General features: G+C 46.0%; 55 protein-coding genes, 1 riboswitch and 2 other annotated features (2 of these 58 running past the window's edge). Of the genes, 4 read left to right on the top strand and 51 right to left on the bottom strand.

The features are described 5' to 3' along the window. Positions 1–349: the 5' portion of a succinate dehydrogenase flavoprotein subunit gene (sdhA, locus tag JJQ88_RS06930; RefSeq protein ID WP_210365000.1), read on the bottom strand. It extends 1,412 nt beyond the left edge of the window; the window shows 349 of its 1,761 coding nt (coding positions 1–349); it begins with the start codon at positions 347–349; its stop codon lies beyond the left edge, outside the window. 59 nt (positions 350–408) lie between these two features. Then, positions 409–1,017: a succinate dehydrogenase cytochrome b558 subunit gene (locus JJQ88_RS06925; RefSeq protein ID WP_210364999.1), complete on the bottom strand. Its 609-nt coding sequence runs from the start codon at positions 1,015–1,017 to the stop codon at positions 409–411. Positions 1,018–1,614: 597 nt separating this feature from the next. Between JJQ88_RS06925 and JJQ88_RS06920 the strand changes: the two genes are divergently transcribed. Beyond that, positions 1,615–2,070 carry a YslB family protein gene (locus tag JJQ88_RS06920; protein ID WP_210364998.1) on the top strand — a complete coding sequence of 152 codons (456 nt, stop codon included), beginning with the start codon at positions 1,615–1,617 and terminating at the stop codon, positions 2,068–2,070. Between the two features lie 53 nt (positions 2,071–2,123). Here JJQ88_RS06920 and JJQ88_RS06915 read toward each other — a convergent pair whose 3' ends face one another. From JJQ88_RS06915 to zapA, 22 genes are all read right to left on the bottom strand, one after another. Continuing rightward, positions 2,124–3,356: an aspartate kinase gene (locus JJQ88_RS06915; protein WP_210364997.1), complete on the bottom strand. Its 1,233-nt coding sequence runs from the start codon at positions 3,354–3,356 to the stop codon at positions 2,124–2,126. A 131-nt stretch (positions 3,357–3,487) separates the two neighbouring features. Then, positions 3,488–3,666, bottom strand: a riboswitch (Lysine riboswitch). Between the two features lie 70 nt (positions 3,667–3,736). After that, positions 3,737–5,509, bottom strand: coding sequence for an excinuclease ABC subunit UvrC (gene uvrC, locus JJQ88_RS06910; RefSeq protein ID WP_210364996.1), 1,773 nt, complete (start codon positions 5,507–5,509; stop codon positions 3,737–3,739). An 18-nt stretch (positions 5,510–5,527) separates the two neighbouring features. Further along, positions 5,528–6,991 (bottom strand): glycosyltransferase family protein, encoded by a 1,464-nt coding sequence (locus JJQ88_RS06905; protein WP_210364995.1) that lies wholly within the window; start codon positions 6,989–6,991, stop codon positions 5,528–5,530. 83 nt (positions 6,992–7,074) lie between these two features. Beyond that, positions 7,075–7,995, bottom strand: a complete 921-nt coding sequence (locus JJQ88_RS06900) for an FTR1 family iron permease (protein WP_210364994.1) — start codon at positions 7,993–7,995, stop codon at positions 7,075–7,077. 36 nt (positions 7,996–8,031) lie between these two features. After that, complete coding sequence (locus JJQ88_RS06895; protein WP_210364993.1) at positions 8,032–8,784, bottom strand: hypothetical protein; 753 nt, start codon at positions 8,782–8,784, stop codon at positions 8,032–8,034. Between the two features lie 51 nt (positions 8,785–8,835). Next, positions 8,836–9,612, bottom strand: a complete 777-nt coding sequence (locus JJQ88_RS06890; RefSeq protein ID WP_210364992.1) for a glycosyltransferase family 2 protein — start codon at positions 9,610–9,612, stop codon at positions 8,836–8,838. 3 nt (positions 9,613–9,615) lie between these two features. Continuing rightward, positions 9,616–11,073: an alkaline phosphatase family protein gene (locus JJQ88_RS06885; RefSeq protein ID WP_210364991.1), complete on the bottom strand. Its 1,458-nt coding sequence runs from the start codon at positions 11,071–11,073 to the stop codon at positions 9,616–9,618. Continuing rightward, complete coding sequence (locus tag JJQ88_RS06880) at positions 11,070–12,002, bottom strand: lysylphosphatidylglycerol synthase transmembrane domain-containing protein (protein ID WP_210364990.1); 933 nt, start codon at positions 12,000–12,002, stop codon at positions 11,070–11,072. The genes JJQ88_RS06885 and JJQ88_RS06880 overlap by 4 nt, the downstream gene beginning before the upstream one ends. Then, positions 11,986–12,936 carry an NAD-dependent epimerase/dehydratase family protein gene (locus JJQ88_RS06875; RefSeq protein ID WP_210364989.1) on the bottom strand — a complete coding sequence of 317 codons (951 nt, stop codon included), beginning with the start codon at positions 12,934–12,936 and terminating at the stop codon, positions 11,986–11,988. The genes JJQ88_RS06880 and JJQ88_RS06875 overlap by 17 nt, the downstream gene beginning before the upstream one ends. A 126-nt stretch (positions 12,937–13,062) precedes the next feature. Next, positions 13,063–14,268 (bottom strand): hypothetical protein, encoded by a 1,206-nt coding sequence (locus JJQ88_RS06870; RefSeq protein WP_210364988.1) that lies wholly within the window; start codon positions 14,266–14,268, stop codon positions 13,063–13,065. Between the two features lie 270 nt (positions 14,269–14,538). After that, positions 14,539–14,853, bottom strand: a complete 315-nt coding sequence (gene trxA / locus JJQ88_RS06865) for a thioredoxin (protein ID WP_210364987.1) — start codon at positions 14,851–14,853, stop codon at positions 14,539–14,541. A gap of 161 nt (positions 14,854–15,014) precedes the next feature. After that, positions 15,015–15,992, bottom strand: a complete 978-nt coding sequence (locus tag JJQ88_RS06860) for an electron transfer flavoprotein subunit alpha/FixB family protein (protein ID WP_210364986.1) — start codon at positions 15,990–15,992, stop codon at positions 15,015–15,017. Between the two features lie 39 nt (positions 15,993–16,031). After that, the gene (locus tag JJQ88_RS06855; RefSeq protein WP_210364985.1) at positions 16,032–16,805 is read right to left on the bottom strand and encodes an electron transfer flavoprotein subunit beta/FixA family protein; all 774 of its coding nucleotides are present in this window, start codon (positions 16,803–16,805) and stop codon (positions 16,032–16,034) included. Between the two features lie 73 nt (positions 16,806–16,878). Further along, entirely contained in the window at positions 16,879–17,652 is a 774-nt protein-coding gene (locus tag JJQ88_RS06850) for an enoyl-CoA hydratase (protein ID WP_210364984.1), read from the bottom strand. Between the two features lie 19 nt (positions 17,653–17,671). Next, positions 17,672–18,274, bottom strand: a complete 603-nt coding sequence (locus tag JJQ88_RS06845; protein WP_210364983.1) for a TetR/AcrR family transcriptional regulator — start codon at positions 18,272–18,274, stop codon at positions 17,672–17,674. Positions 18,275–18,482: 208 nt separating this feature from the next. Next, the gene (locus JJQ88_RS06840; RefSeq protein WP_210364982.1) at positions 18,483–20,186 is read right to left on the bottom strand and encodes a long-chain-fatty-acid--CoA ligase; all 1,704 of its coding nucleotides are present in this window, start codon (positions 20,184–20,186) and stop codon (positions 18,483–18,485) included. A 39-nt stretch (positions 20,187–20,225) separates the two neighbouring features. After that, complete coding sequence (locus JJQ88_RS06835) at positions 20,226–20,528, bottom strand: hypothetical protein (RefSeq protein WP_210364981.1); 303 nt, start codon at positions 20,526–20,528, stop codon at positions 20,226–20,228. 7 nt (positions 20,529–20,535) lie between these two features. Further along, positions 20,536–20,940 (bottom strand): DUF350 domain-containing protein, encoded by a 405-nt coding sequence (locus tag JJQ88_RS06830; RefSeq protein WP_210364980.1) that lies wholly within the window; start codon positions 20,938–20,940, stop codon positions 20,536–20,538. Between the two features lie 65 nt (positions 20,941–21,005). Beyond that, on the bottom strand, positions 21,006–23,363 hold the full coding sequence (locus JJQ88_RS06825; protein ID WP_210364979.1) for an endonuclease MutS2: 2,358 nt from the start codon (positions 23,361–23,363) through the stop codon (positions 21,006–21,008). 35 nt (positions 23,364–23,398) lie between these two features. Next, a complete protein-coding gene (gene polX / locus JJQ88_RS06820) occupies positions 23,399–25,120 on the bottom strand; it encodes a DNA polymerase/3'-5' exonuclease PolX (protein WP_210364978.1) in 1,722 nt (573 codons plus the stop codon). 197 nt (positions 25,121–25,317) lie between these two features. Continuing rightward, entirely contained in the window at positions 25,318–25,863 is a 546-nt protein-coding gene (locus tag JJQ88_RS06815; protein ID WP_210364977.1) for a CvpA family protein, read from the bottom strand. 8 nt (positions 25,864–25,871) lie between these two features. Next, positions 25,872–26,132 (bottom strand): cell division protein ZapA, encoded by a 261-nt coding sequence (gene zapA, locus JJQ88_RS06810; RefSeq protein ID WP_210364976.1) that lies wholly within the window; start codon positions 26,130–26,132, stop codon positions 25,872–25,874. Between the two features lie 147 nt (positions 26,133–26,279). Between zapA and rnhC the strand changes: the two genes are divergently transcribed. After that, a complete protein-coding gene (gene rnhC / locus JJQ88_RS06805) occupies positions 26,280–27,209 on the top strand; it encodes a ribonuclease HIII (RefSeq protein ID WP_210364975.1) in 930 nt (309 codons plus the stop codon). Positions 27,210–27,465: 256 nt separating this feature from the next. On the opposite strand, the gene pheT is transcribed toward rnhC, so the two are convergent. The 3 genes from pheT to JJQ88_RS06790 all read right to left on the bottom strand — a co-directional run bounded on the left by pheT (position 27,466) and on the right by JJQ88_RS06790 (position 32,061). Further along, positions 27,466–29,880 carry a phenylalanine--tRNA ligase subunit beta gene (gene pheT / locus JJQ88_RS06800; protein WP_210364974.1) on the bottom strand — a complete coding sequence of 805 codons (2,415 nt, stop codon included), beginning with the start codon at positions 29,878–29,880 and terminating at the stop codon, positions 27,466–27,468. Positions 29,881–29,901: 21 nt separating this feature from the next. Continuing rightward, on the bottom strand, positions 29,902–30,939 hold the full coding sequence (pheS, locus tag JJQ88_RS06795; protein WP_210364973.1) for a phenylalanine--tRNA ligase subunit alpha: 1,038 nt from the start codon (positions 30,937–30,939) through the stop codon (positions 29,902–29,904). Between the two features lie 57 nt (positions 30,940–30,996). Continuing rightward, positions 30,997–31,240, bottom strand: a binding site (T-box leader). Between the two features lie 65 nt (positions 31,241–31,305). Beyond that, on the bottom strand, positions 31,306–32,061 hold the full coding sequence (locus JJQ88_RS06790; protein WP_210364972.1) for a TrmH family RNA methyltransferase: 756 nt from the start codon (positions 32,059–32,061) through the stop codon (positions 31,306–31,308). Positions 32,062–32,186: 125 nt separating this feature from the next. Here JJQ88_RS06790 and sspI point away from each other — a divergent pair, with 125 nt between their 5' ends. After that, positions 32,187–32,399: a small acid-soluble spore protein SspI gene (gene sspI / locus JJQ88_RS06785; protein ID WP_210364971.1), complete on the top strand. Its 213-nt coding sequence runs from the start codon at positions 32,187–32,189 to the stop codon at positions 32,397–32,399. Between the two features lie 255 nt (positions 32,400–32,654). On the opposite strand, the gene JJQ88_RS06780 is transcribed toward sspI, so the two are convergent. Then, positions 32,655–33,740 (bottom strand): M42 family metallopeptidase, encoded by a 1,086-nt coding sequence (locus JJQ88_RS06780; protein WP_210364970.1) that lies wholly within the window; start codon positions 33,738–33,740, stop codon positions 32,655–32,657. A gap of 72 nt (positions 33,741–33,812) precedes the next feature. Further along, positions 33,813–34,304 carry a dUTP diphosphatase gene (locus JJQ88_RS06775; protein WP_210364969.1) on the bottom strand — a complete coding sequence of 164 codons (492 nt, stop codon included), beginning with the start codon at positions 34,302–34,304 and terminating at the stop codon, positions 33,813–33,815. Positions 34,305–34,419: 115 nt separating this feature from the next. On the opposite strand from JJQ88_RS06775, the gene JJQ88_RS06770 reads away from it, so the two are divergent. After that, positions 34,420–34,815, top strand: coding sequence for a sigma-w pathway protein ysdB (locus tag JJQ88_RS06770; protein WP_210364968.1), 396 nt, complete (start codon positions 34,420–34,422; stop codon positions 34,813–34,815). A 178-nt stretch (positions 34,816–34,993) separates the two neighbouring features. On the opposite strand, the gene JJQ88_RS06765 is transcribed toward JJQ88_RS06770, so the two are convergent. The 22 genes from JJQ88_RS06765 to icd form a co-directional block, all read right to left on the bottom strand. After that, positions 34,994–35,272, bottom strand: coding sequence for a DUF1294 domain-containing protein (locus tag JJQ88_RS06765; protein ID WP_481748282.1), 279 nt, complete (start codon positions 35,270–35,272; stop codon positions 34,994–34,996). 60 nt (positions 35,273–35,332) lie between these two features. Further along, entirely contained in the window at positions 35,333–35,692 is a 360-nt protein-coding gene (rplT, locus tag JJQ88_RS06760; RefSeq protein WP_210364967.1) for a 50S ribosomal protein L20, read from the bottom strand. A gap of 35 nt (positions 35,693–35,727) precedes the next feature. Next, positions 35,728–35,928: a 50S ribosomal protein L35 gene (gene rpmI / locus JJQ88_RS06755; protein WP_071460336.1), complete on the bottom strand. Its 201-nt coding sequence runs from the start codon at positions 35,926–35,928 to the stop codon at positions 35,728–35,730. A 15-nt stretch (positions 35,929–35,943) separates the two neighbouring features. Next, complete coding sequence (infC, locus tag JJQ88_RS06750; protein WP_210365016.1) at positions 35,944–36,465, bottom strand: translation initiation factor IF-3; 522 nt, start codon at positions 36,463–36,465, stop codon at positions 35,944–35,946. 68 nt (positions 36,466–36,533) lie between these two features. Further along, positions 36,534–36,664: a sequence feature (ribosomal protein L20 leader region), on the bottom strand. A 276-nt stretch (positions 36,665–36,940) separates the two neighbouring features. After that, positions 36,941–38,872, bottom strand: a complete 1,932-nt coding sequence (gene thrS, locus JJQ88_RS06745) for a threonine--tRNA ligase (protein ID WP_210364966.1) — start codon at positions 38,870–38,872, stop codon at positions 36,941–36,943. Between the two features lie 359 nt (positions 38,873–39,231). Beyond that, positions 39,232–40,107: a sporulation protein YtxC gene (ytxC, locus tag JJQ88_RS06740; protein WP_210364965.1), complete on the bottom strand. Its 876-nt coding sequence runs from the start codon at positions 40,105–40,107 to the stop codon at positions 39,232–39,234. Positions 40,108–40,352: 245 nt separating this feature from the next. Next, the gene (locus JJQ88_RS06735; RefSeq protein WP_210364964.1) at positions 40,353–41,747 is read right to left on the bottom strand and encodes a replication initiation and membrane attachment family protein; all 1,395 of its coding nucleotides are present in this window, start codon (positions 41,745–41,747) and stop codon (positions 40,353–40,355) included. A 59-nt stretch (positions 41,748–41,806) separates the two neighbouring features. Continuing rightward, the gene (gene nrdR, locus JJQ88_RS06730) at positions 41,807–42,268 is read right to left on the bottom strand and encodes a transcriptional regulator NrdR (RefSeq protein ID WP_210364963.1); all 462 of its coding nucleotides are present in this window, start codon (positions 42,266–42,268) and stop codon (positions 41,807–41,809) included. Between the two features lie 136 nt (positions 42,269–42,404). Next, a complete protein-coding gene (locus JJQ88_RS06725; RefSeq protein ID WP_210364962.1) occupies positions 42,405–42,806 on the bottom strand; it encodes a hypothetical protein in 402 nt (133 codons plus the stop codon). Positions 42,807–43,029: 223 nt separating this feature from the next. Then, on the bottom strand, positions 43,030–43,410 hold the full coding sequence (gene speD, locus JJQ88_RS06720) for an adenosylmethionine decarboxylase (protein ID WP_210364961.1): 381 nt from the start codon (positions 43,408–43,410) through the stop codon (positions 43,030–43,032). Positions 43,411–43,720: 310 nt separating this feature from the next. Then, on the bottom strand, positions 43,721–44,752 hold the full coding sequence (locus JJQ88_RS06715; protein ID WP_210364960.1) for a glyceraldehyde-3-phosphate dehydrogenase: 1,032 nt from the start codon (positions 44,750–44,752) through the stop codon (positions 43,721–43,723). A gap of 547 nt (positions 44,753–45,299) precedes the next feature. Next, positions 45,300–45,896, bottom strand: coding sequence for a dephospho-CoA kinase (coaE, locus tag JJQ88_RS06710; protein WP_210364959.1), 597 nt, complete (start codon positions 45,894–45,896; stop codon positions 45,300–45,302). A gap of 28 nt (positions 45,897–45,924) precedes the next feature. Then, complete coding sequence (gene ytaF / locus JJQ88_RS06705; RefSeq protein WP_210364958.1) at positions 45,925–46,554, bottom strand: sporulation membrane protein YtaF; 630 nt, start codon at positions 46,552–46,554, stop codon at positions 45,925–45,927. Between the two features lie 87 nt (positions 46,555–46,641). Next, positions 46,642–47,469 (bottom strand): DNA-formamidopyrimidine glycosylase, encoded by an 828-nt coding sequence (gene mutM / locus JJQ88_RS06700; RefSeq protein WP_210364957.1) that lies wholly within the window; start codon positions 47,467–47,469, stop codon positions 46,642–46,644. Positions 47,470–47,488: 19 nt separating this feature from the next. Further along, positions 47,489–50,122, bottom strand: coding sequence for a DNA polymerase I (gene polA, locus JJQ88_RS06695; protein WP_210364956.1), 2,634 nt, complete (start codon positions 50,120–50,122; stop codon positions 47,489–47,491). Between the two features lie 102 nt (positions 50,123–50,224). Beyond that, positions 50,225–51,160: a protease modulator HflC gene (gene hflC, locus JJQ88_RS06690; protein WP_210364955.1), complete on the bottom strand. Its 936-nt coding sequence runs from the start codon at positions 51,158–51,160 to the stop codon at positions 50,225–50,227. Further along, positions 51,153–52,121 carry an FtsH protease activity modulator HflK gene (gene hflK / locus JJQ88_RS06685; protein ID WP_210364954.1) on the bottom strand — a complete coding sequence of 323 codons (969 nt, stop codon included), beginning with the start codon at positions 52,119–52,121 and terminating at the stop codon, positions 51,153–51,155. Before hflK ends, hflC begins: the two co-directional genes overlap by 8 nt. 468 nt (positions 52,122–52,589) lie before the next feature. Next, on the bottom strand, positions 52,590–54,356 hold the full coding sequence (pnpS, locus tag JJQ88_RS06680; RefSeq protein WP_210364953.1) for a two-component system histidine kinase PnpS: 1,767 nt from the start codon (positions 54,354–54,356) through the stop codon (positions 52,590–52,592). After that, a complete protein-coding gene (locus tag JJQ88_RS06675; protein WP_210364952.1) occupies positions 54,353–55,069 on the bottom strand; it encodes a response regulator transcription factor in 717 nt (238 codons plus the stop codon). The genes pnpS and JJQ88_RS06675 overlap by 4 nt, the downstream gene beginning before the upstream one ends. 138 nt (positions 55,070–55,207) lie before the next feature. Further along, entirely contained in the window at positions 55,208–55,684 is a 477-nt protein-coding gene (locus JJQ88_RS06670) for a MaoC/PaaZ C-terminal domain-containing protein (RefSeq protein ID WP_210364951.1), read from the bottom strand. A gap of 324 nt (positions 55,685–56,008) precedes the next feature. Further along, entirely contained in the window at positions 56,009–56,947 is a 939-nt protein-coding gene (mdh, locus tag JJQ88_RS06665) for a malate dehydrogenase (RefSeq protein WP_210364950.1), read from the bottom strand. Between the two features lie 95 nt (positions 56,948–57,042). Then, positions 57,043–57,671, bottom strand: the end of a protein-coding gene (gene icd, locus JJQ88_RS06660; protein WP_210364949.1) for an NADP-dependent isocitrate dehydrogenase. Its footprint extends 640 nt past the window's final position; the window shows 629 of its 1,269 coding nt (coding positions 641–1,269); the start codon falls outside the window, past its right edge; the stop codon is at positions 57,043–57,045.

The raw sequence follows: 57,671 nt of genomic DNA, 5'->3' as shown, positions 1-57,671 counted from the left end.
CGAAGCGGCGGAAATCGAGCAGTCCTTCAGGAGTACGGTTGAACATGACGCCCATCCTGTCAAGAAGATGGATGATTCCTGGCGCTGCTTCAGCCATAGCTTTTACCGGCGGCTGATTCGCTAGGAAATCCCCTCCGTAAACTGTATCATCGAAGTGCTCCCAAGGAGAGTCACCTTCACCTTTTGTATTTACTGCACCGTTGATGCCTCCCTGGGCACAAACAGAGTGTGAACGTTTAACAGGCACGAGCGAAAACAACTCGACTGGAGTCCCTGTTTCCGCAGCCTTTATTGTAGCCATTAAGCCAGCCAAACCGCCGCCGACTACGATAACCTTTCCTTTACTCATCGTGACTCACTCCCTTAAATCCGTATCTTTCTTTCAAAAAAACCGGACATAGATAATGTTTATACAAACGCGAGGATTGCACGGACACCCACTATTGTCAAAGCGAAGAATACGCCAATCGTGATATAGGTTGAAACAACCTGTGAACGTGGTGTAACCGTGATGCCCCAACTAACGAAAAATGACCATAATCCGTTCGCAAAGTGGAAGGTCGTTGAGATAACCCCGACTAAATAGAACACTAGCATGAATGGAGAGGCGAGAATTGTCTCCATCATCTGGAAGTTCACTGCCGCTCCAAATGCAGCCGCGATCCGGGTTTCCCAAACATGCCAGGCCACGAAAATCAAAGTAATGACGCCTGAAACTCGCTGTAGCATGAACATCCAGTTCCGGAAATGCCCGTACTGCGCCACATTGTTCTTAGCAGTGAATGCGATATAAAGACCGTATATTGCATGGAATAATAATGGTAGGAAAATAATAAAAATCTCCAGGAAATACCGGAACGGAAGTCCCTCCATGAAATGTGCCGCATCGTTGAATGCCTGTTCTCCCTTTGTTGCGAAATGGTTGATCACTAAGTGCTGCGTGAGGAATAGCCCGACTGGGATGACACCCAGCAAGGAGTGCAGCCTCCGCCAATAAAACTCTTGTTTACCTGCCATATGTATACCCCCCCTGAAATTTGGCCGTGATGTCAAGTCTTTTCTTCCCTATTCTTTACAAAATAGTTCAATCTAACCCAACATCAAATAAAACACTATAAATTTTACAATAATGTGACATGTTCATTTTACTCCCAACATAATAGAGCGTCAAGAAAACGGATACACAAAATGCTTATATAAGTAAAATTTCAAGAATATCCTGATATTGAAAAAATGCCACTTTCTATTTATTTTTTAGACTCCTCGAGTATATTAAAATAACAGTGTTGCTTTTGGGAACCAGGATGGAAACCTTCGAATCGATAATAATATGATCAGCGCAGTTGCGGGGATGGCATAAACAAAGGAAAATGCCATAGACTGTCTATCGGCTGTTTAAATTCGTTTCGTTCAATCATTTGCTGATATGGGAGACCTTTTTGATACTGCCGGTTGTTGTTCCCTGTTTACCTAAGGGACAAAAGACATCCGTCATCCGAACGAGTTGGAACTTCTCCCTTTTCCCAAACATTTTTTGTATTGCCTATCCCTTGAATCCACTGGCAGTTTTTCCGGCAATTTGTATATAATAGAGTAATAGAAAGAGGGGAGAACATGAGTGAAATAACATCTTCAGAGCAGCATACCGAAAAACCCCAGCATTCCGTTACCTCCTTTGGATACGAGCTGGTAAGGGAAGAACTGCTCCATGAGATTTTAGGAAAAGACACTGCCGAGATCCTGTACTGGGCCGGGAAGCGTCTGGCCCGTAACTATCCATTATCCAGCCTTGAGGAAATAATCAGCTTTTTTGAGCAAGCAAGCTGGGGAACGCTGTCCGTCAAAGAAGAGTCCAGGAATCAACTGATCCTTGAGCTTTGCAGCGACCTGATTTCCTCGCGTTTAAGGAATAATGCCAACTCCACATTCCAGCTCGAAGCGGGTTTCCTAGCCCAGCAATTCGAATCCCAGAAAAAAGTTTCAGCAGAAGCTTTCGAACATCCCGCTAAACGTTCATCCAGGATCCAATTCACTGTGAAATGGGATACACGCGACTACGTTGGCGAATGAGAGTAAGGAAAAAGCTTTCATGGATGATACATGAAGGCTTTTTCCTTTTCTATTCATTTTACATTGACAGGCGCTGAATAGAGACCGAATGCTTCATGCAGCGACTCTACTGCATTGATCATTTGCTTTTCGCAGATCACAGTCGAGACCTTGATTTCGGAAGTGCTGACCATCTTCACCTGCACACCGTTTCCCTCGAGGATCTCGAACATCTTTGCTGCTACGCCTGGATTGGAAATCATCCCTGATCCAACGATTGAAACTTTCGCCAGCCCAGTTTCCGATTCAACCGCTCGATAGCCTAACGATTCCTTGTTTTTTTCAAGAACCTCGAGTGCCTGATTCAAATCAGCGCTCTTGATGGAAAATGAAAGGTCTGCTGTTTCAGTTTCCGTCCTGCTCTGGATGATGATATCGACATTGATCTGGTTCTTGGCCAATGTCGTAAAAATAGTCGACAGTCCTTTAAAGGATTGGTTCAATCCCAGTACTGTGACCCTTGTGATTTGATCTTCAAACGCTACCCCGCGAACAACCAGGTTCTGTTCCATCCCATTCTCCTCCTCGATGATTGTGCCGTTTTCTTTTTCAATGCTGGATCTTACCTCAATCGGCAGCCCATAGTTCTTGGCGAATTCCACTGCTCTTGGATGAAGCACCCCCGCTCCGAGGTTTGCCAGCTCAAGCATTTCATCGTAAGAAATACTCAAAAGCTTCCTTGCGCTTTTCACATACCTTGGGTCTGTTGTAAAAACTCCAGTTACATCTGTAAATATATCGCACTTATCTGCACTCAAAGCAGCGGCAAGCGCTACCGCAGTCGTATCGGATCCACCGCGACCAAGTGTTGTGATTTCCCCGGCTTCGGTCATTCCCTGGAACCCAGCGACAATGACGACCTTTCCGCTTTCGAGATCCCTGATGATTTTCTCTGTCTCTATATTGACAATCCGGGCATTTCCATGGATGTCCTCAGTCTTGATCCCTGCCTGCCAGCCAGTGTACGAAACGGCTTCGATTCCCCTTTGGGCCAAAGCCATTGATAACAAGGCGATCGTTACCTGCTCGCCTGTTGATAGCAGCATATCCATTTCCCTTTTCGATGGCGAGCTGGAGATTTCATTTGCCATATTCACAAGATGGTCCGTCGTCTTCCCCATCGCCGAAACAACCACGACAACTGAATTACCTTTTTGCAGTTCTTCCGCAGTCCTGCTGGCAGCATTCCTGATCCTTTCCACATTGCTGACCGAAGTTCCGCCAAATTTCTGTACAATTAGTCCCATTTCCGGTTCCCCTGCCTTTCTTGTATTTTGACTCTGAACTATTCTCCCAAGCAGCTTATGTATTTCCGCCAAAACACAAAAAGCAATGAGAGTGGCTCCCATTGCTTTTATAAACGTGTAGTTACGCTGCAGCATATGATAGCACTCCAAGATGGCGAATCTTGACAATCCAGCGTTTTTTCAACGAAGGACCAGCGGGAAAATGGATAGGCAGTTCCCCACTTCGGCGAACATCCCCTTTCTAATCCCTTCACAGAATCCTATTATTCTCCAGGCTTATACTCTTGAAGCTCGCACCTCTATCTTCACTTTAGTACTCTAAAGTGATACCGATATGAAATTTTTATTATTATAGCATATGGAAATATAGATTGCTACTATTAATTCTGCAGTTTTTCATGGAGCTCCCGGGCCACGTTGGCCGGCAGCCCAGCAGCGGAGAGCTCTTCTACCGATGCCTCGCGCATTTTTTTCACTGAACCAAACTGCTTCAATAAAGACTTTTTGCGTTTTTCGCCAATCCCAGGTACATCATCGAGCAGGGATTGGAAAGCACTTTTTCCTCGCAACTGCCGATGGAAGGTAATCGCAAAGCGATGGACCTCGTCCTGGATCCTTTGCAGCAGATAAAATTCCTGGCTGTTCCTTGGCAGGCTAATGACCTGCAGCGGATTTCCATATAACAGCTGGGAGGTTCTGTGTTTATCATCCTTCGCCAGGCCGGCAATCGGAATATCGAGTCCAAGTTCATTTTCAAGGACATCCCTTGCCGCTTCGATATGCCCTTTCCCGCCATCGATGATGATCAAATCCGGAAGGGGCAGGCCTTCCTTCAGCACTCTTGTGTACCGTCTCCTCACGACTTCCCGCATTGATTCATAGTCGTCTGGCCCTTGTACCGATTTGATCTTATACTTACGGTATTCCCTTTTTTCCGGCTTGCCATCGATGAAGACGACCATTGCTGAGACAGGGTTCGTCCCCTGGATGTTCGAGTTGTCAAATGACTCGATCCGATGCGGGGTATAAATGCCCATTTGCCTGCCGAGATTCTCGACCGCCTTGATCGTCCTCACTTCATCGCGCTCGATCAATGAGAATTTTTCGGTAAGGGCAATTCGGGCATTCTTAGATGCAAGTTTGACAAGATCTTTTTTCTGGCCCCGCTGAGGCTTGAGAACCTTGGCCTGCAGCAGCGCTTCAGCTAGCTCTGTATCAACTCCCGCTGGCACAAGGATTTCCTTCGGCTTGAAGTGCTCATTCTTTGAATAAAATTGTCCAAGGAAAGTGAGGATATCTTCTTCAGGTTCATTATGGATTGGGAACATGGAAACTTCCCGTTCGATCAATTTTCCCTGGCGGATAAAAAAGACCTGGACGCACATCCAGCCCTTATCGACCGCATAGCCAAAAACGTCCCGATCGGTAAAATCGGTTGTCGTCATTTTCTGTTTTTCCATTGTCGCTTCAATATGGGCTATCTTATCGCGAAACTCCTTAGCCCGTTCAAAATCAAGTTCCTCAGCCGCAGAGGCCATCCTGGCCGTTAACTCCGCTTTGATGTCCTTGAATCCACCGTTCAGAAAACGAGTAATATCATCGACAATCTTCTTATACTCCTCCTGGCTCACATCCTTTACACAAGGAGCCAGGCACTGTCCCATGTGATAATAAAGGCAGACGCGGTCTGGCAGCGTCATGCATTTCCTCAGGGGATAGATCCTGTCAAGCAGTTTCTTCGTCTCATTTGCCGCCTGGACATTTGGATAAGGACCAAAATATTTGCCGCTATCCTTTTTGACCTTCCTTGTAATAATCAATTTAGGGTGACGTTCTGCTGTAAGCTTGATGAATGGGTAGCTTTTATCATCTTTTAACATGATATTGTATTTTGGATCATGCTTTTTGATCAGATTCATTTCAAGGATGAGGGCTTCCATATCAGATGAAGTGACAATGTATTCGAAGTCTTCTATCTCATTGACGAGCCGGAGTGTCTTGCCATCGTGCGATCCGGTGAAATAAGAGCGTACCCTGTTTTTCAGGATCTTCGCCTTGCCTACATAGATGATCGTCCCTTGCCGGTCTTTCATCAAATAGCAGCCTGGCTGCGCCGGCAGAAGGGCTAGCTTATTCTTGATTCGGTCATTCATCCAGTTTTCACCCCCTTGTTACGGAATCCATTTATACAAAATGATTTCATGATAGACTGGATCGAATATTTCCCTTGAATGGAAAGTTTTTACTTTTTTGATATTGGCAGTGACATTGTACCCCTGAGCTTCAAAGCCCTTCACAACACTGCCAGTCAGGAAGATTTCCCTATCCTTATACAGGCTTTTATCCTGCAGGAAAACATCATAGGTATATACTCTTTTATGGGAAAAGGGCGACTCCAGGTACTCCAGAACGCGTGTTTCTTCCCATGTATACAGGACGGATGGAACGTCCTGACGCCCTAGAAAATGAGCCAGCTGATAGACCGCTGGTTCCTCCCCAGCCTGAGCCTTGATATATCCGGCCGAGACGACAGACTGGGCACAAATCAACACAGCAACCAGCAGGATGCCAAGCCTGTTTCTATTCCACTGCAATAATGCTGTTACAGCCATGAAAACAATCAGGAGTACAATTGGCAAAACATGTCTGGCTTTTTCGACATTTTGGGCGAACAGCGCCCAAATGGCGTAAGACACCATCAAAGTAGCAGCCAGGCGAAAAACAGTCTTTTTCCCTTCTATCCTGTTTTTCCTGGAAACTAATAAAAGCATGCCAACAAATATATATATTACCATTAAAAAGCCACTTCTTGAAAAGATACCCCACCAAAAAATATTGATAAACAATAAGGCATTTATCCTTTCAAAAAAAGGCATGCCGTTCGACGACGCTGTACCGCCCCATTCCTGGAAATGCCCCCCGGTGAAACCAAGCGCAAGTTCAATAAAGTTCATGAAGCCGCCCTCCGTAAGGATCAGCGCGCCAACCCAGATGGACTGGAACGCTGCAGCGATCAGCACATACTTCACCAGTCCGGCAATATCGATTTCTTCTTCCTTCCATTTTCGATAAAAAAGGAAGACTAACCCGATCCCCATCGGGATATAGCTGAGCCTGATGCCAAGCAGGATGCTGAACAAAAAGAGCGGAAGCCATGTCCATATGCCCACTCCTCTTTCATCAGCAGACACAATGCTCCAGATAAACCACCAAACAATCGCCAGGGCTGCCCCCTCAGACATTGGCTGATTAACGATGATCAGTGTATAGCTGCTTGTATAAACGGCAGCGGCCGCTAAAATGGCCGTCACAGAAGGCAGCAGCCTTCTCGCAAGAAGGAACAGCGGGATTATCGAACTCGCATAGATCAATACATTGAAAAGCAACAGGGCCTGATGTGGTTCCCCGACAAATGCCCTTGAAAGCATCCCGCCTAGGATGAAATAGGGGTATCCCGGAAAATGGGGCTGCATTGCCCTGAGATCATACCTGTCCATGGCAAGCGAAAAATCGACCTGGTCCCAGGATGATACGTATGGGTTGAGTCCTGCAAGCTGTGTAATGATGACGGATATGATCGCTGCAGCACTGACCGATAATATGATGATTTTTTCCGTTATTTTTAAGTTCGCCAATACGAATCACCAACTAATTTCTTTTTGCGTATGAAAAAAGCACAAGGAAAAATCCCTGTACTTTTCTGGAGAGAGGATGGCTGTTATTTCATTTCCGGGTTTAAAACGTTTTTCACTTTCTTCTGTTCGGCAGCTTTTTGTTTTTTAGGGCTGCGTGATGATGTCAGCAGGAAAATGCCGGCAAAGTATCCGATGTATGCGATGACTTCCTCGATGGATGGCATCGAAGAATACCCGAACAAAGCCTTCAGGAAGATGCCGATATCACCTGACAGCAGCGGCGCAGCACCATGGTCACGGATATAGTGCGCGTGGTCGATCGGATGTTCAGGCAAGAACCATGTAATATCATATACATGGGGCATGACGCTTCCGATCAAGTTGATATCCTGCATCATCGAAATGGCCTGGACGAGCAAACCTGCGGAAATCAGGATGATGAATGCTCCTGTTACCTTGAAGAAGGTTTTAAGCGGAACCCGCATCGTACCCTTGAAGAACATGTAAGATACGGCAACCGCGATAAGCGTACCAGTGATCGCTCCCCAGCCCTGCATGGCGGCACCAATATTGCCGCCAGTGATCGCTGCGAAGAAGAAGACTGTTTCAATCCCTTCACGCAAAACGACCAGGAAAGAGTGGATGACCATCCCGACTATGTTGCCGGTGGAGATGAATTTATTCATCTTCCCTTCCATATTCCCTTTCAAATCCTTGCTGTGGCTTGCCATCCAGAACACCATCTGCGTCAATAGCAAGGTGGATACAATCATGATCCCGATTTTAAGGTAAATCTCGCTTCCCATGGCCGCAAAGCCGGTAAACACAACCTGGAACAGGATCGCGACACCGATGCTTGCCAGAACTGCAAGACCGGCGCCCAGCCAGACATACTTCGTATATTTCGAATGGTCCATCCTCTTTAGGTAAGTGGTGATGATCCCAATGATCAATAACGCTTCGAGCACTTCACGGAATGTTATCAATAACGCTTGAATTTCCATAGCCGTTTCTCCCCTCTCCAGGTGAAAGTAATCTTCTTATGCCTTTCTTCTCTTAATGCCAATCCAGACAACCGCTGCGATGATCGTAACAATCAGAATAAGCGGAATCCAGTTTTTAATGTTGGATAAATCCGTCCAATCCTTCTTTCCTGTGCTTTCTTCCTCTGCTGACTCAGTAAAGTGGCCAACCTCCAGGCTGGCTAAGCCGAATTCTTTTTGCAAAGATGCCAGGATTTCTTCCTTGCTTGTCTTGAAAGATTCCAGATCCGATGGTTTTTTGCCGACGCCGAACAATCCTGGGTTACCCAGAGCCGCCAGGGCAGCATCGAATTCTGACTTCACCTTTTTATCCACCTCAGGATGCTTTGACTCTACTTTCGGTGAGAGTGCCTGATATGTAGCAAAGCCTTTTGCAAGCAGCTTCTTGGATGTATCATATTCCTCGAAATTTTTTTCAATGCTTTCAAGTCTTCTCGCGATATTTAAAATAAGGAGTCTTTCCATATTAACAAGTGTTGCTTCCTTGTCTTCTTTCTCCAGGTTCTTCATGATGACTTCACCAGGCTCGGTTCCCATGTGCATATCGACTTCTTCTTTGACCGTCTCAAAAAGCGAGGTCGCCGCCTGGAAATTCGGAGGGTTTTCGTCAAGCTTTATTTTCATTTCTTTATAAACCTCTGCAACCTTTTCTTCATTCGGATCCCCGTATGAATAGGCATGTGCAGATGGTGGATTTCCGTTAATGAGAATCAATATCAGTGATAAGCAAAAAAATAAGCCTTTTTTCATCTGTCCTGTTCCCTCCTACAATGATAATGATAATGATTATCAACTTGGATGTCAATTGCTTTTCACAATCGTCACTTTTTTGTCACCATTTTTATCATTTTCACAACGACTAGATTGTTTGGCGACTTTTTCGACAGGTCTTCTCATCTCTTTCATGATTGCCGGGACAACATTTGACATATACCTTTTAAAAGAAATGAAGGATGTACCCGTTGTCCTCACTCGATATTGAATCGGAACCTCCAATACCCTGAAGCCTTTGCGGACAAGATTAAGCGTCAACACCTGCGCATAGTTATAATCGTGGATGATTTCTGCATGCTCCATCGTCACCCGGGAGAAGGCGCGCATTCCAGACTGGCCATCATACAGCCATTTTCTAAGCAGCACAGATTGTACGAAGGTAAAGAAGTAGTTCCCCATCCTCCGATGGAACTTCATTCCCCTGATTGTCCCCATGAAGCGAGACCCCATAGTGTAATCTGCCTTGCCTTCAAAAATCGGCATGACAATATCAGGAATCTGCCTCGCAGGGTATTCCCCGTCAGCATCAATCATCACGCCTACATCCGCTCCAAGCCTGCAGCACTCCTCAAGGCCCTTCCTGACTGCCGCACCCAGCCCTCTGTTATTTCCAAATCGGATGATGTGGTCAGCCCCTGCTTTTTTCGCGATTTGCACAGTATGATCGGTTGACCCATCGTCTATCACGAGGACTTCCACAGAAGCTGCCCCCGCAAAATGGCGGGGAACACTCCGGATCACTTCTGCGATTGACTCTTCTTCGTTATAAGCTGGTAAAAATACAATGACTTTTTTCATTTCCATTCTCTACTTTCTCTCTTTGATTGCATCTATTAGCACTTTTCCGCGGCTGCTTGACGGATAAGGAGCCCCAAGCAGATAGGAGAGGGTCGGCGCCAGCGAAACAAGGCTGTGCTTTTCCTGGACTTTCTTCCCCTTTTCTATATCAGGGCCATGCATAAAGAAGGGTACGAACCTTTCTCCTTCATCCAGGTGGCCGTGGCCGCCAATGCCATCAGCCTGTCCATGGTCCGCACAGATGATAAGTGTAGTATTCTCCATCTTCCCTTCCTGTTCAAGCCACTGGACGAATTCGTTGATATGGGCATCGGCCTCCTCGATTTTCTCAAGATAGTCATCATAAAGGACACCGCGGCTATGCCCAACCTGATCCGTTCCAATCATTTGCACAATAAATAAATCTGGATCCTGCTCTTTCATGATTTTCCGTGCTTTCGCAAGCATATTCTGGTCGGCCTTGTCTTTATGGATAACAGCCGTTAGTGTTTCAACATCGCTCCCCATCGAGTCAACGAGATGGGCGATTCCAAGGAGCCTGCCCTTCTTCCCGACTTTGCGCAGCGAATCGAAAATGCTTTCAGTCTTGATTCCTAACTTCCAGACCATATTCGATTTGATGCCATGCTCGGACGGATAGGTTCCTGTGAACATCGAGCTGAAGCAAACAACCGTCCTTGCTGGATAAACGGTTTCCATATTCAGATACTCGGTTCCTCTTTCTTTCAACTGATCGAGGAACGGTGTATTTGCCTCATAAAACCGTTCTTTTCTCATCCCGTCGACTACAATGACAATCACTTTATCTGATAGGCCATTTGCAGGGATGGCAGGCCCTTCTTCTTTCGTGTAAGTTTTGTACGCCACAGGTTTCCAATCGAATAAATACTGATGTAAAACAAATGCGTATATAAGGATAAATGCATAAAGCAATCCGATATTCAGATACGGAACAGCCAAGCCTTCTGCTAGCGAAGTGTATGATAGCTCCCAAACGGAGAGCAGCAGGAATACTTTTGGGAGCTGTTCCTGGGCATTCCCGCTTGTTGAATCACTATTTTTCAGGACGAGTTTCCAAAACCTTGTGAAATTCAGCCAGGATGTCCCGATCCGCAAATGGTAATAGAGCGTACCCCAGAAAAAAACAGTAAAGAAAAAATATAACCCTGCAGCAAACAACAGCAGGCCGATATTCAACTCGGGCCAAATGATGATGAAAACCATGAATGGAATCCATAAATAGTTTCTCAAAAAAAGCGGGAAATCATAAATGAAATACATGACAAACAATGGTAGTGCAAAAAGCATCGATAAGATTAAGTTTTGCAGGCCGCCGGCGCTGCCAAGGTCCCCGATGTGGAACAAAATCATCGTGCCAGCAGTGAAAATTGGTGTGAATGGTTTGCCTTCATTCAGCAGGTTCCAGCATCGGGCTGCGAATTTCTCAAATTTTGAGGCACTTTTCATTTTCCGTCGCCCCTTTCTTTCATCCATTTATATAATTTATCCAATGAAACAGGAGCAGCAAGTAGAGCGACTCCCCCAAAAACAAAGGTAAAAACGTATTTGATTCCATGTGTGACCAACGCGGCGGAATAGGCTGCTGACACATCGATTCCAACAGCCCCCAGAGCAAACACCATGACCGCTTCATAGCTGGCAATCCCACCGGGCGTTATCTGGAATATTTGCCCGGCCACCGTGATGCTGTTCACCCAGACAGCTTTTACGAAATCAAATTCACTTGTCCCCTTGGAAATGACGCCGTAGATAACGACTGCTTCCAGGATCCAGCTCAGGAAGGTCAACGATATGATCAGGAATCCCCTGCCTCCCCGAAAAGCGTTCGTAATCATTGTTATTTGTCTTTCCATCGAGTGTTTGAACTTAGTGAAGAAAACCAGGATAGCTGCGATCGCCACGCCTATCATCCAATAAATCGCCTGGGAATTAACAGGAAGGTCAAGGGAGACCAGGCCAATCACGGCCATTGCGAAAAGCATAGCGGTATCCAGCATCCTCATGATGACCACGGATCCGAACGCTTCCCCAGCAGGAATGCCCGGTTCCTTCATTTTTAAGATGCCAATCCTCGCAAAGTCGCCTGCCTTGACAGGCAGCAGGTGATTAAGGAGCAAGCTGTAAAAGAGTCCGTACATACAAGTGCTCAGCCTTGCTCTGTTCCGCAAATAAAGTCTCCAGGCGATTCCCCTGGCAAGGAAAGCGCAAAAATAACCTGAAAAAATCAGCATCAGCCATAATGGATCGGACAGCAGCACCTTGATGACAGAGAGAATTTCTTCTGGATCAAGAAAATAGTATGTCAGAATCAGGAATGAAACGATTAGGATTGCTGCAATCGACCTCTTTAAGGACTTTTTAGATAAATGGTTCATATCGCCGTGCCCACTGAATCGTTTCCTCAATCCCCTTGCTGAAATCTGTCCGGGGCTCATAGCCGATCAATTTTTTCGCCAGCGAGAGATCTGCCCATGTCCGATTCACATCTCCCGTTCGCTCATCCGCATGCCTCACCCTCATTTCCGGAAAAAAACGCTTCAATTCGACCAGCAATTGTTCCATTGAGATGGGGCGGCCGGAACCAATATTCAGGATCGCACTTTCCTGCAAATTGAACATAGCCAGGCTGATTCCATTGACGATATCACTGATATACGTGTAATCCCGGGAACCTCCTTTGCCGAAAACGGTAATTTCTTCGCCTGTCTGCAGCTGCTTTATGAATTTTGCGATTGCCATATCCGGCCTTCCCCAGGGGCCATAAACGGTGAAGAAACGGAGGATTTTCATATGCATCCCATAAAGATGCCCATAAACATGGCAAAACGATTCTGCTGCGTATTTCGAGGCAGCATAAGGCGAAATCGGCTTTCCGGACGCCATTTCTTCGTTGAAAGGAACGTTCTCCATCATGCCATAAACCGATGAAGAAGAAGCGAAGACCACCTGGCCTGCCCCTGCCTGACCTGCGCCATCAAGTACGTTCACTGTTGCTTTGATATCATAATCTATGTATTCCAAAGGCCGTAAAACAGAATAGGCTACACCTGGAAGGGCTGCCAGATGGACGACTGCTTCAGGTGAAGTTTCCTTTATCAGACTGATCGTCTTTTCACGATCAAGCAAATCCGCTTCGTAAAACCTGTATCTCCCCTCCTCCCCAATCTGTTGGAGATGCTTCCGTTTTCTTTCAGGGGAATAATAGGGATGCAGATTATCGATAATTGTCACATCATGTTTTTCACCAAGCATCCTTTTAGCAAGGTGGCTGCCAATAAAACCAGCTCCGCCAGTAATCAGGATTTTCATTCAATACACCTCTTCCAATCATGGACATATGCCATTTTACCATATCGGCGGCTGAATCTTTAAACAGGCCATATAGAAAACTGGCAAATGCACAATAAAAGCCGCATCCCTGCGGCTCACCATCCCTTATTTCAGCAACTGGTCGACTGCTGTGATCACAGTTTCCCCTTTCGCTTTCGCTTCATCTGTTTTGCTTTCAGCGATCGCATTGTACCATGCTTCGGCATCCGCGAATACACTGTTTGCCTTTTCTTCACCCAGCTTCTCTGTCAGCTGGCTTTGAAGCATTTTCAGGAACATGTTCCCTTCCATCGCTCCTACTTTGGCTTCGACTGCATTGTCTGCTGCAAGCAATTTTGGTGCGTTTTCATAATAACCTTTGATTTTTCCGGCAATCGCTTTACTGAATAGAGCATTTGTTTCCGCTGATTTGATTGTTTCCGGATCAGTCTCATTCAACGTGAAGGTTTTGTCCAGCTGTGCGGCTGCCGCCTCATCTCCACCGCCTAATGAGCCCTTGATTGCCTGCAGGAAGCCCCATGCTTCTGCCTGCATGATGGTCAATTCTTCTTTTTCCTTGCCTTCTTTGGCTGCAGCTTCAATCTTTTCAGCATATGACTTCGCCGCTAAATAATAGCTTCTATAAATCGATTTATCCGATACTTGTAAATAAACCTGGAAGTCCTCGGCATTTCCTGCGTTCAATGCTTCCTCCTGGGCTGACAATCCGGAATGAATGTTTTCAGCGATGCTGGCATCGCCACTAAGCTCGTAATAGGTATCACGCTTTTCTGCAGTTGGGATGAACACCTGTTCTGCAAGGTGCTTCACCTGGATGAACGCTGCATTGGCTTCATCTTTTTTATCCTCTTCCAGGGCTGCTGCTGCTTCTTTCTGAAGTGCTTTCTGGCTCTGGTAGAAATAAGATTGAATTGTTTTGTCCACTAGCTGGATAGCAACGATTGGTTCCATTTCACCGTTTTTTCCTGCAGCGATTGCTGCTTGGATCGCCTGATCAGCTTCAGGGATCAGTTCAGCAACTTCTTTTTGAAGTCCCGCATCATATTTTTGCTGGACAACATCCCAATCAACTTCCTTGTCTTCTTTAGCTTTTTCAAGTTCCGTTTTCATTTCGTTGAAAACGCCTACTTGTTTAGCAGCGGCTGTGTCTTCGACTTTAGCTTCTTTCGTATCCCCGGTTTTTCCTTCTTTTTCAACCTGCTTCTCTTCCTTTGGTTTCTCCGATGATTCATCAGCGCTGCTGCATGCTGTCAAAACTGCGCCCGCCATTAGGAAACTTGCGAAAATGCTTTTTAGGTGCCATTTTTTCATCTTGGTATATCCCCCTATGTAGATTTGATATTTTAGTTGATAATGATTTTCATTGACAATTGCCATTATAGACGAGAATGATTATCACTGTCAACCGTATAGAAAACTTAAGTATGGCAAACTGATGAACAATTAATCAAAAAGGAAGCTACACTAAATTATCTGTTGATTTCCTCTTCAACAACCAGGTATTCATAAATCAAGGCAGATCTTAACTTGGATAAAAACAAAAAAACCCGCCTTCTTTTTGAAGACGGGGTGGAGTCCTGATTACAGGTGGTTTTGAAGTCTGCCTGCAAGAGCTTCTTTTGGCTGGAAGCCGATTACTTTATCTACAACTTCACCGTCTTTGAAAACAAGTAAAGTCGGGATGCTCATGACGCCATATTTTGCAGCGGTTTCCTGGTTGTCGTCAACATCAAGCTTGACGATTTTCACTTTGTCGCCCATTTCCGCATCCAGTTCCTCCAGAACAGGAGCGATCATCTTACAAGGTCCGCACCAAGGTGCCCAGAAGTCAACCAGGACTACACCTGATTGCGTTTCGGTATTGAATGTTTGATCTGTAGCATTTGTGATTGCCATTTGAATGCCTCCTAGAATAAATCTTCCATGATAACGACAGTATATCACCGTTTACCAATACATGCTATTTTTTTGCTCCACTTGTAATTTACCCTTTCTCGAACCTAATATTCCTTTGATTTTCACATAAAAAACGGGCGTTCCGGACGCCCGTTCTTTGATTATGCATGTACTTTCAGCTTTTTGAATTCTTCAGTCAACATCGGTATGACTTCAAATAAGTCCCCGACAATTCCGTAGTCTGCCACTTTAAAGATATTAGCTTCCGGATCTTTATTGATGGCGACGATTACTTTTGAATTCGACATTCCCGCCAAGTGCTGGATCGCTCCGGAAATGCCGGCAGCGATGTAGAGGTCAGGTGTGACAACCTTGCCTGTCTGTCCGATCTGCAATGAGTAATCGCAATAATCTGCGTCACAAGCTCCGCGCGAAGCACCAACCGCTCCGCCAAGGACATCCGCAAGCTCTTTAAGAGGATCGAAACCTTCGGCACTTTTCACGCCGCGTCCCCCAGCGACAATGACCTTGGCTTCTGAAAGGTCGACTCCTTCGCTTGCCTTGCGTACAACGTCTTTAATGATTGTCCTTAAATCCTTGATATCAGCGGAAACAGAAGCGACTTCTCCTGAACGGCTTTCATCTTTCTCCAGAGGAGCGATATTGTTTGGACGAATTGTCGCGAAAATGATTCCGTCCGTGACTATTTTCTTCTCGAACGCCTTTCCGGAGTAAATCGGCCTAGTGAATACAAGGTTTCCTCCCTCCGCTTCAACTGCTATAGCATCCGAAACGAGACCTGAATTCAATTTGCTCGCGATTTTCGGCGAAAGGTCCTTTCCCATGCTTGTATGGCCGAAAATCAGCCCCTCAGGATTCTCCTGCTCGATCACGGCCATCAATGCCTGTGAATAGCCATCCGGAGTATACTGGGCCAGTTTTGCATCCTCAACTGCCACAACCCTGTCAGCCCCATACTGGTATAACTCATTTCCAAGGGAACTTACTGAGTCACCGATCAGGACTCCGACTACTTCTCCGCCATCAGCAACAGTCTTAGCTGCAGCCAGCGCTTCAAACGTAACGTTCCTAAGGGAACCGTCACGAGCTTCTCCCAATACCAATACTTTTCTCGCCATTAGATTTACCTCCTGCTTTTATATTCGGTCTTCAACGTATTAAATGACTTTCGCTTCAGTATGCAACAGGTTAACAAGCTCCTTCACCTGGTCGGCAAGTTCTCCTTCAAGAACCTTTCCAGCCTCTTTCTTTGGCGGAAGGTAAATTTCGATTGTCTTAGTTTTTGGTTCCACTTCATCTTCATCCAGGTCCATATCGTCAAGCTCTAGCTCTTCCAGAGGCTTTTTCTTTGCCTTCATGATCCCTGGAAGTGATGGATAACGTGGTTCGTTCAGGCCCTGCTGGGCTGTGACAAGGACTGGAAGGCTTGTCTCTATCACTTCTGAATCCCCTTCCACATCCCTGGTGATCACTGCCGTGCTGCCATTGATTTCAAGCTTTGTAATGGTCGTTACATAAGGAATTCCAAGCTGGTCAGCGACACGGGGCCCTACCTGGCCAGATCCGCCATCAATTGCGACATTGCCGCCAAGGATCAGGTCCGCATCTTTATCCTTCAAGTACTCGGCTAGGATTTTTGCTGTTGTGAACTGGTCTCCTTCTTCGAGATCATCTTCCGTATTGATGAGCACTGCCTTGTCTGCTCCCATTGCAAGGGCGGTGCGAAGCTGTTTTTCCGCTTCTTCTCCGCCAACGGAAATGACAGTGACTTCTCCACCGTGCGCATCTTTTACCTGGATGGCTTCTTCGATTGCATACTCGTCATAAGGATTGATGATGAATTCGGCACCATCCTCATTGATCTTGCCATTCGAGATCGCGATTTTCTCTTCTGTATCAAATGTCCTCTTCATTAATACGTAGATATTCATCTTTTCCCCTCCTAAGAATTCAAACATTTAAGCTGTTCGAAAGATTAAAAAAACTCTTGACAAAAAAGATTGCTTACCTGCCCTTGAAATCAGGCTCTCTTTTTTCAAGGAACGCCTGGATACCTTCCTGTCCGTCCTCTGACAGGAAAACCTTCCCGAACAACTGCGCTTCTTCTTTTACTCCCTTGTAAAACGATTCTGTTTTTGAATGATTCAGGAGTTTGATCGCTGCTCCGATGGAAACAGGGCTTTTCTTTGCTATTTTACCTGCAAGCTTGTATGCGTTTTCAAGCAATTGTTCGTCAGGGTATGCATGATTGGCCAATCCATACTGGACTGCCTCCACTCCGCTGATCGGATCGCTTGCGAACAGCATTTCTGCCGCCCTTGCTACGCCTACATACCTTGGAAGACGCTGGCTGCCCGCAAAGCCAGGAACAAGTCCAAGCTGAAGTTCCGGCAATCCTAGTTTAGCATTTTCTGAGACAAGTCGAAAGTGGCAAGCCATTGCCAATTCCAGTCCGCCTCCGAGAGCCGCCCCATGGATCGCAGCAATGATCGGTTTCGGGTAATGTTCCATGCGTTCGAATAATTCTTGTCCATACTCTGCAAGCTTCGCGAAATCTTCCCCTGTTTTAATTGTCGTGAATTCCTTGATATCAGCTCCCGCTGAGAAAAACCTTCCTTCACCCTTGATCAGGACGACTCTCATATCCTGATCGCTTTCGATTTCATCCAGGACGGACGACAGCTCCTTCAACAAGCCTGAAGAAAGGGCATTCGCCGGCGGACGGGCAATGGTGACCGTCGCGATCCTGTCCTCTGAAGACCATTTTAGATATTCCACATTTTCCCCTCCTTTTACATTAAAGGACCGGTTTGCTTTCCTGGCAGCCACAACCGTGGATCAATAGCTGGTGGACTGCTTTTGCCTGGGCAGGAAGATCGAATTTCTGTTCATTCATGACCCATGAAGTGACAGTTTCATCCACCGTACCAAAAATCATTTGCCTTGCAAGACGCAAATCAAGGGAGCTGGAAAATTCCCTATTCTCTATGCCTTCCAAAATGATTCTGTCAATCAGCATCAAATAGCCCTTTAGCACCTCATTGATTTTAAGGCGCAAGTCCTTGTTTGATTGCCTAAGTTCCAGCTGGGTTACAATCGCAAGGTGCCGGTCCTCGGAAAGCATTTTAAAATGCGTTTCCACCAACATGTATAATTTCTCCGTTGCTGTTTCTTTTCCTGCAATTTTTTCTTCGATCTTCTCCACGAAGGAACCCATTTTCTCCTGGAACAGGGAGATCAAGATGTCTTCCTTGTTTTTAAAATACAAATAAATGGTACCATCAGCCACTCCAGCCTGCTTGGCGATTTTGGATACTTGAGCCTGGTGGTAGCCGTTCTCAGCAATTGTGACAACTGCCGCATCAATGATTTGCCGGTATTTCGGCCGGTTTTTCTTCATTTTCTCCCCCCTCGATCCAGGAAAAGCGCAAGCATGTAGTTGCTGTAGTGGCACACTCCCGTTCGCGATCTTTGTCTGCAAAAGATAACTGAATGAATCATCATTCATATTTTAATAATAGTATCCGCCCACATTTCTGTCAAGGAAATGTGTTCCCGGACAAGCCTGATCAGTCAAAAAGAAAGAGCCGATGTTGAACGGCTTTTTATTAAGCTCGCTTTTGCTGTTCATCCTGTATTTTTGCTTTTTCTTCGTCGACAAGTGCTCTTCTCAATATTTTACCGACCGCAGTCTTCGGCAATTCTTTCCGGAATTCATACAATCTCGGAACCTTGTAGGCTGCAAGGTGTTTGCGAGCATACTCGTCAAGTTCCTTTTCGGTCACTTCAAAGCCTTCCTTCAGCACCACATATGCCTTGACGGTCTCTCCTCTGTATGGATCCGGTATCCCCGCTGCAACTGCTTCCTGGATAGCAGGATGCTCATACAGCACTTCTTCGATTTCACGCGGATAAATATTATATCCTCCAGCAATGATCATATCTTTTTTTCGGTCAACGATGTAAAAATATCCTTCTTCATCCATGTAGCCAAGATCGCCTGTCAAAAGCCATCCGTCCTTCAGGACCATCGCTGTTTCCTCAGGCCTGTTCCAATATCCCTTCATGACCTGGGGACCTTTGACCGCCACTTCGCCGACTTCCCCTTGAGGCAGAGGCTCCCCTGTTTCCAGTGAGAGGATTGCCGAGTCTGTGTCAGGCCATGGTACCCCGATGCTTCCTTTCACCCTCTTTTTATCCCACAGGAAATTAGCATGGGTGACAGGTGATGATTCAGTGAGTCCATATCCCTCTACAAGCTTTCCACCTGTGATTTCCTCGAACTGTTCCTGAACCTCTGCTGGCAGTGGGGCTGAACCGCTTATACATGACTCGATGGAAGAGAGATCATATTTTTTTATGTCCGGATGGTTGAGCAAACCGATATAGATTGTTGGTGCACCAGGGAACAATGTAGGTTTCTGTTTCTGAATCGTCTTCAGGGTCGTTTCCGGATCGAATTTCGGCAGAAGGACTATTTTCTGACCTTGCATGACGGCCAGGATCAAAACTGCCGTCATCCCATATACATGGAAAAATGGCAATATGCCCAGTACCGTTTCTTCCCCTGGCTTGCACTTGTACAACCAGGCATTGCACATCGCAGCATTCGCGATAAGATTCTTATGTGTCAGCATGACACCCTTCGGAAAACCGGTTGTTCCCCCTGTGTATTGGAGTAATGCCAAATCTTCTTCAAAATTATAGTCATATTCCTTGATCTCGGAAGCAGGCTGCTTCATGATTTCTGTGAACAGATGATTCTGTCCTTCATGCTTCACATTCACGATGATTCCATATTGCTTTTTCTGAATGAAGGGATACACAAAGCTTTTCGGAAAAGGCAGATAATCTTTGATTGCGGTTACAATCACATTTTGAATGTCTGTTTTTGGGATGACTTTCGATACCCTGGGGAACAGGATATCCAGTGTGATAATGGCCTTCGCGCCTGAATCCTTCATTTGGTATTCCAGCTCCCGCTCCATGTAAAGAGGGTTTGTCTGGACCACTATTCCCCCTGCCATCAGGATGCCATAATAGCTGATGATAGACTGGGGAGTGTTTGGAAGCATGATGGCAACCCGGTCCCCTTTTTGGATCCCAATGGACTGGAGATAAGCTCCCAATTTTTTTGCGTAATTGTATACCTGCCTGTAGGTCAATTCCTTACCCATGAAATGGATTGCGGTTTTGTCCGGATACTTTTCAGCTGTCTGCTTCAGATAATTCTGGACTGTTGCTTCCTCTAGATTCAATGTAGCTGGTATTTCCGGTGGATATTGTGATAGCCATGGCTTTGTTTCCACCATCCTAAAACCTCCTTGTTTAAATTTTTTGAAAATTCTTTGTTATTGTTCATTATAATATACAGTCCTAACCATGACAATCAGAATCGATTTTCCGCAAGCTGGAAGCTTTAGTGAAGCTGGCTTGCTTTCCTTCCCTGGGCGTGCATTCCTGCCTACCCGTTTCTGGAATCTGCTTCCAACTTTGTTTTTCACCGGCAAACAGCCGCCGCCGGCATAAAAAAGAAAGCCGCCATTGGCTGGCGGCCTGATCATGCAAAAAACACTATATATATGATTCCTACAATCAGGAACACCCCGCAAAGGATAAGCAATACTTTTGCCAATGTTTCCATCCGTTTTCATCCTCCTGCTAGATCCCTGCACCGATGATATAGGAAAGTCCGGCTGATATCACCATAGAAATGAAGCCAACAGCACGGTTATCGTTCTCTATCTCTTTGTCAATGTTGAACTTTGGCGTCAGGAATTCAAAAATAAAATAACCTGCCAACAGCAGCACAAAGCCGAAAACCCCCCAGCTGATCATCGTAAGCAGAGAGTCATGCTGGTTGATGGAATGGCGGAAAATATTGGCTACACCAAAGATTTTTCCTCCTGTTGCCATCGCTACAGATAAGTTGCCATTTTTAATCTCATCCCAATTCCGGTATTTCGTCACTGCCTCGAATACTGCCAGGAATACAACCATGCAAAGGATCGCTACGCTGTAATATCCGGCTGTCACAACAAATTCATTTTCCCAGAAATGATTCATACCCATTCTCCCTGTCATTATTTGAAGCTATCCCCCAGCCGATTCGGGCTAACCTCGCATTCAGATTACTTGAATTCGACTACTGTTACACCAGTGCCGCCTTCACCCGCATCGCCAAACCGGATTTTTTTCACTGAACGATGATTCCTTAAGTATTCCTGGACACCTTGCCTTAGGGCTCCTGTTCCCTTTCCGTGAATGATGCTGACACGCGGGTATCCGGCAAGCAAAGCATCGTCAATATACTTTTCAACCCTCATGATCGCATCCTCGTAACGCTCTCCTCTCAAGTCCAGCTCAAGTGAGACATGAAAGTCCTTCCCTTTGACCGTTGCCATTGGTTTCGTTTCCATCGGCTTTGGCGTATTGATAAATTCCATGTCTTTTTCTTTGACCTTCATTTTCAATATACCAATCTGCACATGCCACTCGCCGTCTGAAATACGTTCAAGCAAATGTCCCTTCTGATCGAAAGTAAGCACTTTGACTTCATCCCCTGGCTTGAATGGATGCCTGTCGCCGGCCTTCGCCTTGCTGCCTTTTTTCGCCCGTGTCAGCTCAGGTGCTGCTTCCCCGAGTCGCCGTTTCGCTTCAATCAGTTCATGCTCTTTGATTTCCGCTCCTTTTTCAAGTCTCAGCCTTCGGAGCTCTCGGATGACTTCCTCCGCTTCTTCCTTTGCTTTTTCAACAATGACAGCAGCTTTTTCTTTTGCCTTCTCTGTCAGTTCTTCTTTCTTCTCATAATAGGCTGCAGTCTGCTTTTGCAAATCTTTATGCAGCTTTTCCGCATCCTTCAGCAGCTCACTGGCTTCTTCACGATCCCTTTCCGCCTGTCTTCTGCTCTCTTCAAGGGATGCAATCATGTTCTCGACTTCATTGCTGTCTGTGCCAATATATGATTTAGCTGTTTCGATCACCGATTCCTTCAAACCAAGACGCTTGGAAATTTCAAATGCGTTGCTTCGCCCTGGCACTCCTATCAGCAGTTTATATGTTGGGCTCAGCGTCTCGACATTGAATTCGACACTTGCATTGATGACTCCTTCGCGATTGTAGCCGTATGCCTTCAGTTCAGGATAATGTGTTGTGGCTATGACCCTTGCTCCCCGGGAATAAACCTCGTCCAAAATCGAGATGGCTAATGCCGCACCTTCCTGGGGATCAGTTCCGGCACCGAGCTCATCAAAAAGAACAAGGCTTCTATTGTTCACGTGATTCAGAATCTCAACGATATTGACCATATGCGATGAGAAGGTACTTAAGCTTTGCTCAATCGACTGCTCATCGCCTATGTCGGCAAACACGGAATCGAATACAGCCACTTCAGAGCCATCAAGCGCAGGAATCTGCAAACCCGCCTGCGCCATCAAGGTGCACAGGCCTACAGTTTTCAAAGTGACCGTCTTTCCGCCGGTATTCGGTCCGGTAATGACGATTGTTGTGTACTCCTTCCCAAGCTCTATGGTATTCGCCACTACTTCATCGATCGGGATCAACGGATGGCGGGCTTTGATCAAACTGATCCGGCCTTCGGCATTCACGATTGGCTTGGAGCCTTTTATCCTGCTTCCGTACCTTGCCTTTGCGAACATAAAGTCAAGTTCCGCGAGAATCATGACAATTTCACGAAGATTGTCATAGTGATCCGCAGTCAAGGAAGACAGTTCCGATAGGATCCTTTCGATTTCCTGCTGCTCATTGACCCTGATGCTCTGCAATTCATTATTCAACTGGACGATTGCCTGCGGCTCGATGAACAGCGTCTGCCCTGATGAACTCTGGTCATGGATGATGCCACCATAATGTCCTCGATATTCCTGTTTAACAGGGATGACAAACCGGTCATTCCTGATGGTGATGATGGCATCGGAAAGCATTTTCTGAGCATTGGAAGAACGAATCATGCCTTCAAGCTTTTCCCGCACTCTTGCTTCCCTGGCCCTCATCTGCTGACGGAGCGACCTAAGGGTATCACTGGCTCCATCAAGCACTTCACCGCCTTCATCTACCGCATTCCTGATTGCTTCCTCCAAGCTGGCAAGGACTGTGATCCCTTCTGCATAGCCCGCCAGGATTGGCACTTCGGTCTCCCCTTGAAGGTCTTCGATGAACCTTCTCATCTGCCGACTGGCATGGATCGTGCTTGCCACCTGCACAAGTTCCAAAGGGCTGAGTGTACCGCCAATCTGAGCCCTCTTCACATGCGGCCTGATGTCATGGATGCCTCCCAGAGGTACATTTCCCTTCAGCCTTAAAACTTTCACAGCTTCATCTGTTTCTTCCTGGAGGCGTGAAACTTCGGCAAAATCAACTGATGGTGCAAGCTTTTGCGCTTTTTCCCTCCCTAGCGGGGAAGATGTATGTTCAACGAGCTGGTCCCTTACTTTATGAAATTCCAATGTTTTCATGACTCTTTGATGCACAAAATTTCCTCCTTCTGCTCATTCGAAGGTTATCGTTACGCATTCCGCCCGTGCAAGAAATCGAGCAATCGATCCAACTCCAGTGCATTGAGGACAGAAGATTCCCTGATCCAGCCCTTCCTAGCAGCTGTAACACCGATTTCCATATGCTCCAATGTATCTACTTTATGTGCGTCCGTGTTGATGGCAATCTTCACCCCTGCTTCCTGAGCTTTGCGCAAATGTTCGGATGCGAGATCGAGCCTGTGCGGATTGGCATTCAGTTCAAGGGCGGTATTCGTCTCTTTGGCAAGCTCAATCAGCATATCAATATCGACAGGATAACCCTCACGCCTGCCAATCAGACGTCCTGTCGGATGGGCAATGATATCGACATTGGCATTCACCAAAGCCGTTTTCAGGCGTTTCATTATTTTATCCTCAGGCTGTGAAAAAGAAGAATGAATGGACGCTATCACCAAATCCAATTCTGCAAGCAAGTCATCTTCGAAGTCAAGGCTGCCATCGGGCAATATATCCATCTCTATCCCGGTTAGGATCGTGAAATCTTCATAGTTTTTATTCAATTCCTTCACTTCTTCAATCTGCTTTCGCAAACGTTCTGGTGTCAGCCCGTTCGCTACCCTTAAATACCGGGAATGGTCTGTGATCGCCATATATTTATATCCTCTTGCGATGCATTCGTTTGCCATTTCTTCGATTGAATGGCCGCCATCGCTCCAGGTCGAATGCATATGGAGATCTCCTTTGATTGCTTCAAGCGTCACAAGTCCTAAGCCTTCATCATACAGTTCAATCTCGGTTCCATCCTCACGAAGCTCGGGAGGGATGAACGGAAGGCCGAAATGACGATAGAATTCCCGCTCTGATGCAAATGTCTTGATGCCGCCTGTCTCCATGTCCTCAACACCATATTCGCTTATTTTTTCTTCTTTTTCCTTTGCCAGCTGCCTCATCCTGACATTGTGTTCCTTTGAACCGGTAAAATGGTGAAGAGCGGTAACAAATTCTTCCGGTGAAACAAGCCGGAAATCCACATTCACATCATATCCTAGGCCCAGCGTGACAGACACCTTTGTATCCCCAGCTGCGATTGTCTCTTTAATATCCGGGAGTTTAGCCAATTCTTCCTTTACGGCAGAAGGATTGGTGGTGGAAATGATGAAGTCGAGGTCCTTGATTGTTTCCCGCATCCTGCGAAGGCTTCCTGCTCTCGAATATTCTTTGATCGCTTCGATCTTTTGAAGATAGGCTTCAATGGTTTCTGCGACAGGAAGCATAAAGGATAGGGGCAGACGTTCCGGCCGTTTGCCAAAATTCTCGATTGCAGCGAGTATTTTCTCTTCGGACTTTTTGCCAAAGCCCGCCAATTCACTGATTTTCCCAGTTTGAGCGGCTTCTTCAAGGTCTGCGATGTTTTCTACTCCCAGTTCTTTGTACAGCTTGGCAATCTTTTTGCCGCCAAGGCCCGGAAGCTGGAGAAGCGGAATCAATCCGCTAGGGACTTCTTCCTGAAGTTCCTCAAGTTCAGTTGATTTTCCTCTATCCATGTATTCCATGATGACAGCGGCAGTGCCTTTCCCTATGCCTTTCAGTTCGGTCAGGTCACCAATCTCCGCCATGCTTCGTTCATCGCTTTCCAAAGCAGCAGCCGCTTTTCGGAATGCTGAAACCTTGAACGGATTTTCTCCTTTCAACTCCATGTAAATCGCAATTGTCTCTAGCAATTGGATGATCTCTTTTTTATTGGCTGACATAATGCCACCTGCCTTTTTATCTAAATCTGGTCATTGTATTCTATTCTATAGAAAACGGGCGCTGCTGTGAAGAAAATCGCAATCTGGCGGGGAGCAGGAGTGCGAGGTTTCTTGTGAAGGTGTTTCCACAGCATAAAACAACCATCTTGCTAGAAAGCCTTCTGTAAAGACAGAAAAACTTCTCCTTTGCAGAGAAGTTATGCAGCGATATATTCGATCCATAGCTGCTGGATCTGATGGGAGAAAATCGGTGTGTTTTTCACGATGGCCTCAGCCAGGATGGAATCATTCAGTGGGCCCTGAATCTCATGGATTGGCAGCAAGGCTGCAATGTAAAGAACGATGAAAAGGATCAAATAGACTTCGATAAACCCTAAAGCCCCTCCGGCCCAGACATTCAACTGGCGCAGGACGGGAAGATGCGAAACGAAATCGAGCATTGAACCGATGATCTGAAGCAGGATTTTAACCGCAAAAAAGATGGCTGCAAATGCGATTGCCCTGTAATACGCTGCTTCCATGTTGCCATTTTCGAATAATAGATTCAAATTGCCATTGTCACCGCCGAAATTCGGATACGGGATCCACAATGTCAGCTTCGGCGCCAATTGGTCATAGTATATATAAGCCACCGCGAAGGCAATGATGAATCCAGCGAGATGGATGGACTGGAGGATGAATCCCCTCTTCAGTCCTATAATGAAACCAATGAGCAAAATAGCTAAAATTGCCAGGTCAAGCATGCGTATGTTCAGTCCTTTATCCTTTTGATTTCCGCTTCAAGCATTTCAACGCGATCTTTCATTTTTATGTAATCATTCACTGCGTTCACGGCAGTCAAAACGGCTAATTTGTTAATATCAAGTGAAGGATTCGCTGAGCTGATTTCTCTCATTTTATCGTCTACCATCGAGGCAATGAGCCGGATATGGCTGTTGCTTTCTGTACCGACTATGACATACTGCTGTCCATATATATCCACAGTCGACCGGTTTTTTTTTGTGTCTGACAACATTTATGCCCCCATTCATAAGAATCCTATTTTATACTATAACATGAAACATAAAGTACAGGAAAGTGTTTGCCTGTTTTAGCAGCGAAAAAATGGAATAATATGTATGGATATGAAACTTTTACAGAGAACAGGAAGTGCAAAGAAATGGGAAATATCGTACTGCAAAAAAGCTTGGAAGAAATCAAAGCGATGAAGGATCATTATCATCGGTTTTTGACCGATAAATTTCCTCCCGGAAGTCTTTTTGCAGCCAAAACCGCTACCTGTGCCATTACTGCCTACAAATCTGGCAAGGTGCTATTCCAGGGAAAGGACGGCGAAGCGGAAGCTGCTAAATGGGGCATGGCGAACGTTGCCAAAGCAAAGGAATCGGCAGCGCCTCCATCTCCATCGCACCTTCCGAGCAACATCGGCGAAATGTCGATCATCGGCTCGGATGAAGTCGGCACTGGCGACTATTTCGGTCCCATCACAGTGGTAGCTGCCTTTGTCCGCAGAAAAGATATCCCGATCCTGAAGGAACTTGGGGTCCAGGATTCTAAAAACCTGAAGGATGATAAAATCATCCAAATCGCCAGGCAGCTCGTAACATTCCTGCCGTACAGCCTGCTGACATTGCATAATGAGAAGTATAACGACATGCAGGCGAAAGGAATGTCACAGGGGAAGATAAAAGCATTGCTCCATAATCAGGCCATCAATCACGTGCTGGAAAAAATCGCGCCGGAAAAGCCCGAAGTCATCCTTATTGACCAGTTCGCAAAAGAAGAAATTTACTACGCCCATCTGAGAGGGCAGAAAAATATCATGCGGGAAAACGTCCTGTTCAGCACGAAAGCGGAAAGTATCCATCTCGGTGTCGCCGCCGCATCCATGATCGCCCGCTATGCATTCGTCCAGCATTTCGAGAACCTTAGCAGGCAGGCGGGATTCAGGATACCTAAAGGAGCGGGGGCATCCGTCGACAAAGCCGCAGCCAGGCTGATCCTCGAAAAAGGCATTGACGCACTTCCACATTTCGTCAAGCTGCATTTTGCCAATACAGAAAAGGCAAAAAAGATTGCCAAGGTATAACCACTCCCATCTTGACTGGAATAAGTTCTTTATTTTTTCCAGTTTGCGGGATTGCAACAAAAAATCATCGAATCCATGCGTCTGGGGATGAATTTTAGAATGACTCACTGGATTTATATCCCTAAAAAGCAGTGCGCAGCGGAAAGACGAGTAAAAATATGGAAAATTACCCCCGAAAAAGGGGGCCGAACGAAGCCATCACAAACCCTTTTTAGATATTAAATAAAGGCAGCCCGCGGGCTGCCTTTTTCCTATCTTAACCTCTCAACACTGCTCCGGCTTTTTCTTCAAGTGCCTTAAGCACTTTATTATGGGCTTTTGCAATGTCTTCATCCGTCAATGTCTTGTCTGGATCAAAGTATTTGAGCGAGAAGGCAATCGACTTCTTGCCTGGCTCCATTTTCTCTCCCTCATATAGGTCGAATACCTGTATGTCCTTCAGCAGCTTGCCCCCAGCTTCTGTGATCACCTTTTTCAGGTCACCGGCGGCTGCTTCCTTTTCTACAACTAGCGCGATATCCCTTGTAACCGACGGGAAGCGCGGAATAGGTGTGTACTGCAGCGGAGCGGTTTCTGCCTCAAGGAGTGCTTTCAGCGAAAGTTCAAAAACATAGGTTTCTTTCAAGTCCAATGTCTTCTGGACAGTTGGATGGACTTGGCCGATGAAGCCAATCATCTTTCCATCGAGCAGGATTTCAGCTGTGCGCCCAGGATGCATTCCTTCCATGCCTGCCTTTTGGAAGCCAAGGCGGCTTTCAAGTCCTAGTTTGCCATAAAGACCTTCAACAATCCCTTTTAGGACGTAGAAATCAACTGGCTTTTTCTCTCCTTGCCACGGATGGCTTTCCCAGAGGCCAGTAATTGCCGCGGCAAGATGTTCTCGCTCTTCAGGAAGCTCGTCTCCTCCATTCTTCAGGAACACGGCACCCGTTTCATATACTGCAACACTGTCATTCTGGCGGGCCAGATTGTATTTCAGCACTTCCAGCAGCTGAGGGACGATGCTCAGGCGCAGGATGCTGCGGTCTTCACTCATCGGCATTGCAAGCTCAACAGGCTCTCGATTTTCCAATGCATATTGCGCTGCTTTATCAACGCTTGTGAGTGAATAGGTGACTGCCTGGTAAAGGCCGGCCCCTTCCATGTATCGGCGTACAGTCCGGCGCTTTTTCTGGTACTCAGAAAGATGGCCAGGGGCCGATGCTCCAACGGGCAGGGTTGTCGGCAGATTGTCGTAGCCATAAAGCCGGCCAACTTCTTCGATTAAATCTTCCTCAATCGTGATATCGCCACGGCGTGTTGGAACTGTCACGGTAATTGTATCGTGATCCACCGCTGTTTCGAATTGCAGGCGGGCAAAAATTTCTTCGACCTGCTTCATTTCCAGTTCAGTTCCCAAAATCTTGTTGATTTTTCCTAGCGTTACAGATACAGTTGCCGGCTGGATATGAAGTGAATCAGCTTCAACCGTTCCGCCAAGCACTTCACCGCCTGCTAGCTGGATCATCAGTTCAGCGGCACGTTCTGCAGCAGGGCGGACTCTTGCCGGGTCAACGCCTTTTTCGTATCTTGCACTTGCTTCGCTTCTCAATCCATGGTCCCTGGATGCTTTGCGGATCGCGCCGCCCGTGAAATAAGCTGATTCCAGCAATACGGTTGTCGTATCGCTGTCCACCTCGGAATTTGCTCCGCCCATTACGCCTGCGAGGGCAACCGGTGATGAACCGTTCGTGATGACGAGATGTTCAGGCGTCAGTGGCCGTTTCACATCATCAAGCGTTTCGATCACTTCGCCATCGTTCGCGCGGCGGACAAGGATTTCCTTGGAGCCGAGTTTGTTGTAATCGAACGCATGAAGCGGCTGGCCATATTCCAGCAGAATATAATTGGTGATATCCACAATATTGTTGTGCGGGCGGATGCCAGCCGCAATCAGCCTTGTTTGCATCCAAAGCGGTGACTGGCCTACCTTGACGTTCTTGATCACCTTCGCAACGTATAACGGATTGTCTTCTTTCGCCTCCACTGTCAACTTGATATAGTCTCCTGCCTGCTCGGATGAGGTTTCCGGCTTAGGTTTTGGAAGGTTGACATTTTTCCCGAGAATCGCGCCGACTTCGTAAGCAACACCGAGCATGCTCAAACAATCTGCCCGGTTGGGAGTAAGCCCAAGCTCAAGCACTTCATCATCGCGATTCAGGAGCGCAAGGGCATCCTGGCCGATTTCCGTATCACCTGGGAACACGAAAATCCCTTCCGCATATTCCTTTGGAGCAAGCTTTCCTTCGATTCCGAGTTCCTGAAGCGAACAGATCATCCCGTTCGATTCTTCACCGCGAAGCTTCGCCTTCTTGATCTTGAAATTCCCAGGCAGGACAGCTCCAACTGTGGCCACGGCTACCTTTTGTCCTTTTGCGACATTCGGCGCGCCGCAAATGATTTGCACGGGATCCCCATTGCCAAGATCGACAAGTGTCTTGTTCAGCTTTTCCGCATTAGGGTGCTTTTCGCATTCGATGACGTGGCCGACGACCACCCCGCTCAAGCCTTCGTCTAATTTGTCTACTCCTTCAACCTCTATGCCGCTTTTCGTGATTTTCTCTGCTAGTTCCTCCGCGGGGTTGCCTGAGAGATCCACGTATTCCTGCAGCCATTTATATGATACCAACATGGTTATGTGCCCTCCTCGTCATTATTCCTGGATTGAAAATTGCTTTAAGAACCGGATATCATTCGTGTAGAAGTGTCGGATATCGTCGACACCGTACTTCAGCATCGCAATTCGCTCCGGCCCCATTCCGAATGCGAATCCGGTGTATTTCTTGGAGTCATATCCTGCCATTTCAAGGACATTCGGGTGAACCATCCCAGCTCCGAGGATTTCGATCCAGCCAGTTCCTTTGCAGACACTGCAGCCTGATCCACTGCAAATTTTACAGGAAATATCCATTTCTACGGATGGTTCGGTGAATGGGAAGAAGCTAGGGCGCAGCCTGATCTCGCGGTCCTCGCCGAACATTTTCTTCGCAAATACCTCAAGTGTCCCCTTAAGGTCGCTCAAGCGGATATTTTCATCGACGACAAGGCCTTCGATTTGCATGAACTGATGGGAATGGGTAGCGTCATCGTTATCGCGGCGGTATACCTTGCCAGGGCAGATGATTTTGACTGGACCTTTTCCCTGGTGCTTTTCCATCGTCCTTGCCTGTACTGGGGAAGTATGAGTCCTCATCAGTGTTTCTTCAGAGATATAGAATGAATCCTGCATATCGCGAGCTGGGTGTCCCTTGGGAAGGTTAAGAGCTTCGAAGTTGTAGTAATCCTTCTCTACCTCAGGGCCTTCTTCCACTGAATATCCCATGCCGATGAAAAGATCCTCAATCTCTTCGATAATGCTTGTAAGCGGATGGTGGTTCCCTGACTTCACAGGCCTTCCCGGAAGCGTGACATCAATCTGTTCGGCAGCCAGCTGTTTTTGGACTGCTGCTTCTTCGAGATCTTTTTGCCTCGCTTCGATTTCTCCGGAAATCGCATCGCGGACTTCATTCGCGAGCGCGCCCATCTTTGGCCTTTCTTCAGGGGACAGCTTGCCCATTCCCTTCAGCACTTCAGTGATCGGACCCTTTTTCCCAAGATAGGAAACACGAATCTCATTCAATTCTTTTAGGTCAGCAGCAGCAGCTACTTTTTCAAGCGCTTCCGCCTGCAGTTCTTTCAATCGATCCTGCATTGTAGATCCTCCTTCTTTTCCACATGTTTTTTGCACACAAAAAGACCTCATCCCGGGTAAAGGGACGAGGTCTGGTTTCGCGGTACCACCCTTTTTAACAGGCGATACGATTATGTATCACTTGTTCGCTTCATTGTGATAACGGCATGTGCCGGTGCATCTTTACGCTCTGAGGGAGCGGTCCCGATGCCAACTCAGGAGGTGAACTTCGCTTGGCTGTTCCATAAAAATGCTTCCAGTCATTGGCATTCTCTCCCTTGATGGCCAGTTTCAAGCTACTTTTCTCCGTCATCGTCTTTAAATATTATTTTTACTCTTTATTATAATCTAAACTACAGTCAGTATCAAATCATTTTCGATAAAAACCTATTTTCCGGTTTTCAAAAAATAAAGCAAAATTCCAGCCGCAACTGCGACATTCAGAGATTCGCTTTTCCCATAAATCGGAATATAGAGGTTATGGGTTGTCTGCTCAAGCAAATTCTTATTAACCCCGCTTCCTTCATTGCCGACAATCAGGGCGAATGCAGTTCCATGCTCGGCCTCTGTAAAAGAAACGCCGTTTTCCAGGGCAGTTCCATATACGGGGATGTTTTTCGCAGCCAGTTGTTCCATCCATGCGAACAGGTCCCCTGCAAGGACAGGAAGATGAAAATGGCTTCCTTGAGCTGAACGCAATACTTTCGGATTGTAAATATCGACGCTTCCTTTTCCGACCACCACCGCATCGATTCCCGCCGCATCGGCCGTCCGAATCATCGTTCCAAGATTCCCAGGGTCCTGGACGGAGTCAATCAGCAATAACGTCTTCCAATCCTGTTCCAAATAGTCCGGCTGGCGGCATACAGCGAATACCCCCTGCGTGGTTTCCGTTTCGGCAAGCTGCCGGCTGATTTCTTCTGTCACGATTGTAACCGGGATATCACCGTAATCCCAGCCTGGCGGCAATTCCGCTTTTTCGCTTAAAATGATTTCTCCCAAGTCATCTTTTCTAGAAAGAGCTTCTTCGACAAGGTGGAATCCTTCAACCAGGAAAGTACCAGTCTTATCCCGCTCCTTTCGTATCTTCAGCTTCTTCCATTGCTTGACCTGTGGATTTTTATCAGAGTGAATGTACTTCAACACCGGCAACTCCTTTTTTTTTGCAATTCAATTTTCTTATTATAGCGTGAAACGGATACATAATAAAACCTAAATAGTCCATCCTATTAGCAGGAATGGAATTTTGAAAGGAGCATGTGTGAACGATGAATCTAAACCTTCGGAAGGCAATCCTATCAAACGTTAGCGGAAATACCCAGCAAGAATTAAGAGAAACGATCGTTGACGCGATTGAAAATGGCGAAGAAAAAATGCTTCCTGGCCTGGGAGTGTTATTTGAAATCATCTGGCGTAATGCTTCTGAAGATGAAAAGGACGAAATGCTGACAGTCCTCGAGGCTGGACTGAATGGCGGCTGAGAATTCTCTGGACTTCCGGATTTCCCCCGGGAGTTCTTTCATTGTACGCAGGTTGTTGAAGCGAATTCACAATCCAATGCTACCTGAACTTTCCCCCTTAGGCTCCCCAACCATCATAGAGTAGATAAGCTGAAGAAAATCCACCTATTGGGTGGGGTTATTCAGGAGAATCCATCCTTTTTCATCAAAAAAAGAAAGGGACTGTCAAAAGATCAAAAATTAATGACCTTTTGGGACAGCCTCCCTTCTTATAAATTATTCGTAAGTAATTTTATCAACTGTTTCTTTATCCAGTCGTTTAATGACTTCAACAATCAGCTTTACCGCGTTTTCATAATCATCGCGGTGCAGCATCGCTGCATGTGAATGGATATAGCGGGTCGCGATGGTGATCGATAATGCGGGAACGCCTCTATGCGTCAAATGGATGGAACCTGAATCTGTTCCGCCCCCAGGGACTGCGTCAAACTGGTATGGGATGTTCAATTCATCGGCCAAGTCTGTCACGAAGTCACGCAAGCCTTTATGGGATACCATTGAGGCATCATAAATGATGATTTGCGGGCCATCGCCCATTTTGCTCAATGCTTCTTTTTCCGTTACGCCTGGAGTATCGCCCGCGATGCCAACATCAACGCCGAACGCAATGTCAGGTTCGATCATTTGCGCGGAGGTTTTCGCGCCGCGGAGGCCGACTTCCTCCTGTACGGTACCGACACCGTACACAACGTTCGGGTGCTCGGCATCCTTCAATTGCTTCAGGACATCGATTGCGATTGCACAGCCAATCCGGTTATCCCACGCTTTTGCAAGCAGCATTTTTTCATTGTTCATGACGGTGAATTCAAAGTAAGGAACGACCATATCGCCAGGACGCACCCCCCATTCTTTCGCTTCGTCACGGCTTGAAGCACCGATATCGATGAACATATCCTTGATGTCAACCGGCTTCTTGCGGGCTTCGGCTGGAAGGATATGAGGCGGTTTTGAACCGATCACTCCAGTGATTTCCCCATTGCGTGTCACAACCGTCACTCGCTGTGCGAGCATGACCTGTGACCACCATCCCCCAACTGTCTGGAAGCGAAGGAATCCTTTGTCATCAATGCTGGTGACCATGAATCCGACCTCATCCAGGTGGCCTGCGACCATGATCTTCGGTCCATTTTCATTTCCGACTTTCTTTGCGACAAGGCTGCCAAGTCCGTCAGTTGTCACCTCGTCAGCAAATGGTGTTATGTATTTTTTCATTACTTCCCTCGGCTCACGCTCATTGCCGGGAATGCCTTTAGCATCTGTTAAGTCTTTCAGCATGGTCAGTGTTTCATCTAATTTTGCCATTATTTCGACTCCCTCAATATGTAGTTTCGTTCCCATTATACAAGATTTTCTGGTAGCGCACAAAAAATTCTGTTAATATCCATTTTTCTGCCGATCATAATTCACTTCATTTTTTTCAATATATGCCTGTTCAATTTCCGAGTCTTTCAGCCCAAGGATTTCAGCCAGTTCCAAATAGTGTTTGAAAAGATGCTGATAGTCCTCTTTCGACCTGCTCGACCTAAATCTTTGGATCGCTGCATACACCTCAAGAAACTGGCTGCTCGCATCCATCCCAGCGGGTACTTCATTCGTAATTTCCTTAATTCCATCAAATCCTGCTTCGATTCCCAGCGAAAGAATGAAATGGATCCCATCAACAAATTCCTCAAGGATGATTGTTTTTTCCGAAGAAGGCTTCATACTCCAAAACTTGAAGCATCGTGTTTCGTTCGCCAGCTCCCCGGCTTCCACAAGCAGAGCAAGCACTTTTCGGTCGAACAAATCCTCTCCAGCCAGCCCATGCAGTGATTGAATGTGGCTGTCCAGCTCTTTTTGCATCATAAAAAGCTTTTCTGTCTTCATGTTTCCTCCTTAATCCCCATGTATTTATAAAAATTATAAATCAATCGGGATTTTGATGAAACTATTTTGGGACTGGTCCGTAAAATAAGGAAAGTACGTATATGGAGGGCCAGACATGATCCTGCTGTTTCGTTTGATTATCTTACTGTTATTTATCTTCATCATATATAGTGCAGTTAAATATTTGTTCCATCCGAAAAGGAAGCTTGAGCTAGCGCATGAAAAAAAGCAGTATTACTTTCTGGATGAAAAGGATAATGTTCGCAAGAATTTTCTTCTGACCTATAAGGGCGTTTTATTTGAGGGGGAAAAGTATTTGGGGACTACGCCATCAGCGTTTGAGGTCGTTTCAATCTTCATCTGGCCGCGGAAAACTTCTGCCTTGAAAGGCCTTGTTTTCGAGGATTTCCAATTCATTGAACGAAAGATTCGTGAAGATTATCCAGTAGCGAAAATCGACTGGAAAAGTCCTGTCAAGGAATTCATGGAAAAAAACACTCCGGAACAATAAGGGCAATCATTGCCTCGATCGGGCATTTGCCAGTATTACGGAAACTTCTGACATTGGATAGATGTCCGGAATAAAGGGAATCATTTACAGTGCAGCCATTGCCGCACATCTGAAAAAACCCCATCCACCCTATTCATTGAGACTTTATTGCAAAAAACGCCCGAACCGGGCGTTTATTTTATGCTGAAAGCTTGTATAAAAGGTAAATGAACATGGCTGTTTCCATGACAGCAAGGACCGGGAACCCATATTTGAACTGGGGATGCTTCGTCTTATGCCGGTAATGGTTCATCCCAACTGACGCTCCCAGGGCCCCGCCAAAAGCAGCCACCATCCAGAGCGTCTTTTCTTCTATTCTATAAAGATTCTTCCGTGCCCGGCGCTTGTCTGCCCCCATGATAAAATAGCCTCCGGCATTCATGAGCACCCAAACTCCAACCAATCCCCACATCCGCATATTTTCAGTCTCCCCTGGATAAGAAAAAACCACCCTCAGGCGAGAATGGTCCGTCCTTCATTACTTATTGAATTGCTTTTTTGCTGTTTCTGCAAGCTGGGCAAATGCGTTCGCATCGCTTACAGCCAGTTCAGCAAGCATCTTACGGTTTACTTCGATGCCTGCAAGCTTCAAGCCGTGCATCATACGGCTGTAAGAAAGACCGTTCATGCGTGCTGCTGCGTTAATACGCGCAATCCAAAGCTTGCGGAAATCGCGCTTCTTCTGGCGACGATCGCGGTATGCATACATCAGGGACTTCATGACTTGCTGGTTAGCAACTTTGTATAATGTATGTTTGGAACCGAAATAACCTTTTGCTAATTTGATGACTTTTTTACGACGCTTGCGCGTAACTGTACCGCCTTTTACACGTGGCATGTAAATTCCCTCCTATATAAATCGATCGCTCGAGTTTACTTAATGTTGTCTAACAAATGACGGATGCGCTTGAAATCACCTTTTGATACAAGTGATGATTTGCGAAGCTTGCGCTTTGCTTTTGTAGATTTATTCGCGAATAAGTGACTAGTATAAGCGTGTGAACGCTTCAGTTTACCAGATCCAGTTTTCTTGAAGCGCTTTGCAGCGCCGCGGTGTGTTTTCATTTTTGGCATTGGTATTCCTCCTCGTTACTTGTCGTTTTTGGGTGCAAGGACCAGGAACATGCTTCGGCCGTCCATTCTTGGTGATGATTCGACTGTTGCTACTTCAGCGCAAGCAGTGGCGAATCGGTCCAGTACACGTTGTCCGATCTCTTTATGGGTAATCGCACGTCCTTTGAACCGGATCGATGCTTTAACCTTGTCACCTTTTTCCAGGAACTTGATGGCATTGCGGAGCTTTGTGTTAAAGTCGTGCTCATCAATTGTCGGGCTAAGGCGCACTTCTTTGGTCGTGATCGTCTTTTGGTTCTTGCGTGCTTCCTTTTCCTTCTTTTGCTGTTCGAACTTGAACTTTCCGTAGTCCATGATCCGGCCTACAGGGGGCTTCGCATTCGGTGCAACAAGAACAAGATCAAGATTAACGCGCGCTGCGATTTCAAGCGCTTCAGCTTTAGTTTTGATTCCTAACTGCTCGCCATTTTGGTCAATGAGACGAATTTCGCGAGCTCGAATTCCTTCGTTTAATAACATCGCGTCTTTGCTAATAATTAGCCACCTCCAGGGTTTATTGAATACATTTCCAGGGGAAGAAGTCTGTCGCTGCGTTCACTTTTTCTGCAATAAAAAATGTGCGGGCGAACACACCCACACATACGAAAACAAATTAAAAATCAGTCGTTTTACGCAATACCTGCCAACAACACGTATGCGTCAGCCAGGTGAGAAGCGGGTGCTTCTTCTTTCCTAAAAAACTGTATTCAGTTCACTCTTGCTAATATAACACAAAGGTGTTGATGTGTCAAACGTATCACTTGCCTTAACTGCAACGTATTGTATTTTATCAAATTGACTTCAAGCCTGCAATACTTTTTCTTAAAATATTTTATGCCAGCGAATCGCTGCTCGTTTGCTTTAAGTAAATATAATAAAGGCAGTTTTCGTAAACTTTGATGCTTTTTGAGTTCAGCATTTATTCATGTAGGCAACTGCAAAAAGGGAAAAGCCTTAGGCTTCTCCCTTTTGCTTATTTTTTCGCTTCCTTCCTAAAGGACTCCAGGAAGTCATCGAATGGAACTGTTTCAGATTTTTGTTCCCCATACTTGCGCACGTTGACCGCATTCTCTGCGACTTCGTTGTCGCCGACCACAAGCATGTAAGGGATTTTCTGCATTTGCGCTTCTCGGATTTTATAGCCGATCTTCTCATCCCGGCCATCGATTTCCACCCGGAAACCTTGAGCTTTTAGCTGATCCTGAATTTTTCTCGCATAGTCATAATGGACTGAAGGAGAAACCGGGATTACCTGTGCCTGGACTGGTGCCAGCCAAGTCGGGAACGCCCCCTTGTACTCTTCAATCAGGAAGGCAACGAATCTCTCCATTGTCGAAACGACTCCGCGGTGAATGACGACTGGGCGGTGATGTTTTCCGTCTTCGCCGATATAAGTCAGATCGAAACGTTCTGGAAGCAGGAAGTCAAGCTGGACAGTGGATAGAGTCTCCTCTTTTCCAAGCGCTGTCTTGACCTGGACATCAAGCTTAGGGCCATAGAACGCTGCTTCGCCATCTGCTTCGAAGTACTCAAGGCCCATTTCATCCATCGCTTCCTTCAGCATGGATTGTGCCTTTTCCCACATCTGGTCATCATCGAAATATTTTTCTTTATCCTCTGGATCGCGGTAAGAAAGACGGAAAGAATAATCATCCATTCCGAAATCCTTGTAGACTTCGAGAACAAGCTGGACAACCCGTTTGAATTCTTCCTTGATTTGATCAGGGCGGACAAAGATATGCGCGTCATTCAGGGTCATGCCGCGGACACGTTGCAGTCCCGCAAGCGCACCGGACATTTCATAACGGTGCATCGTTCCAAGTTCCGCGATGCGGATAGGCAGCTCCCTGTAGCTGTGGATGCTGTTCTTGTACACCATCATATGGTGCGGGCAATTCATCGGGCGAAGCACAAGCTGTTCATTATCCATTTCCATTACCGGAAACATATTTTCCTGGTAGTGATCCCAGTGCCCTGAAGTTTTGTACAAGTCTACGCTTCCCATTACCGGAGTGTAGACATGGTCATAACCGAGGCTGACTTCCTTGTCGACGATATAGCGTTCGATGATACGGCGGATCGTCGCTCCTTTTGGCAACCATAGCGGCAGGCCCTGCCCGACCTTCTGGGAATTAGTGAATAGGTTCAATTCCTTCCCAAGCTTGCGGTGGTCACGCTCTTTCGCTTCCTCAAGCAGCCTCAAGTGCTCCTTCAAATCTTCTTTCTTGAAAAAAGCGGTGCCATAAATACGCTGAAGCATCTTGTTGTCGCTGTCCCCGCGCCAGTATGCTCCGGCAATACTCAGCAATTTAAATTCCTTGAGTTTGCCTGTAGATGGTACATGAACTCCGCGGCAAAGATCGACGAATTCCCCTTGCTCATAAAGAGTGACGGTTTCATCGGCAGGAATCGCTTCGATCAATTCCAGCTTGTATTCATCCCCGATTTTTTTGAATAGATTAATTGCTTCTTCGCGGCTTACCTCTTTGCGGACGATTTCTAGGTTTTCACTGACGATTCTCGCCATCTCTTTTTCAATGGCCGGCAAATCTTCAGGGGACAGGGCATGATCCATGTCCATATCATAGTAGAAGCCGCCTTCAATCACGGGACCTACTCCCAATTTGACGTCTTTATACAGCCTCTTGATTGCCTGTGCCATGAGGTGTGCTGTACTGTGGCGCAAGATCTCGAGTGCTTCGGGATGGTCAGGGGTGACGATTTCGATAGACGCATCCTCTGCGATCGGCCTTCGCAAATCGTACGGCTTGCCATTCACCATCCCGGCAATGGCTTTCTTCTTAAGCCCCGGGCTGATCGAACTGGCAATGTCTTCTGTTGTGGTGCCAGCCGGGAACTCCTTCACTGCTCCATCTGGAAAAGAAATCTTTAACATGTCTGCCATTGGCTTTTCCTCCTTTTAAGATAGCGTATGATCCATACGCGAAAAAATAAAAAAACCCGCCCCTGAAACAGGGACGAGTTTGCATACACGTGGTTCCACCCAATTTTCCATTTTCAGCAGTAAAGCAAAAAATGGCTCTGGTTGAGATAACGGCTGCTGCCGCCAGCCAATACTTGCCGGAGGGCGTTCAAAGCTGGTGTTCAGAGGCGGTAAGCTTGTCTCTAGTGCTAGGAAGGTTTCAGCCTTGCCTTCCCTCTCTGTGAACCTTTCAAGATTGCCCGTGTCCTCATCATTACATTTGCTTGATTCTGTTAGTATGTACGTAATTATAGATTGTAATGTAATGAAAATCAAGTGGGCTATTGCACATTTCTGTTGTCCTGCCCAGTGATGGCCAATCTTTCCTCATGGAACGAAACCAGGGATTTCGTTTGGACCCTCTCTTCGAAAATATTGAGGATCGTCCTCACCAGCGGCTGCTGAAGATCATCGGTGTATAGATAAATGGTTTCTGGAGCGATTGAAAGCAGTGGGGCAATGGTCAGGGAATCGACATAGACGGGATGATTGACAAGAAGCTTGCGGTCGATTGTTTTAAAGAGTTCACCCCTTGTCATCTCGTCAAAGCGGCTGTTGAAAAACCCTGTTGTTTCTTCGATAACAAGATGCAAGTGCCGCATTTGCGGTCTTCTTCCCGCCAGGAAATCCCTGAGGGTCTGGATGAACACCTGATATTCCTGTTCCATCTTATATTCATCAATCGCCACTTCAATCCATCGCGATAGCTGATCAACGTACGATTTTAAGCGAAACATCACAAAAGAATCAAAAGAAAAGGAGATTCTCTTGGCAAAAATTTGGTCTATCGCCCCTTTGATCTCTCCATCTGTGCCCGGCCCTTCTATGAAGGGAAGGAGTTCCGACCTGTTCCCCTCCAAAACTGAATAGATAATATCCATGATTTGATTCTGTTCTTCTATTTCTGTGTAAAAGTAGGATTCCCTTAAAATTGAACGCAGCCATTCATCCCTCTTCATTGTTGTAATGAAAACAAAAAAGCAATTTTTGATTTCATCCAGCCTGCAGTCATCGAACATTCGTCCGGGAATGCATACTCTATTTCGATCTTCAATAAGAAGAATTGATTGGCTCTCACACCAGGAAACCATGCTTTTAATAAAGTGCTGGTATAGATTCACGGCATCCTGTCTTTTTTGGAAGATGATTTCAATCAACCATATCCCCCCTCTATATAATTCCTGTATATATATATGGGGGTCCTGGACAATTTAGAAGCATCTAAACAACGACCACGGCTGGCTATAAAGAGGAGGGCAGGCTTACACAGGAACATCCTCGGCACTGGGGATAAATTGCTTTATTACCTTCCGGAATAGGCCGGTTATCAGTCCAAAAGAGCGGGATTAATTATGTAAAAATAAAACATGCCTCAACGCAATGGCTGGGCATGTCATTAAAATCATAGATCCGATTTGAATTTTTCAAGCTCCTCTTCAAGCTTCCTGATTTCAGCTTCTGTATCTTCTGTTTGTCTTTCAAGCTTATTCGGAGTCTTCTTGCTCAGCCAGTCCGGATGTGTTTCTTTGCTTGCAGGCTTCTGCTTCCCTTTCGATACTGATTGATGCTTGCTCTCTGCCCAGCCAAGATACTGGCGATGTTCATTTTTTGCGAGCTCCATCGCTTCTTTGACAGTTGTGATCTTTTTTCTCGCCCAATGGCTGGCAATCTTCTCTATGTATCCTTTAGCAAGCTTCATATCTGTCTTTAGCATGACATACTGTACAAGGACATTGACCACGCCCGGCAAGAGTTTCTGTTTGAACATCACCTCTTCGATGATCTGCAAATCCGATTTGGATGGCTCCGCCCCACCCGAAAGATCAATCAAGAGTTGTCGGGGTGATGTCTTTTCGAAATACTGAATAAGCTCCTCTTCTTTCGTTCTTGGTTTCCCGATGCCTGTATTGAACTGTGCAGGCTGGATCCGGTCCATAAGGGCGGGGAGCTGGTCCTGGTATTCAAACTGATACCAATCCCTCGCGGCCTTCCGCAGCTCCTCAATATCGATTTCACTCCCAGAGTTAACTGCGCTCAAGACAAGGTTTTTCATTGTCAATGCGTCAATGCCATAAAGAAAGGCGAGGTTGCTTACAGCTTCCCTTACCTTCTTCGTGAACGCACTTTTCGGAATCAGCGAATCATTCAATCCACCTATGAGCACATCGAAGTTGAATTCCGAAGAATCGATTTGGATTGTTTGTGCATTCCCCCTGCCGATGAAAGCCATTCCTGCTTCCGCATCCAAGTCATCAGCCGAATAGGCATTATGCTTAAGGGTGTCAGGCGAAGCTGAAATGAAAACATCCTGGAATGCCTTCGTTATTTCCCGATACCCTGGATCGGCCATCGGAGACCTGTCGCTGAAAAACCGTTTAAGACGCAAGAACTGGTTCCTGCCAACCTTGCGATATAAATAAATGTTCAAAAGTCCGTCAAGGAAAAAACTTTCCGGCGTGAGGGGGGGCTGCAATTCATACATGAACGCCCTGCGTCCCTCTTCATTTTTCACCAATGTCTTCAAGAGGCCGATACCCTCAAGCTTGAGACGCGCCTGGTAAATTTCTTTCAGGTTCATATCCATGATGTTCATTAAATGATGATGGGTCACAGGCTCGGACCAAAGGCGGTTTTCTTCCAGTTCTGCCCATAAGGTCATGTACAAGCTTAAACAGGCCGGACCGATCAGTGGCTGGTATAAAAAAGTCAGCACCTTTCGATCATACTCATGCAATAGTCCGCCAGAAGCGACAATATATTGGTCTACTGGCAATGTTTCCTGCCAATGCTGGGACATATGACAGCCTCCTTTCCGAACGGTTCGTGAAAAAAGAGCCGAAGTTCCCTTCAGCTCCTTCAGGACTGCTCTTTCTTTATAAGTTCTTTTAATTCATCAATAAATACATTAATATCCTTGAATTGGCGATAGACGGATGCAAACCGTACATAGGCTACTTCATCGACACTCGCCAGCCGATCCATCACCATTTCACCAATCGCTTCGCTTTTAACTTCCGATATTCCCTGGCTCCGAAGCTCCTTTTCAACCTCTGAGGTGATTTCCTCAAGCTGGCTTAAAGCTACCGGGCGTTTCTCGCAGGCTTTAATCAGGCCGCGGAGGAGCTTTTCACGGTTAAACTCTTCACGTGTCCCTTCTTTTTTGACGACAATCAAAGGAATCTCTTCCACTTTTTCAAATGTTGTGAATCGAAAACCGCACGCTTCGCATTCACGACGGCGGCGAATTGACCGACTATCATCAACCGGCCTTGAATCAAGAACACGTGTGGAATTGTTTTGGCAAGTTGGACATTTCATATCGATCAGCTCCAAGTGGTTTGGAATGGGCATCATGATGCCTTGCAGTTGAATATTAGAACTGGATAATGACTTTCGCAAACATTCAGTCCCTATGTATTATCTTATAAAAAGAATGGAGTCTGGACAAGGGAAACTATTCATTTCCGTTGATGCCGGATCCGATAAAAGGAAGGGATTGATCCAGTTTTTGGTAAAAATAGAGTATTTCCTTTTTCAGGAGAGGATTAATGCCTGCCAGGGAAAACCTTTCTGTTGAAATATGAAGGTCTACCGCTGTTTCAAAAGGCTTTGTCATCACAACAGTAACAGTCATGAAAGAAGCAGACCTGCCGATTTCTGCCGATATTTCCCCGTGTTCCTTTGAAATGCTTGAAATTTTCCCCGAAGGATCGTCCTTTAGCAGCTGTTCGACTGTCTGGAACACCTGATTGAAGCTTGCCTTATAATATCGTGTCTTCAACCGCTCGTCCCGATGTTTCTCAGCCGTACCGCAGAATTTCTGGTAACGCAAAGAGATTTCTTTGAAAAAAGACATGAAACATCCTCCTGCATCCAACAATATAGTTACAGTATACCGTATTTTCATTTCAGAGAAAGCTCAAGGCATCCGCTTGATGGAAAAAATCAGCCTTGCTGTACTTATCCTTGACCGAAAACATTTTGCGGCGGCATCGAAACTTCTTCCAGCTGGATGTATTCTTCCCTGTATTAAAAAAGAGGTGTATCTCTACACCTCCTGTAAGCTATCTATGATTCAGTTATAGAGCTTTGGCTTGTGCCTGTTTCACATGCACAGGACCCATTCCGCGCGGAAGTTCGATATTCTCGCGAGTTTGAGCGCCAAGGGCTTCCGCAATATAATCAGCGGCAACGTTAGGATTAAGATCACCGCATGTATAAACATCAATGCTGGCGTATCCATGTTCCGGGAAGCTGTGAATCGTTAAATGGGACTCAGAAATGATGACAACACCACTAACTCCTTGAGGAGCAAATTTGTGGAATGCCACCTCGCGAATTTCAGCACCTGATTCCAATGCTGCTGCAACGAAAGTTTGTTCAATATAATCCATATCATTTAACTTTTCAAAATCGCATCCCCAAAGTTCAGAAATCACATGACGACCCATCGTTTCCATATTCAATTTCCCCCTTAACAGTAATAAAATGAAATTCTTATTTTCAATGGTATCTTAACTACCACGGGGGAAAGTTAGTCCAGAGAGGTCCTAACCCTTTAAGTAGCCAATTGGTACCGTTATTAAGAAGTTCACGTTGACTAGTATACTTGGTTTATATTTTTTTTGCAACACAGTCTTTTAAATTTTTTCTGTGTTTTTCTGATGGGTTTTCCAGGTCGGAAATCGCTTTGAATCAAGCGATTTCCGTATAAAACGGAACAGGAAAAAAGCTTGCCGGAAATCCGGCAAGCTTATCTTTATAAATCAATCATCCGACTTTAACAGTCGCTGAGTTTGACATCTCATTGGCAACATGCTTTGCGAGATCAACAACCCTGCATGAATAACCCCATTCATTGTCATACCAGGCGAGCACCTTGACTTTTTTCGCTCCGATCACCATTGTGGACAGGCCATCGATGATTGCTGAATGCTCATTGGTGTTGAAATCAATCGAAACAAGCGGTTCAGTCGTGATATCAAGGATACCGTTGAGCTTTCCATTCGCGGCAGAATAGAATGCTTCGTTCACTTCATCGACTGTCACTTCACGCTTAAGGTCCACAACAAGGTCCACAAGTGAAACGTTTGGTGTCGGAACCCTCAGCGCCATTCCATGAAGTTTTCCTTTCAATTCAGGAAGCACAAGCGATAACGCTTTGGCTGCTCCGGTTGAAGTCGGAATGATGGATTGGCCGCAAGAACGTGCCCTGCGCAAATCCTTATGTGGATTGTCGATATTATTCTGGTCGTTCGTATAGGCATGCACAGTCGTCATCAACCCATTTTCGATGCCAAAGGCGTCGTTAAGCACCTTGGCTACCGGAGCCAGACAGTTCGTTGTACAGGAAGCATTCGAAATCACATCATGCACTTCTACATTTAATGCGCTTTCATTTACGCCCATCACAACAGTGATGTCTTCCTCTTTGCCTGGCGCAGTCAGAATAACCTTCTTCGCACCTGCTTCAAGATGAAGGGCAGCCTTGTCACGTGAATTGAATTTGCCAGTCGCTTCGATGACAAGATCGATGTCGAGCTCCTCCCATGGAAGCTCAGCAGGATTGCGGTTGCTTAGCAGCTTTACCGTCTTTCCATTAACAATCAGTGAATCATCCGCTGCAATGACTTCACCAGCAAATTGACCATGATTTGAGTCATATTTTATTAAATGCGCCAGTGTTTCAGCTGGATAACTCGCATTGATTGCAACTATTTCAAGGTTGTTATCAAGAATGGCCCTTCTGAAAACCATTCTGCCGATTCTCCCAAAACCGTTAATTGCTATTCTCGCCTTCATTGTATGGCCCCTTCCGAATTAATGTTATACTTAATAACCCCTTTGTATGGTATTAGTATAACATATTAATTTTTATTTGCGACCACCAAATGTATACATTTTTAATATAAAAAAATTCAGAAAACGAAGGCGTTAAAATGCAATTCCATGGACGTGCATTGTTGGAACCGGAGCAATACATGTCACCTGCATGTTACCTATCAGACAATTGTTCCAGTGAGTCTCTGGACACAAGAGAGAAAAAGTACGAATGCTTTAAGGGCTTTTAAAGCCCTATTGAATGCCTGGTTGGCGTTCCTAGCCGCATAGAGGAAAAGTGTGGAGCTGTCGGCAAATTCCATACCGGGCATGTATCGGATTAAACAGTCAAAAAAAAGAGCCCGCAGGCCCTTTATTATCCATCACCTGAATCAACTTCCGGCAAATCGGGAAAATCCAGCTTCCTCAACCATTACAGCGGGGCAATGGTGCTATACGAGAGGCTCAAGAACAGCCAAAAGCCTGTCGTTTATATGCCGCTTTCCGATTGTTAAAGCCTTTTTCTTGTTTAAATACCCCATTTTTTAAAAATGTCCATCAGCTGTTGCTTGGTCTGGTCGATAGTCCCGCTGTTGTCAATGACTGCATCAGCCAGCTCGATCTTGTCCCTTAGCGGCATTTGCGAGCGGATCCTTGCCGATGCTTCTTCTTCACTTAATCCGTTGCGGTTAATGAGTCTTTGAAGCTGCATCGCATCATCAACATAAACAAGAATGATTTTTTCAACAAGACCGGTAAGCTTGCTTTCAAAAAGCAACGGAATGTCCATGACGATGACTGGTTCGCCGGCAGCTTCTGCACATTTCCGCTTCTCCGCCATCCTTTCCCTAACTGCTGGATGGACAATTGAATTAAGAAGCTTTCTTTTATCCTCATCATTGAAGACAATCGCTCCCAATTTCGGCCGGTCGATCGCGCCGTTTTCTTCCAGGATCGATTGCCCAAAATGCCTGACAATTTCCTCATAAGCTTTTTCGCCGGGCTCTACGGCATGCCTGGCTTCTAAGTCAGCATCGATGACCACGATGCCAAGTTCCTTGATCATCGCTGACACCGTGCTTTTACCGCTCGCAATTCCCCCGGTCAATCCTATTACTAGTGACATTCCTGCATGATCCCCTTCAAACGTTTTTTTAAAGTTTCAATACTCCAATGATGATCAGCAAAATTCCTGGTAAGAATGAAAACCTCTGGACCCAGCCGTTTCCGGAAAAATAACTGCCCATTTTCATCCCTGCAAAAACGAAAACTGAACTCATGGCCGTTACGGTCATCGCCAAATGCAAGGAGGAAAAACCAAGCATGGCTGCTCCAATTCCTGCCCCGAACGCATCCAATGACAAGGCGAGGCCGAGCATGACGGCTTCGATTCCATTGATCGTGCCTGATCGGTCAAAATCCGCCGACATTGGCTTCTTCAAAATGTTGATTACAATCCCAAGTGACTTTATTTCAAAATTCAGGATCATTTTTTCATGAAGCAATTCCCCTTTATCCTCGCGGAAAAACTGGTAAAGAATCATACCGCCAAGAATGATCAAAACAGTGCCGCCTAAGTGTTCCGCAGTCTCGGGCGATAAAAATGCGTCAATAATATGGCCAACCATCATCGCAGCCACCAGGACGACTGCAGAGCATGCCGCAATCACTATAATCGACTTTACCGGGATTTTCATACGCCTGAGCCCATAAGTCAATCCTACACTGAAACCGTCAAGGCTGACTGCGAATGCAAGCAAAAGCAGTGAGATTGTCTGTGCCATATAGCTGAGCTCCTTCCTGTCAATCGCTACGTTAGTATATGGAAGGAGCCTAGTTATGGTGAGAAACCAAAAGCTATTTGTTATGGGTCACAGTTGCTGACAAGATGGGCAAAAATGTGTGCCCCTACCCCCTACCACTGTCTTTTGCAAAGGGGTGCCGCAGATCTTGCATGGTTCTCCCTTGCGGCCGTATACAAAAAGCTGCAGCTGGAACATACCGATCTGGCCCTGAGAATTCACATAAGATCGGATGGTGCTGCCTCCTTTTTCAACCGCTTCAGACAAGGTGTTGACAATTTCCTTGAAAAGCACTTCTTCCTCTTCCCTGGAAAGGGAATTCGCTAACCGCTCCGGGTGGATTTTTGCCCTGAACAAGGCTTCATCAACATAGATATTGCCAAGCCCGACAAGGATTTTCTGATCAAGAAGGGCTGGCTTGATCTTCCTGGTCGTCCTTTTCAGCTTGGCCGAAAGCCATTCAATAGAAAATTGATCTGAGAAAGGTTCCGGTCCTAAATCAGCCAGTGGCTGTATTTCAAATTCCTTTCCCTTTTCGTAAAGATGCATGGTCCCAAATTTCCTGACATCCTTGTACCTTAATTCTGTCCCATCTGTGAAATGGAAGATTACATGTGTATGCTTGTCCACAGGGTCATCGGATTTAAAAAGGCCGTATTTGCCTTCCATCCTTAAATGGGATACAAGAGCCAATTTTTCTGTATAAAAGATCAAGAATTTCCCTCGTCTGCCGATTTCCTGTAAATGCTGGCCCTTTAAGGCGTCACTGAACTGGCCCGTCTCTTCAGGCCGTTTGATCATTTTCGGCCAGGTTATCGTAACATCATTGATTTGTTTTCCCACTGCAAGCACTTCTAACGTTCTTCTTACGGTTTCTACCTCTGGAAGCTCAGGCATGAAATTCCTCCTTTCTGCCTTACTTTGCGTCGTACCATGTAGGACCGTAAGAGAAATCCACTTTCAGCGGAACTTTCAATTCTATGGCATGCTCCATGACATCCGGTACGATTTCAATTAGTTTTTCGATTTCGCTTTCAGGTGCCTCAAAAATCAATTCGTCATGCACCTGAAGGAGCAGCCTTGCCTTCAGTCCTTCTTCTTTCAGCCTGTCGGCCATTTCAATCATCGCTTTTTTGATGATATCCGCAGCGCTGCCCTGTATCGGCGTGTTCATTGCTGTCCTTTCCGCAAAACTGCGTAAATTGAAGTTCCTGCTTGTAATTTCCGGGAGATATCTCCGGCGGTGCAGCAATGTCTCTACATAGCCTTTTTGCTTGGCGTCCTTGACGATTTCTTCCATATAATCCTTTACGCCTGGATAGCTTTCAAGATAACGGTCGATAAATTCTCCAGCTTCCTTGCGTGTGATTCCCAGGCTTTGCGACAGCCCGTAGTCGCTGATTCCATAGACAATCCCGAAATTAACAGCCTTGGCATGGCGCCGCATATTCGAAGTGACTTCATCTTTCCCGGCCTTGAATACCTCCATCGCTGTCTTTGTATGGATATCCATGTCATTCCTGAAGGCGTCAATCAGCTTTTCATCCCCTGCGATATGGGCGAGGACCCGCAGTTCGATTTGCGAATAGTCGGCTGCGAACATGACCCAGTCTTTTTCCGAAGGAACGAATGCCTGGCGTATTTTCCGTCCTTCTTCAAGGCGGATTGGGATATTTTGAAGGTTCGGGTCTGTCGAACTCAGTCTTCCGGTTTGTGTCAATGCCTGGTTGAATCTTGTGTGGACTTTCTCCGTCTTTTTATTGACGACTTTTTGCAGTCCCTCTATATACGTGGACTGCAATTTTCCCAACTGGCGGTATTGCAGGATTTCTTCAATGATTTGGTGTTTTGGCGCAAGCTTTTCCAGGACATCCGCAGACGTTGAATAGCCAGTTTTCGTTTTCTTGACCGGGGGCAAACCCAGCTTTTCAAACAGGATCACTCCAAGCTGCTTCGGGGAGTTGATATTGAAATGTTCCCCGGCTGACTCAAAAATCTTTGCTTCTATTTCTGCAAGCCTGGCGCGGATTTCTTCCCCCATTTTTGCAAGCCTGCCCAGATCCAGCTTCACACCTACGTATTCCATTTCGGCCAGGACTTTCGATAACGGCATTTCCAGGCTGTTGAAAAGCTTGAACTGGTCATTTTCCCATAATTCTTTTTCCAGTTTTTCCTTAAGGAGCCCCAGAACAGCCGCCTTCCTGACCAGGTGCTCTCCAAGTACCTTATTTTCCGGAATCGTCCGTTTCGCTCCTTTTCCGTACACTGCCTCATCTGCCCGGACGTCCGTAAAGCCATGCTGCTTTGCAATCACTGTGAGATTGTCGGCTGATTCAGAGGGGTTGATGATGTAGGAGGCAAGCGCCACATCGAAACCAGCTCCCCGTAGATGGATACCGTGATGCCTTAATGTGACCTCAGAACGCTTTGCGTCGTAAACGGTTTTCTTTTTCGTCCCATCTTCTGCCCACTTCCGAAAGGCTTCTGATTCAAGGGCGCTTTTAACCGGGAGATAATAACTGCCATTCTCATTGACCAGTGCGAAACCGATGATATCTGCATAGTGATAGTTATCCTCAAGGACTTCCACATAGAAGGAGCCCTCTTGGGTGAAAATCTCTTCCTTGATCTCATCTGTTTGAGTAAAGTCGATTTCATCAAGCTCAATAGGTTCTCCAGCTACTGCAGCGCCGCCTATTTTTTCTAAAAGGGAATTGAAGCCAAGTTCCTTGAATATCTTGAAGACCTCCTCCTGCCGGAAGCCTTCATAATGCAGTTCGTCAAGGGAGACTTCGACAGGAGCTTCTCGTGTGATGGTCGCCAGTTCCTTGCTCATCACTGCCTGGTCTTTGAACTCTGAAAGCTTTTCCTGAAGCTTTTTCCCGCTTACTTGATCGATGGATTGCAGCAGGTTCTCCAGAGTCCCGTATTCCTTCAGTAGTTTGATGGCCGTTTTTTCACCAACGCCAGGCACCCCTGGTATGTTATCGGATGAGTCACCCATTAACCCCTTCATATCGATGATCTGCTTTGCAGTCAGGCCGTATTTTTCCTGAATGTGACTAGGGGTATATTCCTCGATATCCGTGATGCCTTTCCTCGTGATGTTCACCGTAGTCTTGTCCGAGCTTAACTGTGTAAGGTCCTTGTCGCCGGAAATGACCTTGGTTTCAAAGCCTGCTTTCTCGGCAGCCAGACTCAGTGTCCCGATGATGTCATCGGCTTCGTAGTTTTCGAGTTCGTATTGGGCGATCCCATATGCCCTGAGAAGTTCACGGATGAATGGAAACTGTTCCGAAAGTTCTGGAGGAGTCTTTTGTCTGCCCCCCTTATATTCGCTGAAAGTTTTATGCCTGAAGGTCGTCTTGCCGGCGTCGAAGGCAACCAGCATATGTGTCGGCTTCTCCTCTTCAAGTATTTTCATCAGCATCATCGTGAAGCCGTACACTGCATTCGTATGTACTCCCTTGTCATTGTTCAAAAGCGGAAGTGCAAAAAAAGCGCGGTATGCAATACTATTTCCGTCTATCAAAACAAGTTTTTTAGACATGTAACTCCTCCCGAAAGAAAAAAATAAGACCATTAAATTACTTCCTATTTTATCATGATTGATAATAGAAAGAAAAATAACGGTCCTAATGCTTTTCGTTTATTACTCAGTATAGCCCATCAGCATTCTTGCGTATGGTGAATCCGATGGAAGGACAAGAACGGTTTCGCCATTGATTGTCTTTTTATAGGATTCAAGCGTACGGAACATCGAGAAGAACTGCGGATCTTTGGAAAAAGATTGGTTATAGATTTTGGCCGCTTCCCCTTCCCCTTCACCCCGGATCAATTCTGCTTCTGCCCAAGCCTTTGACAGGATTTCCTTCACTTCCCGGTCAGTTTGGGCTATGACCCTGTTCTTTTCGGCATCCCCCATGGAAAGGTATTCCTGGGCTTTTGATTCACGTTCCGAAATCATTCTCGTGAACACGGACTTCTCATTTTCAGCAGGCAGGTCTGTTCTCTTCATCCGGACATCCGTTACAGTTACGCCATAATTCCCATTTGCCAGTAATTCATTCACTTTCTCTGTGACACGGTCATTCAAGGAGCCTCTGGATGATTTTTCATCATTGATGATTTCATCATAGTCCAGTTGGCCAAGCTCCGAACGGACAACGGAATAGATGAATTCCTCCATGCGTGATTCTGCTCCTTCAAGCGTCCTGGCGTTCGAAATCATTTTTTTCGGGTCTTCGATCCTCCAGATTGCATAGTTGTCGATCAAAATTCTTTTCTTATCCTTTGTATTGATTTCGGCCTGGGAGACATCATAGGTCAGCTGGTATTTAGGCAGCGAACTGACGCTTTGGACGAAAGGCACTTTGTAATTGAGGCCAGGTTTATCGATAATCCTGACAACCTCGCCGAACTGGCGGATCACTTTGTACTCACCCTGCTTCACGATAAAGACATTGGTAACAATGAAGACAATGATGAAGATCAGGATGATGAGGAACAGACCAAACTTCGTATATTTCCTCCAATTGAACGAACCTCCCGAACGATCCTTCAGGTTAATTACATTTTTATCAGTCATTATTCTTCTCACTGCCTTCCTTCTCTGACTTCGGCTTTTCTGTCTCTAGCGGGCGAATCGGGAAATACTTCATGGTATTGCCGTCATCATTCATGATATAAATTTCTGTTCCTGGGAGCACTTGCTCCAGCGTCTCGATAACAAGACGCTGCCTTGTGATTTCAGGATTCTGCTTGTATTCCGTATATAGCTTATTAAAAACAGCGACATCCCCTCGCGCCCGCTCGATCCTAGATGCTCTTTCACCTTCAGCCCTTGATTTCAATGCATCTTTTTCACCCTGGGCTTCATTCAGCTGTTTGTTCCGGTATTTTTTCGCTTCATTTATTTTCGTATTCATCGTTTCCCGCGCATCCGTTACATCTGTGAATGCCTTCCGCACTTCTTTATTCGGAAGCTCGACATCCTGTAGCTTGACTCCCACCACAGAAATGCCCATATCATATTTTTCGATGAGCGTTGAAAGAAGGTCACGAACTTCTCCTTCGATTTCTGCTTTGCCTGATGTCAATGCATCGTCAATTTTCGAGCTGCCAATAATGCTCCTTACTGATGCGGAGGTCGCATCATAAAGGATTTCCCTCGGATTATCTGCGTTATATAAGTACTTGGCAGGCTCAGTGATTTTCCACTGGACAACAAGGTCTGCCAGAACAATGTTCTCATCACCAGTGATCATTTTTGTCTCATCCGGGAAATCACGGATGTCTTCCCCCTTTTGGTCATAGCCGAACTGAAGGCTGAACGTTTCTTTCGATAGCTTTTCAACGCTCTGGATCGGCCAAGGGAGCTTGAAATGCAAACCAGGCGTACTGATTCCATCTTCTACTTTCCCGAAAGTCAGGATGACCGCCTGTTCCGATTCATCAACTGTATACCATGTCGTAAAAACCAACAGGCCCGCGGCGATTGCAAGAACAGCAATCCCGACACTTATGTAAACCTTCTTCAAACTCACCATATTCCTTCCCCTCTTTCTATCCTTCTGTATATGGATAATTTTACGTTAAAATGGGAGGAAAAGTTTCAAAATATTTCATTTTGTTTACAAAATAATCTCCAAAGCGGAAAAAGACGCAAGCGGGGTATGCTTGCGTCTCTTTCATTGCTCCTTGGATGAAGGGGTTTTCACTAATGATTGTAGCAACAGAGTGTTAAGACAAAATAAATCGGCTGTTAAGGTATTGTAAATTTAAGATATTTTTCCTTAATTCTCCCGGTTTACCCAATTAGTGCAGATTCCACACTCCTATCATCATGTGATCTGCCGGCCACAACAGGATACCCTTATGAGAGCAGTTTATCCATTGATGCCGCTTCCTGTAAGGTATTGTAAAAAGCGAGTCAAGAAAAGAAAAGCATCCGGTTCTATAGCATGATAATATGCGATTAAGCAAAAACACCGGCCGAAAATTCGGCCGGTTCCAGTTTATTGAGGAAAAATCTTAAATAGCTTGATCTTGAAGGCAGTGCCTTTCCCTGTCTCGCTTTCCACTTCGATACTCCCTTTATGCGCCTCAATAATATGCTTGACGATCGCAAGACCTAACCCAGTGCCTCCTGAGTTCCGGCTTCTTGCTTTATCAATCCGGTAAAACCGCTCAAAAATTCTTGGAATCTCTTTCTTTTCAATACCAATCCCGGAATCCTTGACGATAATCGAAACCGCATCCTTCAACTCCTCAACCGTTATCGTGACTGTGCTTCCATTGGGGGAATAGGTAATCGCATTGCTGACAAGATTGATGAACACTTGTTTGATGCGATCAGCATCTCCTTCGATCACAATATCCTCGCCGGGATCTTCATAAACAAGGTTGATCGCTTTTTCTGAAGCTCTTTTCTTAAGGATTTCCAGCACATCAGTGATTTCTCTCCTCAAATCCACCAGTCCCAGTGTCAGCTTGAATCCATGCTGTTCTATTTTCGAAAGATCAAGCAAATCCTGGATAAGGACCTGAAGGCGATCGCTTTCCTTCAGGATGATTTCGAGGAAGGCTCGAAGTGTGTCTTTGTCATTCAACGCCCCATCAAGAAGTGTCTCGGAAAATCCCTTGATGGAAGTGATCGGCGTTTTCAGTTCATGCGAAACATTCGCAACAAAGTCCTTGCGCATTTGTTCGAGCTTTTTCAATTCGGAAATATCATGGAACACTAGCAAAATCCCTTTCCAGACATTGTTAGTCCCGATGATTGGTACACCATACACCTCGAAATGTCGCCTTTCAATATCGAGGGGGAGGACAATCTGCCTCCTGACCTTTTGTTCAGTCATGAATATTTCTTCAATCATTTCAGTGATCTCATTATGCTCGATGACTTCGTAATACAGCTTATCCAAATACTCCGACGTGTCCACTCCGAATATTTCCTTATACGGGCGGTTGACCAAATTGATATAACCCCTGCTGTCAATCAGGATCAGGCCGCTGCCCATATTCTCGATCAATGTAGTCAGCCGGTCTTGCTGGGATTCCTTAAGCTTCATCAGATCCTGCAAATTCCTGGCAAGGACGTTAATGGATGCACTGAGCATACCGGTTTCATCGATATGGTCCTCATATGTCCTGGCCCTGTAATTCCCTTTCGCCAGTTCAATTGCGACATTGGTGGCTGACTCGATTGGTTTTGTATATCGGTTAGTGATCCTTGTCCCAAGGAGAATGATGACAACTAGAGCAAGCCCAAGGCTGACCGTCAAAATCCACCAGATCTGGGTGTACGCTTTCTTCAACTCATCGACCTTGGTCGTCAAAAAGATGTAGCCTTCTATTTCTTCTTGATGGACGAGCGGCATCCAATAGTAGTGAAGGTCATAGCCTCCGCCAATTTCAAGTTCATCTTGTTTGTCAGGCCGATCATCAATGATATCGCCGATAATTTCCTTATGCCTGCTGATGTTTGTGCTGGATATTCCGCCTGTGTCATAACGGATATCCCCTTCCAAGTCGACCAGTGTGATCCGTGCGTCCAGTAAATCGCCCATCCGGGAAATTTCAGTCTTATCCAGTGACTCCAAGCCACCATTTTGCTCAATATGGGCAGTCAGCATGCTCATTTCGATTTTCAGGCGTTCATTGAAAGTATTGATGTAATAATTCTTGAATAATTGTCCAAGAAGCAATCCAAGGCCAAGCAAAACAATGATAATCAGGGTGATCAGCGCAAAAAGGAGGCGGGTGCGATACTTTGTCATTCTCCTTTCGGTTCCTCCAGCTTGTAGCCCAATCCGCGGATTGTTTTGATATAAGATGGTTTTTTCGTGTTCTGTTCCACTTTTTCACGCAAGTGGCTGATATGTACATCGACAATCCTTGTATCACCTGCAAAATCATAATTCCAGACCGCTCTCAATAGCTGGTCACGAGTCAATACCCTGCCTTTATTCTTCGCCAGGTACAGGAGCAGTTCGAATTCCTTTGGCGTCAATTCAAGCAGTTCACCCATGAAATATGCTTCATAAAAATCAGGAAGGATTTTCAAGTCCCCAATCTTTATTTGGCTCTCATCTTCCAGTGCATCTTCGGCCGTCTCAGGCTGTGCCTGTGCCCTTCTCAGGATCGCTTTCACCCGGGCAAGCACTTCGCGCGGACTGAAAGGCTTCGTCATGTAATCGTCTGCCCCTAGTTCCAGGCCCAGGACCTTGTCAAACTCATCATCCTTCGCTGTCAGCATTAAGATCGGGACCATGATTTTCTGCTGGCGAAGCTGTTTGCACACTTCAATCCCATCCAGCTTCGGAAGCATTAAATCCAAGATCATCAAATCCGGTTTTTCCTCTGCCGCTGCCTTGATCCCTTCTTCCCCATCCATAGCCGTGACTACTTTGTAGCCTGCTTGCTCCAGGTTATACTGCAGCAATGTCAGGATTGACTGCTCATCATCAACAACCAAGACCTTCTTGTCCATACAAGCCTCCAAAAAAGTTATTACCCCTGTTTCATCCAATAGCTATATCCATTATACTATCAATCCGGCCGCTAAAATCAAATCTAAAACGCAAAAAAATGAGATGCACAATGGTAACCAGCGCATCTCCTGTTAACTTCAAAAGTTTTCTAATGCTGTCCCATCCATTTTCTGGACAGGATAGGGTGGACAAACCAGTAATTTGCCGCTGATGACCGTTTCATCTCCCTCTTTTTTTCCTGAGACTGTGATTTCCACCGTATGTTCCTCCCTGTGGATATCCGTCACTTCAAACAGGAACTGGACCGTGTCATAATGGTACACAGGCTTCAAAAACTCGATGTCCTGCTTCAGAATATGGCTTCCTGGTCCCGGGAGATATTTGGATACAGCAGAAGTAATGATTCCTGACAGCATGATCACCGGGACAATAGGCTTTCCATATGGTGTTTGTGATGCATAGTCATGCTGGATGTACAAAGGATTGGCATCATTTGTCAACCCTAAATAAAGAAGAAGGTCCTTGTCCTCGATTTTCTCGGTTAGCGTCAATTTTTCCCCTGCCGTCATTTCTTCCAGATTCCTGCCAAGTTTGCGTTTTTTTCCAAGCAGCATAGCATTTACCCCTTTGCAATAGATGTTCAACATCGATTAAACTTCATACCCCATCCTCGGATATTCTATATCAATTTGCAAAAAAATCGGGGAATATTCCCCGATTTTTTAATTGAAGGCTGTTTTAGTCATGATCTTTGCTCTTGAATCAGCGGCTGTCTTCAACCTCAGGCGCCTGCTCTCCCATGTCGAGCGGGCAATACGCTCAGGCCTTCTTAGCCTGCAGGATCCGCTCGCTCGTCCCTTCTGTTCCAGATGGAGTCCGGTACATGCCCGTTTCAGCCTATAGAAAAGAGTCAGATTGAACGTACCTTCTTAAGCAATCTATGCCAGAACTGACATTACATTGCGAACAGATTCGGCAGACTTGTCCAGTGCTGCTCTTTCATCTTCCGTCAGCTCAAGCTCGATTACTTTTTCAATGCCGCCGGCACCAAGGATTGTCGGTACACCAAGGTAAATTCCTTCGTAGCCGTATTCACCTTCAAGATAAGCGATAGCCGGAAGGACACGGCGCTGATCCTTCAGGATGGCTTCACACATTTCAACCAATGAAGCTGCCGGAGCATAATAAGCGCTTCCGTTCCCAAGCAGGTTGACGATTTCGCCTCCGCCTTTGCGGGTGCGTTCCACAATCGCATCAAGACGCTCTTTTGGAATCAATGTTTCAAGCGGGATTCCGCCAGCATATGAATAGCGGACAAGAGGTACCATGTCATCACCATGGCCGCCGAGGACAAAACCTGTGACATCTTTGACGGACAGGTTCAATTCCTGGGCAATGAAAGTACGGAAGCGGGCTGTATCCAATACACCTGACTGTCCAATTACACGGTTTTTCGGGAAGCCAGACTCTTTGAAGATTGTATAAGTCATCGCATCAACCGGATTCGTGAGGACGACGATGAACGCTTCAGGAGAATGCTTTGCGATTTCCCTGGCGACACTCTTCATGATTTTTTGGTTTGTCTGAACCAGGTCATCACGGCTCATGCCTGGCTTACGTGCAATCCCGGCAGTAACGACAACGATATCAGAGTTTTTTGTGTCCTCGTAGTTGGATGTGCCAATGATGTTAGCATCAAAACCCTGGACAGGGCTAGCCTCAAGCATATCAAGAGCTTTCCCTTTTGTCGGGTTTTCCATTTGCGGGATATCAACTAACACAACATCCCCAAGCTCTTTCTGTGCCAGTAGAAATGCAGTTGTTGCTCCTGTGAATCCTCCACCAATGACAGAAATCTTCTTGCGCTTCAATGACATGGTATTTCCTCCTCAATTCATATGGTTTGACATGCGGAAATTTTATGAAAAAGCTATCCGCCAAACATTCCCTTGGCGGACAGCCCTCTACCTAATTACTCCATGTTCTTGATCAGTTCATCGCCGAATTCGGAAGTCTTGACTTCAGTTGCGCCGTCCATCAGACGGGCAAAGTCATATGTCACGACTTTCGAAGCAATGCTTTTCTCCATTGACTTCACAATCAGGTTCGCAGCTTCAGTCCATCCAAGATGCTCGAGCATCAATACACCTGAAAGGATGACAGAGGATGGATTTACTTTGTCAAGGCCTGCATACTTTGGAGCAGTTCCGTGGGTCGCTTCGAAAATAGCATGTCCAGTTTCGTAGTTGATGTTCGCACCTGGAGCGATACCAATTCCTCCTACCTGTGCAGCAAGAGCATCGGAAATGTAGTCGCCATTCAGGTTCATTGTCGCAACGACATCGAATTCCTTCGGACGCGTAAGGATCTGCTGAAGGAAGATGTCCGCTATCGCATCTTTAACAATGATCTTGCCTGCTGCTTCTGCATCGGACTGTGCTTTGTTCGCTGCGTCTGCACCTTGCTCTTCCTTGATTCTGTCATACTGGGCCCAAGTGAAGACCTTGTCGCTGAATTCTCTTTCCGCTAGTTCATAGCCCCAGTTTTTGAACGCGCCTTCCGTAAACTTCATGATATTGCCCTTATGTACTAGCGTAAGAG

Origin of the sequence: Bacillus sp. REN3, from assembly GCF_017912555.1 — a bacterium.
In the GTDB taxonomy this organism is placed as follows: domain Bacteria; phylum Bacillota; class Bacilli; order Bacillales; family Cytobacillaceae; genus Mesobacillus.
This window is presented reverse-complemented; position numbering and strand designations above follow the sequence as displayed.

Excerpts from the sequence above, each read along its gene's own strand:
- JJQ88_RS06855 (WP_210364985.1), bottom strand. The coding sequence starts at position 16,805 with ATGAATATCTACGTATTAATGAAGAGGACATTTGATACAGAAGAGAAA.
- JJQ88_RS06765 (WP_481748282.1), bottom strand. The coding sequence starts at position 35,272 with ATGCGGATGTGGGGATTGGTTGGAGTTTGGGTGCTCATGAATGCCGGA.
- JJQ88_RS06915 (WP_210364997.1), bottom strand. The coding sequence starts at position 3,356 with ATGGGACTAATTGTACAGAAATTTGGCGGAACTTCGGTCAGCAATGTG.
- JJQ88_RS06735 (WP_210364964.1), bottom strand. The coding sequence starts at position 41,747 with ATGTCCCAGCATTGGCAGGAAACATTGCCAGTAGACCAATATATTGTC.
- rnhC (WP_210364975.1), top strand. The coding sequence starts at position 26,280 with ATGGGAAATATCGTACTGCAAAAAAGCTTGGAAGAAATCAAAGCGATG.
- JJQ88_RS06920 (WP_210364998.1), top strand. The coding sequence starts at position 1,615 with ATGAGTGAAATAACATCTTCAGAGCAGCATACCGAAAAACCCCAGCAT.
- mdh (WP_210364950.1), bottom strand. The coding sequence starts at position 56,947 with ATGTCATTGAAGCGCAAGAAGATTTCTGTCATTGGTGGAGGATTCACA.
- rplT (WP_210364967.1), bottom strand. The coding sequence starts at position 35,692 with ATGCCACGTGTAAAAGGCGGTACAGTTACGCGCAAGCGTCGTAAAAAA.
- JJQ88_RS06815 (WP_210364977.1), bottom strand. The coding sequence starts at position 25,863 with ATGCTTGACCTGGCAATTTTAGCTATTTTGCTCATTGGTTTCATTATA.
- JJQ88_RS06900 (WP_210364994.1), bottom strand. The coding sequence starts at position 7,995 with ATGGAAATTCAAGCGTTATTGATAACATTCCGTGAAGTGCTCGAAGCG.
- hflC (WP_210364955.1), bottom strand. The coding sequence starts at position 51,160 with ATGACTGATAAAAATGTAATTAACCTGAAGGATCGTTCGGGAGGTTCG.
- coaE (WP_210364959.1), bottom strand. The coding sequence starts at position 45,896 with ATGTCACTAGTAATAGGATTGACCGGGGGAATTGCGAGCGGTAAAAGC.
- JJQ88_RS06830 (WP_210364980.1), bottom strand. The coding sequence starts at position 20,940 with ATGAATCATTTCTGGGAAAATGAATTTGTTGTGACAGCCGGATATTAC.
- JJQ88_RS06845 (WP_210364983.1), bottom strand. The coding sequence starts at position 18,274 with ATGAAGAAAAACCGGCCGAAATACCGGCAAATCATTGATGCGGCAGTT.
- JJQ88_RS06895 (WP_210364993.1), bottom strand. The coding sequence starts at position 8,784 with ATGAAAAAAGGCTTATTTTTTTGCTTATCACTGATATTGATTCTCATT.
- polX (WP_210364978.1), bottom strand. The coding sequence starts at position 25,120 with ATGTCAGCCAATAAAAAAGAGATCATCCAATTGCTAGAGACAATTGCG.
- nrdR (WP_210364963.1), bottom strand. The coding sequence starts at position 42,268 with ATGAAATGTCCAACTTGCCAAAACAATTCCACACGTGTTCTTGATTCA.
- JJQ88_RS06675 (WP_210364952.1), bottom strand. The coding sequence starts at position 55,069 with ATGGACAAGAAGGTCTTGGTTGTTGATGATGAGCAGTCAATCCTGACA.
- polA (WP_210364956.1), bottom strand. The coding sequence starts at position 50,122 with ATGTCTAAAAAACTTGTTTTGATAGACGGAAATAGTATTGCATACCGC.
- JJQ88_RS06860 (WP_210364986.1), bottom strand. The coding sequence starts at position 15,992 with ATGGCGAGAAAAGTATTGGTATTGGGAGAAGCTCGTGACGGTTCCCTT.
- JJQ88_RS06925 (WP_210364999.1), bottom strand. The coding sequence starts at position 1,017 with ATGGCAGGTAAACAAGAGTTTTATTGGCGGAGGCTGCACTCCTTGCTG.
- JJQ88_RS06670 (WP_210364951.1), bottom strand. The coding sequence starts at position 55,684 with ATGCTGCTTGGAAAAAAACGCAAACTTGGCAGGAATCTGGAAGAAATG.
- sspI (WP_210364971.1), top strand. The coding sequence starts at position 32,187 with ATGAATCTAAACCTTCGGAAGGCAATCCTATCAAACGTTAGCGGAAAT.
- JJQ88_RS06725 (WP_210364962.1), bottom strand. The coding sequence starts at position 42,806 with ATGTCTTTTTTCAAAGAAATCTCTTTGCGTTACCAGAAATTCTGCGGT.
- trxA (WP_210364987.1), bottom strand. The coding sequence starts at position 14,853 with ATGGCAATCACAAATGCTACAGATCAAACATTCAATACCGAAACGCAA.
- JJQ88_RS06715 (WP_210364960.1), bottom strand. The coding sequence starts at position 44,752 with ATGAAGGCGAGAATAGCAATTAACGGTTTTGGGAGAATCGGCAGAATG.
- rpmI (WP_071460336.1), bottom strand. The coding sequence starts at position 35,928 with ATGCCAAAAATGAAAACACACCGCGGCGCTGCAAAGCGCTTCAAGAAA.
- JJQ88_RS06770 (WP_210364968.1), top strand. The coding sequence starts at position 34,420 with ATGATCCTGCTGTTTCGTTTGATTATCTTACTGTTATTTATCTTCATC.
- JJQ88_RS06890 (WP_210364992.1), bottom strand. The coding sequence starts at position 9,612 with ATGGAAATGAAAAAAGTCATTGTATTTTTACCAGCTTATAACGAAGAA.
- mutM (WP_210364957.1), bottom strand. The coding sequence starts at position 47,469 with ATGCCTGAGCTTCCAGAGGTAGAAACCGTAAGAAGAACGTTAGAAGTG.
- JJQ88_RS06870 (WP_210364988.1), bottom strand. The coding sequence starts at position 14,268 with ATGAAAAAATGGCACCTAAAAAGCATTTTCGCAAGTTTCCTAATGGCG.
- JJQ88_RS06885 (WP_210364991.1), bottom strand. The coding sequence starts at position 11,073 with ATGAAAAGTGCCTCAAAATTTGAGAAATTCGCAGCCCGATGCTGGAAC.
- JJQ88_RS06840 (WP_210364982.1), bottom strand. The coding sequence starts at position 20,186 with ATGGTGGAAACAAAGCCATGGCTATCACAATATCCACCGGAAATACCA.
- hflK (WP_210364954.1), bottom strand. The coding sequence starts at position 52,121 with ATGGTGAGTTTGAAGAAGGTTTACATAAGTGTCGGGATTGCTGTTCTT.
- pnpS (WP_210364953.1), bottom strand. The coding sequence starts at position 54,356 with ATGACAAAGTATCGCACCCGCCTCCTTTTTGCGCTGATCACCCTGATT.
- JJQ88_RS06780 (WP_210364970.1), bottom strand. The coding sequence starts at position 33,740 with ATGGCAAAATTAGATGAAACACTGACCATGCTGAAAGACTTAACAGAT.
- uvrC (WP_210364996.1), bottom strand. The coding sequence starts at position 5,509 with ATGAATGACCGAATCAAGAATAAGCTAGCCCTTCTGCCGGCGCAGCCA.
- pheT (WP_210364974.1), bottom strand. The coding sequence starts at position 29,880 with ATGTTGGTATCATATAAATGGCTGCAGGAATACGTGGATCTCTCAGGC.
- ytaF (WP_210364958.1), bottom strand. The coding sequence starts at position 46,554 with ATGGCACAGACAATCTCACTGCTTTTGCTTGCATTCGCAGTCAGCCTT.
- thrS (WP_210364966.1), bottom strand. The coding sequence starts at position 38,872 with ATGGCAGACATGTTAAAGATTTCTTTTCCAGATGGAGCAGTGAAGGAG.
- JJQ88_RS06875 (WP_210364989.1), bottom strand. The coding sequence starts at position 12,936 with ATGAAAATCCTGATTACTGGCGGAGCTGGTTTTATTGGCAGCCACCTT.
- JJQ88_RS06775 (WP_210364969.1), bottom strand. The coding sequence starts at position 34,304 with ATGAAGACAGAAAAGCTTTTTATGATGCAAAAAGAGCTGGACAGCCAC.
- JJQ88_RS06835 (WP_210364981.1), bottom strand. The coding sequence starts at position 20,528 with ATGAAAACGGATGGAAACATTGGCAAAAGTATTGCTTATCCTTTGCGG.
- JJQ88_RS06880 (WP_210364990.1), bottom strand. The coding sequence starts at position 12,002 with ATGAACCATTTATCTAAAAAGTCCTTAAAGAGGTCGATTGCAGCAATC.
- pheS (WP_210364973.1), bottom strand. The coding sequence starts at position 30,939 with ATGCAGGATCGATTGAAAGAACTGCAGGCGGAAGCGCTTGAAAAAGTA.
- speD (WP_210364961.1), bottom strand. The coding sequence starts at position 43,410 with ATGGAAACGATGGGTCGTCATGTGATTTCTGAACTTTGGGGATGCGAT.